Here is a 55652-nt window from a genome sequence, read left to right as displayed (position 1 = left end):
TGACGCTGACGCTGCGCGGGCTTGAGCGCGACGGGCTGGTGTCGCGCACCGTGTTTCCGACAATTCCGCCGCGGGTGGACTACGAATTGACCGCGCTGGGCCGCTCGCTGCTCGAGCCGGTATTGGGGCTCGGCCTGTGGGCGCGCCAGAATCGTTCGGCCATTCAGCAGGCCCGGGAGCGCTTTGACGCGAATGTCACCCCCCGACCGGCCGCGACAATGCCATCCGGGCGTCATCTTACCCCCGCACTAGACCGCTAAGACCTCGATCGGTCAGGCGTCGAAGCCGCCGCGTGCAACCCGCGGCGGAATGGCGCTGGACGGCAAGTAATAAAATACCATAGCCTGTGAGCATCGATCGACCTGCCGTGGGGGCGGCAGTCGACTGACGGTGGGGCGTCTCGATTAGTGGGGGATTGATCGCGTGCCCCGATACTATTTCAATTTCAGCGATGGCCGTCGCTGGTTCACCGACGATGTCGGCCAGGATTTCGGCGGGCTCGCCGCCGCGCGCAGCCATGCCGTGCGCCAGGTGCGCGAACTCAAGGCCGCCATGTGCGACCCCGGTATCCAGGATCTCACCGGCTGGACCATGCAGGTGGTCGATGGCGACGGCCGGACGGTTTTCGACATCGGCTTCGACCTGAAACCCGACCGAGTCGAGAACTGAAGAGCGGGCTCGCGCCCCGTAAGCGACGCCGCTCAGCGTGAGCGGCCGGCGAATCTGACGCCCAGCTCGCCGCCGAGACGCCACACCACCTGACAATCGCGCCGCATCTCGCTGTTATCGACAAGCACCGACAGCACGAACATGTCGGGCATCATAGTGTCGGAATAGAGCCGCGCGCCACTGTCCGAAATGTCGGTGATCACGCAACTGCGCGGCAGGGCGCCGGCGCCAGTATAATATTGCGCAACGCGGTTGATCGCGTGCCGCGGATTTTTCCGTCGATCTTTCAGCAAATTTGGCCGCATTTCGCCGTTCGGGGTGTGATGGTTGTACGGCCGGCCCCTCAAATTGGGCTTAAGCGGAAGAAACCAATTTAAAACAAAGAGGGGCAACCACAGGCGGACGGGTGCGACAAAAATTTATTCAAAATTTTTTCGATCGTTTATGGTGGCGAGGCGCATCCGCGGCCTTTGCCATCGCCGCCTGCGGTTCGCATCGCATTGCGATCGTTAGGATTTTTCGCCCAAGTCGGCGATCTCGGATAAAAATCACAAACTAGGAAAATAAGCGTTGACAGCGTGACGCTCCTCCGCTATGGTTTGGGCATGCTCCACACTTGCGTCCGGTGAGGCGCTCCGCCGCTGGCGGGGCGGCGATGTTGCGCGGAACGCGTGGCCGCCGCTGGCGTTGATCTTGTGAGCCGCCGCGCCGTTGGTGATTTGCGCGGCTCATCCGCTCACGCCAGCAACAGGGAGAACGCGATGGCGAAAGTCGAAAACGGTCGGATCGTCGAGACGGCGACGCAAGCGCGCGGCGGCGAGCGCGGCCCCAGCGTGCGCAACGTGCTGATCATCAGCACCTCGGCCGTCGTCGTATTGTTTGCCGTGATCTATCTCTACTTCTTCGCCGCCTGACGCCGCGCCCGCGCGGCATTTTCACAGTTCGAACGCGCCGGTTTTGCCGCCGGCGCGTTTTTTATTGGGGGAGGGTGATGTGACCGCCAAGAAAATCATTCCACCGAACGTGCTCGCCGAGGCGAAACGCCTTTACGAGCAGACAAACGCGCCTGTCGGTGACATCGCCGCCCTGGTGGGAGTGTCGCGCTCGAACCTCTATGAGCGTGTTCGCGATCTCGGCTGGCGGAGCCGTCAGGCCAAGCCGACCTTCAGTCTGGCGCGCGCCGTCAGCGAGGGGGTGACCGGGCCGCTGTCCGAACCACCGCCGCCATTGCTGCCGCAGCCCGCCGCGCCGCCGGTCGTGCTGGATGCCGCCGCAGTGGCTCAACGGCGTTTGGCGATTGCGCAGCGCATGATGAGTGTCGCCGAACGAGAGATGGATGCGATCGAACGCATCATCGCGGTGTTGCGTCCGGCCGATGCGCTCGAAGCCGATCACAGCGCCCGCACGCTCGCCAGCGTTTCGCGCACGCTGCGCGATATCGCGCAGCTCACCAAACCTGGCGAAGAGCCGACGACGGATGAAGCCAGCCATGATCCCGTGCCCCGAGACATCGATGAGTTCAGACGAACGCTTGCTGTCCGTATTGAGGCTCTTATCGAAGCTCGAACCGGACGACCGGGCGGCGGTGCTGGCGGCTCTGCCGCCGGATGTGATTGATATCTTCCATTCCGACTTCGACCTCTTCGCGCACGCGCATCAACGGCCGCCGGATTTCGCGGCGGATGGAAGGCCGTGGCGCACCTGGCTCATCCTCGGCGGCCGTGGTGCCGGCAAGACGCGCGCCGGCGCCGAATGGGTGCGTCATGTCGCCTGCAGCGATGCAAAGGCGCGCATCGCGCTGGTCGGCGAGACCGAGCACGACGTCCGTTCCGTCATGATCGAGGGGGCCTCCGGCCTGATGGCCGTGCATCCGCGATCGGAGAAGCTGCAGTGGTACCCGACACGCCGCCGGATCGAGTGGCCGAACGGTGCGATCGCCGAAGTCTTCTCGTCCGAAAATCATGAAGGCCTGCGCGGCCCGCAATTCACGGCCGCGTGGTGCGACGAACTCGCCAAGTGGCGTCAAGCCGAAGCAACCTTCGACATGCTGCAGTTCGGACTGCGCCTTGGCGAGCGGCCGCGGCAGGTGATCACCACCACGCCGCGGCCGATCGTACTTCTCAAGAAGCTGATGGCCGATCCAACAACGGCGCTGACCCGCGCCGGCACGGTGGCCAATGCGCTCAACCTGTCGGCGTCCTTCGTCGAGCAGGTGTTCGCGCGCTACAAGGGCACGCGGCTCGGCCGCCAGGAGCTCGACGGCGAGATCGTCGAGGAGCGCGCCGATGCGTTATGGACGCGAGCCGGGCTGGAGAGCTGCCGCGTGGCGGCTCCGCCGGAGCTGACGCGCATTGTGGTGGCGATCGATCCCCCGGCGTCGTCGAAGCGCGGCGCGGATGCCTGCGGCATCGTCGCCGCCGGTCGCGCGGGCGATGGCACCCTTTATGTGCTCGAGGACGGCAGCATCGCCGGCGCGAGTCCGCAAGGCTGGGCGAGCCGCGCGATTACGCTGTGGCGCAAGTATGAGGCCGACGCGCTGATCGCCGAGATCAACCAGGGCGGCGAGATGGTGAGCGCCGTGCTGCGCTCGATCGACAGCGGCGTGCCGGTGACGACGACGCGGGCGACGCGCGGCAAATATCACCGTGCCGAGCCGGTGTCGCAGTTGTACGAGCAGGGCAGGGTGAAACACGCCGGCAACTTCCCGGCGCTCGAAGACGAGATGTGCGACTTCGGCCTCGATGGCCTGTCGTCGGGCCATTCGCCGGACCGGCTCGATGCACTGGTCTGGGCGGTGGCGGCCTTGACCTTCGCGGCAAGGCCCGAGCCGCGGATCAGACAGCTGTAAAAGAGAGAGTCGCAAATCACCTGCGCCGATCTGGGACAAATCGAGCGGTTACAACGAGGCCGATGCGCTACTAAAACGCGATGTGATGAACGGCGCGGCGCATAATATTTGCGCCTGCATTTTGCCCGATATGATGGATGAGACGCCGGAAAACGCGCAAAACACGGCGAAACCGGCTTGTTTTATTGCGATTGTTTATTCGGGCTGTCTCATTTGCTGACACAATTATTAATGCGCATAGCTGGGGGCCGAGTCATGCCCGCGGGCGTCATGTTTTGGTCACATTGAGACGGCGGAAGGGGCCCTCATCACGACGCGGCTGTCCTGCCGCTTCCTTCTCTCGGCGGCGCCAATGCCGCTCTTCAAGACAGGTGACCGGGATATTGAAACGAGCTGCACTCGCGATCATGACGATCGCTTCGATCACGGCGGCGGCGACGAGCGCTGACGCCCGACCGAAACATCGCCAGGCGGCGCAAGCGCAAGGTCAGGCGCAAAGCCAAGGGCAAGTTACGTGCGACCAACGCGGCTGTTCCGACAGTCCAACCGCGGTGGCCGCGCGCCATGCGACGCAAGGCAACAGGGCTGCCAGAGTTGGCACCAGCCGTGCGCGCAACGCCCACACGCCGGGTACAAATGAAGCTTACACCGCCCGCGCCGAACAGGGCGCGGCGCAAGTGGACGCCAATGGCAACTCCGTTGTCGTCGGCGGGCGGCCTTCGGGCTGTCCGACCCGCTTCTGCGGCTGCGAAGCTTCGCTCTACGTGTTCGGCGAGATCCGCAAGGATCTCAATCTGGCGTCCAACTGGATCCGCAAATTTCCGCGCACGCAGCCGGCTGCCGGCATGGTGGCGGCGCGGTCCGGCCATGTCTTCGTGCTGATGAGTCACGTCGAAGGCAATCAGTGGCTGGTGCATGACGGCAATTCCGGCGGCGGCAAAACCCGCCGGCATGTCCGCTCCATCGCCGGCTATGTCGTCGTCGATCCGCATGCGACGCGGGTGGCGTCGAGGTAACGGCACAATCAGCGTTCGCTGGGTTTCCAGCGACACCAACAAGAGGAGCCCGCCGTCACTGGCGGGCTTTTTTTATGCTCGACACCTTGAAGAGACTGCTCCGCCCCGCGGAGCAAAAGGCCTCGCGCGCGGGACGGCTGATTGCGCTGGAATCCGGCGGCCGCGCCCGCTGGACGCCGCGCGACTATGCGGCGCTGACGCGCGAAGGTTATACGCGCAACGCCATCGTGCATCGCGCGGTGCGGCTGACCGCGGAGGCGGTCGGTTCGGTGTCCTTCGTGCTGTACGAGGGCGCCAGCGAACTGACCGAGCATCCCTTGCTCGATCTGACGGCGCAGCCAAACCCGCGCCAGGACGGCGCCAGCTTTCTCGAAGCGATCGCCACGCACCTGATGCTGTCCGGCAATGCCTATGTCGAGGCGGTGAGCGTCGGCGGCGCGGGCGCGCCGCGCGAACTTTACGCGCTGCGGCCCGACCGGGTGAAGGTGGTGCCCGGGCCGGACGGCTGGCCGGCAGCGTTCGACTACACGGTCTCCGGCAACACCGTGCGCTTTGCGCAAGAGGGCGCGGTACCGCCGATCCTGCATCTCACCTTGTTCAATCCGCTCGACGACTATTACGGCCTGAGCCCGCTCGAGGCGGCGGCCACCGCGGTCGACACGCACAACGCCGCGACGCTCTGGAACAAGGCGCTGCTCGACAATGCGGCGCGGCCGTCCGGTGCGCTGCTCTATGCGGGGGCGGACGGCTCCATCCTCAACGAGACCCAGTTCGAGCGGCTGAAAAAGGAACTGGATGGCCAGTACCAGGGCGCCGCCAATGCCGGGCGGCCGTTGCTGCTCGAAGGCGGACTCGACTGGAAGCCGATGTCGCTGACGCCCAAGGACATGGACTTCCTCGAGGCCAAGCATGCCGCGGCGCGCGAGATCGCGCTGGCCTTCGGCGTGCCGCCGATGCTGCTCGCCATTCCCGGCGACAACACCTATTCGAATTATCAGGAAGCCAATCGCGTGTTCTGGCGCCAGAGCGTGCTGCCGCTGGCGAACCGCATTGCCGCCGCGCTGTCGCTGTGGCTGGCGCCCGGTTTCGGCCAGGCCGCGCTGACGCTGGCGGTGGATGCCGACCGTATCGAGGCGCTCAGCGCCGACCGCGCCGCGCTGTGGGAGCGCGTGAGCAAGGCGCCGTTCCTCACCGTCAATGAAAAGCGCGCAGCCGCCGGCTATGGCGCGGTCGCGGGCGGGGATGTGGTTTGACCCTTGTCCCGGGCGCGGCGCAGCGCGCTAGCGGTGCGCCGCAGACCCGGGACCGCCACTAATCTCGACATTTGCGATGGCCCCGGTTCCGCGCAGCGGCATTTCATGCCGCAGCGCGCCCGGGGCAAGTGAGCCCATGCCCGACATCGTCGAGACTTTTTCCACGCGCGGCGACCTCGCGCATGTGGCGCTCCTCCTGTGGGCGCTCAGCGCTTCGGCGCTGGCCTGGTTCGCGTTGCGCGAGCTGACCGCCGCCAGCCGGCGCTTCGACGACTTCGTGCGCGAACTCGCACGCTTCAATGAAACCTTCGGAGACAGATGATGGACACGCTGCATACCGTGCTGCGCTCAATCAAGCGCGAGACCAAGGCCCAGACGTCACACCGCCGCGACCACCTCGATGTGTTTCGCGAATTTCTCGATCACCTCGACCGCGCCAGCAAGCGCAGAGCGGCGTCGGCGATGCGCGTGAAGGCGCCGAAGGCGAGGCGGGGCCGGAAGTAATTTCACGCCGTCAACTTCATCCGGGGCCGGTCGAGCGAAGGGATCATGTCATGCTCGCATTGTCTCACGAACCCACCATCGCCTCCGTGTTCGCGCCGAAGACGCGCATTCATGAGGATGGCACGGTCGAAGGCTATGCCTCGCTGTTCGGCGCCATCGACCAGGCGCGCGACATGGTGATGCGCGGCGCCTTCGCCCAGACGCTGCGGCAAAAAAGCGTGCGGCGCGTGCCGATGCTGTTCCAGCACGATCCGGCCGAACCGGTCGGCGTCTGGCTCGACTTGCGCGAAGACGAGCGTGGGCTTTACGCGCGCGGCAGGCTCATCCCTGAAGTGGCGCGCGGCCGCGAATTGCTGGCGCTGATCCGCGGCGGCGCGATCGATGGATTGTCGATCGGCTTCCGCACCGTGAAGGGCCGCATCGATCCGCGCACCCGCGTGCGTTCCCTGCTGGCGGTCGATCTCTGGGAGATTTCCATCGTCACGTTCCCGCTGCTGGCGGGCGCGCGCGTGCATGCGGTGAAGGACGCATCCTCCCGGCGTCCGTCATTCGCGCGCACGCGCGCGGAAGCCGAGTGGCGCGCGGTGATGGGCGGCGAGGGCGCGTCGCCCGTGGCCTCGCCGCGACCGCTGGCGCCGCCGCGCATCGAACGCCTGCGGCGGCGGCGCGCGGGGTGATGCGATGCGTGCGAACCTTGTCGATCTCGTATGGCAACGCCGGCTGGCGCTGGGCGCGCTCGCCTGCGCGTTGAGCGAACTGAAGTGCCTGGCCGCGGAGACGCGGCTGGAGCGCGCCATGCGGCGACATGGCCAAGTGCTGCAGATCGCTTCGAAGGCTGGTTTCAAACCCGATCAGCCGCGGGTGCCGAAAGGCAATCCGGGCGGCGGACAGTGGACGGCGGAAGGAGGGAGTGCCAGCGGCAAGGTCGGTGATGCGGACACACCGAAGAAGCCGAAACTTCCGACGACAGGGACAACAAGCAGCGTTCCCGAGGTTCCGAAGCAACGGCCGCCATTGTCGGCGGATCGAACCGCAATTCTCAAAAGAATAGCCCGAAGGCTTGGGCCCTCGGCGACAGTCGCCGAGGCCCTGTATGGCGCGGCATCCTGGATTCATGAGTACCACGCCAAGATAGACTCCTATCGCGATCCGCCGAAATCCATGCAAGAATTGCAGGATGCCGTGTCGGATACGTCAAAGGCCGGTTATCAGGATCACCATATCGTCGAACGGACATCGGCTGAGCGAGACGGTAAATTTCCGAAATCGATGATCGAAGGCCGGGACAATGTGGTGCGTATCCCGACGATGCGGCACGAAGACATAAACGGCTGGTATCAGAAGCCTTCAACTAAGTTTGGCGACATGTCCCCCCGCGAGTATTTACGCGACAAGAGCTGGGAAGAGCGCCGGAGAGTTGGCATCCAAGCATTGATCGAAAACGGGGTTCTCAAGCCATGAAGCCGGTCGATCTCAAATCCATGTCGGTGGCGATGTTGGTTCAGCGCTTCACCGATCTGTGCCTGGGGCAGTATGAAGCCGAGCTGCGCGGCGAACTCGCCCAGGAGAATCGGCTGATCAGGGAGATGTTCGCCGTCAGAGAGGAACTGAAAGCTCGTCCGGGAGATCAACGCACGGCTTTGCTTTCGCTTTATGACCATCCCAATGCTCAGGTCCGATTGATGGCGGCGACGGAGACATTGGCAGTCGCCCCTGAGGAAGCCCGCCGGATGCTTGAGATTATTCGCGCCACAGAACCGCCACCGCAGGGGCCCGATGCGGGCATGTGCCTCTGGACGCTGGATCAGGGAATCTTCAAGCCAAGTTAGGTGCTACGCCTTCACCGCCGCGAACCGGACGTCACCGTTAGGAGCATTACCGATCCGAATGGAAAGTCGCGCACTATGTACAATGGCAAGTGGGAGTGAGTGTGATGCTCAAGGAGGGTTTCTTCGATGAGCATTGGGGCGCTGGTTGGCCCAATCTGCGCGAAATCGAGGCGTGCATGCTCGATCCCGTGAGGCGGGAGGCATATTTCAAGGCCGGTCGCGACGGTGGAAGCTTTTTTGCCAAAGGCCTGCACGGAACAGAGGGGTTAACGCCGGAGAGCGGACGAATCTCATCCGCGCTCTATCTCAGCCTGAGCCCTGGCCTCGGGGCGAGCTTGCAGTACAATCGCTGGGACGTTCGTCAGCAGAAGCTTTTGGTGTTTGTGTCGAGAGGCGATCTCTCGCGTCTGGGCGAATTCGTGCGATCGTTTCATGGCACGCCCTTGTCGGTTGGCTTGTTCATTTCGTTCGAGGACGGTTTCCGTGCCGTCAAGGAATTCATCGAGACCGAGGGCGAGCAGCCGACGTCCATCGAATGGATCGACGCCGAAACGTTGCCGCCGGAGACGTTTCCCGATCCGTAGAGAGGACGCTACGCCTTCACCGCCGCGAACCTTGCGCCGCCGAGCGCGCCTTCGCTGACCAGTTCGACGAAGCGGACATAGCTTTCATAAAAGGCGTCGTGGCCTGAGACGGTGCCGGCGGCCTGCGTCTCGCCGCGCAGCTTCTGGTACATCGCCAGCCGCACTTTCAGGATATTCGCCCATTCGGCGGTGAGATCGTCGACCGACGTCACCGTAAAGCCGGCGGCTTCGATCAGCGTCCGATAAGCGGCAATGTCGTAAAGATTGGTGGCGGCCATGCCGGCCCACATCAATTCCGCGTCGTCCTTCGACAGCGGCCGGTGCGCGACCCAGTCGGTGAAGGCGAGGCGGCCGCCGCGTTTGAGAATGCGATGGGCCTGCGACAGCGCCTTCGATTTGTCGGGCACATGCAGGAAGGCCTCCTGGCTGACGACGACATCGACGCATTCGTCGTCGAGCGGCACCGCCATGACATTGCCTTCGATCACGCGAACGCGGTTTGCGAGACCCGCGAGCATGGTGAGTTCGGCCGCGCCTTTGACGCGTGCCGGTGTCAGCTCGATGCCGGTGACGTCGGCGCCGTAGCGGTGCGCGAGATAACGCGCCGGGCCGCCCAGGCCGGCGCAGAAATCGGCGACGCGCATGCCGGGTTTGATCTGCGCACGTTCGGCCAGTGCGTCGTTCGCGTCGAGGCCGCCATAGTGATCCTGGTCGTGCGGGAACAGCTCGTCCGGTGCGATGCCGGTGAGGTTGCCGCGCGCGGCGAGAAGCCTGGCCTTGATGATTTCAGCCGAGATGGGATGGCGTTCGTAAAAGTCGATCGCCGAACGGATTTCACTGCCCACGCGCGGTTCCTCTTTTCACGCGCCGCTCCCGTCACGCTCGGCGCTGGCCGACTGAGGATAGCGAAGTTTTGCCGTTTCACCAGAGACATCCATTCAACAGGAGAACCACAATGGATACCGAGACGACCACGCTGGAGACCAAATCGGGCATTCCGCTCGACGCGGTGGTGACGCATGCCGAGATGATGCGCGCCTTCGAAGCCTTCAAGGAGAGCAATGACGAGCGCCTCGCGCTCGAGCAGAAGCGCGCCGGCGACGCGCTGATGGAAGACAAGCTGGCCCGCATCAACGCCGCCATCGACGCCCAGCAGCGCAAGCTTGACGACATCGTGCTGAAAGCGGCGCGGCCGGCCCTCGGGGGCGAACAGAAGGCGGCGCGCGGCGCCCGCGCCGGCGAACACCGGCTGGCCTTCGATGCCTATATGCGCGGCGGCGATGCCGCGGGCCTCGCCGCGCTGGAGATGAAGGCGATGTCGATCGGCTCCAATGCCGATGGCGGCTACACCGTGCCGATGGAAATCGAGACCGAGATCGGCAAGCGCCTCGCTGCGATCTCGCCGATCCGCTCGATCGCGGGCGTGCGCACCATCTCGGGCACTGTCTACAAGAAGCCGTTCATGACGGCCGGGCCCGCGGTCGGCTGGGTCGGCGAGAGCGACCCGCGCGCGCAGACGGCGTCGCCGACGCTCGATCAACTCTCGTTCCCGGCGATGGAGCTCTACGCTCAGCCGGCGGCGACCGCTTCGCTGCTCGAGGACTCGGCGGTGAATATCGACGAGTGGCTGGCGCAGGAAGTGGAAGCGGTGTTCGCTGCGCAGGAGGGCACCGCCTTCGTCACCGGCGACGGCTCCAACAAGCCGAAGGGCTTCCTGAGCTACGACACCGTGGCGAATGCCTCGTGGACCTGGGGCAATCTCGGCTATGTCGCCTCCGGCGCAGCCGGCGCCTTTGCCGGTTCGCACCCGTCCGACACCCTGGTCGATCTGATCTATGCCCTGAAGGCGGGCTACCGGCAGAATGCGAACTTCGTCATGAACCGCAAAACGCAGTCGACGATCAGGAAGTTCAAGGACTCGACCGGGCAGTATCTGTGGCAGCCGCCGGCTGTGGCAGGCGGGCGCGCCTCGCTGATGACCTTCCCGGTGGTGGAAGCCGAGGACATGCCGGACATCGCGGCCAATTCGCTGTCGATCGCCTTCGGCGATTTTTCCCGCGGCTATCTGATCGTCGATCGCGCCGGGGTGAGCGTGCTGCGCGATCCCTATTCGGCCAAGCCCTACGTGCTGTTTTACACGACCAAGCGTGTTGGCGGCGGCGTGCAGGACTTCGACGCCATCAAGCTGATGAAGTTCGCGGCGAGCTGAGGGCGGCTCTGTCGGCCTCATGGTGAGGAGCGTTCCGCAGGAACGCGTCTCGAACCATGGGGCCGCCTCGTTCTTCGAGTCGCGGCCTGCGGCCCGCTCCTCAGGATGAGGCGGTGAGAGGCCCGATCATCGACGCTGCGGTCTTACGAGATCATCACAATGACTTCGCCCTATCTAACGCGCCAGCTCGAACGCTGGACGCGGCCCAATGCGTATTTGTTCGTGCGGCCGGATTGGCGGCGCTTTGTGCCTCGCGATGTCGAGGACCATCCGTTCGCGCTTTACGAACGAAAGTATCGCCCCGACCAGCCGCGCGTGCCGGCGGGCAATCCCGACGGCGGGCAGTGGATCGCCGACGGCACGGCTGGTGGAAGTCGGTCACCTGGCAGCCAGCCGACGAGCAAGCCGCCGCCGATCAACGATCCGCGCGTGATTTCCGATGCAACGCCGGACAATGACTGGAAACCGGGGGCGCAATATGCGCAGGGGCCGCGAGTCCGTGGCCCTGTTATCATCAATGGTTCGCGGGTCGAACCGACACCGGGACAGGCAGCTCGGCTAGCCATTGCCGAGGCGCAGTCCCGCGATGCAATTCGTCGCGTGCAGGAACTGGATCCTCGATGGAGACCTCGCCCTGAGGCTTACGAAACGATAGAAGGATTGATAGCCAGCCATCGGGCTTTGGAGCGGCAGGCGCAAGAGAGAATTGCTGAGCTGGGACGCGTCGGTATCGGGCGGGGGCCTTTTGCCGGAGAATCGATAGCGGCGCGCGGGCCAACGCGCAGCTTCCTGGTTGCCGAACGTGATGCAATAAACAAAATTGGATCGATGACCGGCTGTCATACTTGCGGGACGCGAAATCCCGGCACTCTACGCGGTGATTTTATTTTGGATCACCAAATTCCCAGTGGTTTGAACCGCTCCAATAAAGAACAGCGCCTTTATCCGCAATGCCTGACATGCAGTCTTCGCCAAGGTGGATGGGTCAATCAGTTGAAGCCGAGGTAGTGACATGATCCGCAGGATCAGAGTATCACCGGTCAATTCGCTTTTGTTTTTGATGGATGCGAAAGGTGGAAGAGCGCCTGACCCAATCTGGGGTCAAATGATCCATTCATCGCCATCTTGCATTTCGTTCGCCTGTTTTCCGGAAGTGGATGGCCCCACGGAAATTGCCATTGGCCCGGCAGGCGAAGTTCAGCCAGAGCCTTTACTCGTCTTCAAAGGTGAATTGGAAACCCCCAGCCGAATGATTGTTCTGGAAACGGCGGAGCACGAGCGGATCTTGGACGTGCCTGTAACCAGAGAGCGAACGATCGTTCATCTTTGGTACAGCCACCCGAAATGGCCTGAGAAGATTGTCGTGGGTCTGGACTGACCGTCGAACTCAGTCTGGCAGGCAGCGATTTAGTTTTGCCGAGTTGGAGTGCTTCACTACGCCATGATATCGAGCAGTTCGCCGACGCCCTGGACCTGCGCCTTCAGCGTCTGCGCGTTGGCGGCGAAGGAGGCCTGCGAGGTGACCTGTTCGGCGAGCAGGGCGGCCATGTCGCCGCCGTCGCTGGCATTGGCCATCTTGATCATGGCGGCCTGCATCTTCTGCGATGCCGCCATCAGGCCCGAAATCGAACTGGAAATGCCGCCAATGGAGCTCATGGCGCGAAACTAGGTGCGCCGCGTTAAGCGCCGGTTGGCAGGCGTGGTTAACGCAAGGTTGATTTGCTATTCGCGGCCGGTGCGCTGTCCTCGACCACCTTCTCGAGCTTCTTGCTCAAGATCCACGACAGGCCAAGGAAGACGACCAGTGTCACGATGCCGAGGCCGGAGGAGGCGTCGTTCATCAGCTTCTCCGACACCTGGCCGAAGGCGTAGCCGGCGCCGACCACCGCGCCGCTCCACAGCCCGGCGGCCACGAAGTTGAGCGCGAGGAAGGTCGGCCAGGTCAGCTTCGACAGGCCGTAGGCAAAGGCGGCGACGCCGCGGATGCCGTGCGGATAGCGATGGAACAGAACCATCAGCACCGCGTGCTTGTCGGTGAGCTTGGCTGCGATATTGACGAGGCGCTCGATGCGCGGCCACTGCTTGAACAAGCGCGGGCCGTAGCGGCGGCCGACGTAAAAGCGCACGGCATCGCCAAGGAAGCTGCCGACCCAGAACACAATGACCAGCGTGCCGACCTTCAGCGCGCCGGCATGCGCGGCATAGCCGGCGAACAGGCCGAACAGCAGGCTGTGCGAGGCCGCATAAGCGAACAGGAAGGTGTAGGCCGCATCGCCGTGCTGGCGGATGAGGTCGAGAAACGAGGTGAGGTCGGTCGGGATCAACATGCGCGGTTCCGATTGAGGCGCGCACCCTAGCGGCGCGAACGGCGGCGCGATACTGCGGCGTAATGTCTTGGTTCATCCGTCATTCCGGGTTCGCGGGGTGCGCCCGCGCCCCGGAATGACGCCGAAGACTCAGGGTGCGAGCGGCGAGCCCAGTTTCGCGGCGGTGTCGACGATCCAGGCGCGGTAGTTCAAGAGCGGCGTCAGCCCGGTGAGGCCGCCGCAGCCGGCTTCGTTCTTCGGCGCGGTGGACCAGCTGACGACGGCCATGACTTCACCATCGTCGGCGTCCTTGCGGCCGAAAGCAGGCCCGCCGGAATCGCCGGTGCAACTGCCGAGGCCGGCGCTCGCATTGCGCGTCGCCGGGTCCTGAAGACGAATTTGCAGACTGCCAGGCTGGCCGGTGACGACGAGCGGCGCCATGCGCGGCTGGCCGATGCCGGTTTCATTATTATCCCGCACGGCGCCGAAGCCGGCGACGATCATCGTCTCGCCAACGGTGACACGGCGCGTGCCGCCGAGCGCGGCGGGCACGACGGACAAGGGCAGGGGCGTCTTGAGTTTCACCAGCGCGACATCGGCGGTGGCGCGGTTGGCGACGTAGTTCGCCATGTTGAAGCCGGGATGGCTGCGCGTGGCTTCGACGTCGGTGATGCCGCCGTCCTTGCTCAGGCGCACGCGATAGGTGGCCGGCCGCGCCACGCAATGCGCCGCGGTCAGCACCAGATCGCGTGCGATCGCCGTGCCGGTGCAAAGACCGCCGCGGCTGTCGACGAGCATCACGAGCGAACGCACGGCAAAGCCACTCGCCGGTGGCGCATTGCCGCTGATGGCGAAAGCCGGCGTCGCCAGCAAGGCGGAGATAAGTGTGACGGCAGGGCGCATGCGGAAGGCATGAGCCTTGAGTGCGGACGATTGTCAATCACCTTTCAGGAAACCCCATGCCCTCCATTCTTCTCACCGCGCCGGCGGTCGAGCCGCTGTCGCTCGCCGAAGCCAAGGCTTTCCTCCGCGTCGAGTACAATGACGATGACGATGTGATCGGCGCGCTGCTTGCCGCGGCGCGCATTCACGTCGAAGCACAGACGCGGCGTGCCCTGGTCGCGCAACAGTGGCGGCTGACGCTGGATGTCTGGCCGGCCGACGGGCGGCTCAAGGTGCTGCCGGCGCCGCTCGCCGCGCTCAACGCCGTGCGGGTTTATGACGATGCCGGTCATGCGAGCGCGCTCGATCTGCAGAGCTTCGTGGTCGATACGGCGGGCTCGCAGCTCGTCTTCGCACCGTGGGCGCTGGCGCAGCCGGGACGGGCGGCAGCCGGCATCGAAGTCGATGTCACCGCCGGCTATGGCGCCGCGGCGAGCGATGTGCCGGAACCGCTGCGCCAGGCGGTGCGGCTGCTGACCGCGCACTGGTACGAGAATCGCGGCATTGCCGGCGCTTCCGGTACGCTGCCCGTGACGGTGGCGGCGCTGATCGCGCCTTACCGGATGCTGTCGCTATGAGCGCGGCTTTCGATATCGGCACGTTCGATCGCCGGCTTGTTCTACAGGCGCCGTCAGAGACGGACGACGGCGCGGGCGGCGTCACCCGCGACTACGCCGCGGTGGCGACCGTGTGGGGCAGCGTGACGCCCGTCGCAGCGCATGCGCATGGCGAGGCCGAGCGGCAGGGCGCCTCGGTGCGCTGTCGTGTCATCATTCGCTTTCGCAACGACGTGACGACGCGGCATCGCCTCATCGAGGGCACGCACATCTATCGCATCGTCGCCCTGCGCGAAGCCGGCCGCCGTCGCTTTCTCGAAATCGATGCCGAAGAGCGGCTGGATTAAAGCGAGGACAATCAACATGACGACGCCTGCTTCCGTGGCGCTGCGCGCGGCCGTGCGCGACGCGCTTGTTGCCGATGGCGCGCTGCTCGCCGCACTTGGCGGACCGAAGGTGTACGACGAGCCGCCGCGCGCCGCGGCGTTTCCTTACGTGACGCTCGGCGAGGCGCGCCTCGCCGACTTCTCGACCGGCGAGGGCGACGGCGCCGAGCATACGCTGACGCTGCATGCCTGGTCGCGGCAGGGCGGGCACAAGGAAGCGCATGTGATCGCCGGCGCGCTGTTGCAGGCGCTCGACGATGCGCCGCTGCCGCTCAGCGACCACCGCCTGGTCAATCTGCGTTTCGCCGTCGCCGATGTGCGGCGCGAGGCCGACGGGCGCACCTATCACGCGCTGGTGCGCTTCCGCGCCGTGACCGAGCCGGCCTGAATTCAGAAAGGAACGACCCAATGACTGCTCAAAAAGGCAAGGACCTGTTGATCAAGATCGCCGACGGGGCCGGCTACGCCACGGTGGCCGGCCTGCGCACGCGTCGGCTCGCCTTCAACGCCGAGACCGTCGACATCACCCACGCCGAAAGCGCCAATCGCTGGCGCGAACTGCTCGACGGTGCCGGCGTCAAACGCGCCTCGCTGTCGGGCCGCGGCCTGTTCAAGGACGCCGCGAGCGACGCGCTGATGCGCCAGACTTTCTTCGACGGCGCGGTGAAGACCTATCAGGTCGTTATCCCCGACTTCGGCACGGTGCAGGGATCGTTCCAGATCACCAGCCTCGAATTTGCCGGTGAGCATAACGGCGAAGTCACTTACGACGTCGCCATGGAGTCGGCCGGCGAAGTGACCTTCGCGGCGGCGTGACACGATGGCGAACAAACACCGCGGGGAGATTGAGGCCGAGCTCGGCGGCGTCCGGCGCACTTTGGTGCTGACGCTGGGCGCGCTGGCCGAACTGGAGAGTGCGTTCGGCGCCGACGATCTTGTCGCGCTGACCGAGCGCATCGGCGCCGGGCGGCTGAAGGCGATGGATCTGACGCGCATCATCGGCGCCGGTTTGCGCGGCGCCGGCGAAGCGATCAGCGACGACGAGGTCGCGCGTCTGGTCGTCGAGGGCGGCGCGCAAGGCTATGTGCGCATTGCCGCAGCGCTTCTCGCCGCGACCTTCGGCGACGAACCATGACGCCGTTCCCCTGGGCGCAGGCCATCGGCTTCGGCCTCGGCGTGCTGAGGCTGGCGCCGCGTGAGTTCTGGCGCATGACGCCGCGCGAACTCGCTTACGCGATCGAGGCGGTCACCGGACGACGCGCGCCGCTCGACCGCGACGGTTTTGCCGCATTGATGAAGAGATATCCCGATGAGCGATGAACTGCTCGACACGCAACAGGCAGGCCTGGCTGCTGAAGACTATTCGACGACGCTGGAACGTGTTCAGACGCGCACGAATGCGCTCGGCATCAGCACACGCTCATTCTCGAGCGCAATGACCAAGGCTTTCGCCGACGTGATCGTTGGCGGCAAGCAGTTCGACGACGTTCTCAAGTCCACGAGTCTGCAATTGTCGAAGATTGCGGTAACGCAGGCCTTCAAGCCGCTGACCGGCGTCATCGACAAGGGATTGAAAGGCTTGTTGCGTGAGTTGTTTCCGGAGCTGAACGATCCGGAAACGCGGCGCGGCCCGCGCGACGAGGGCGGCGGCGGATGTGGTTGTCGTTGCGGCTGCACGGGCTCGGCGCAAGGCGGTTGCCTGAAAACGGGCTCAGGATCGATTTTCGATCTGTTGCTCCCCCCCATTCGCCTTCCGCCGATCTTGCCCTTCGCCAGCGGCGGTGTGATCGGCGCGCCGGGCTATTTCCCGATGGCCGGCGGCCTTGGCCTGGCCGGCGAGGCGGGACCGGAAGCGATCTTGCCGCTGGCGCGCGGGCCGGACGGACGCCTCGGCATTGCCGGCGGCGGTATGAATGCGCCGGCCAACATCACCGTGCAGATCACGACGCCGGACGCCGACAGCTTCCGACGCTCGGAGGCTTACGTCACCTCGCAGATCGCGCGCGCGGTGGCGCGCGGACAACGGAGCCTCTAGATGAGCGCATTTCACGATGTGCTGTTTCCGCTCGATATCGCGCTCAAGAGCGGCGGCGGGCCCGAGCGCCGCACCGACGTGGTGACGCTCGGCTCGGGCCGCGAGGAGCGCAATGCGCGCTGGGCGCATTCGCGGCGCCGCTACGATGCCGGCTATGGCGTCAAGACGCATCAGGCGCTGTCGCAGGTGATCGAGTTTTTCGAGGAGCGCCGGGGCCGGCTGCATGGTTTCCGCTGGCGCGACCGGCTCGATCACTCGTCCGCGCCGCCGGGCGTGGGTGTGAGCGCGCTCAACCAGGTGATCGGCACCGGCGATGGCGTGGCGACGACTTTCGCGCTGGCCAAGACCTATGGCGGCGCGCACGCGCCGTACCGTCGGCGGATCGAGAAGCCGGTTGCCGGCAGCGTCAGGATTGCGGTGGCGGGTGTCGAGAAGAACGGGTCGGCGTTCTCCGTCGATCCGGCGAAAGGCATCGTGACCTTTGCCGCCGGGCATATTCCGGCGAGCGGGCAGGTGGTGACGGCGGGCTTTGTGTTCGATGTGCCGGTACGCTTCGACACGGACTATCTCGAAGTCGATCTCTCGGCCTTTGCGGCGGGCGCGATCCCGAAGATTCCGCTGGTGGAGATCAAGCCGTGAAAGCGATCCCGTCCGCCTTGCAAACCAAACTCGACTCCGGCGTCACCACTCTGTGCCGCTGCTGGATCGTGACCCGGCGCGACGGCATTGTGCAGGGCTTCACCGATCACGACGAGGATGTCGTGATCGGCGGGATAACCTGCCGCGCCGGCAACGGGCTCTCCGGCAGTGAAGTGGCGCAGAAGCAGGGCCTCGCAGTCGACTCCTCCGAGCTGTCGGGCGCGCTGAATGCTGACACGCTGAACGAAGACGATCTCGCCGCGGGCTCATACGATGCGGCCGATGTCGAACTTTGGCTGACCGACTGGAGCGAACCCACCTTGCGGGTCATGCTCGCCAAGGGGACGCTCGGCGAAGTGCGGCGCGATGGTGCGGCGTTCGTCGCCGAGGTGCGTGGCCTCAGCCAGGCGCTCGGCGAAGAGCGCGGCCGGCTTTACACGTCGGGCTGCGCTGCCGATCTCGGCGACGGCCGCTGCAAGATCGATCTCGATACGCCGGCATACAAAGGAGCCGGGGCCGTGCTGGTGGTGATTGCGGCGTCGAGCTTCGGCGCCAGCGGCCTCGATGCCTATGCCGATGGCTGGTTCACCGCCGGCAAAGTGACCTTCACGAGCGGCGCCAATGCCGGATTGTCGATCGAGGTGAAGGCGCATCGCGCGAGCGGCGGCGTGCGCCTCGATCTGTGGCAGGCGATGCCGCATCCAATCGAAGAAGGCGACACATTCACGGTGACGGCCGGCTGCGACAAGCGCTTCGCCACCTGTCACGACCGCTTCAACAACATCGTCAACTTCCGCGGTTTCCCCCACATCCCCGGCAACGATTTCGTGCTGCGCTATCCGGTGGCCGGCGAGCCGGGGAACGATGGAAGCAGTTTGCAAACGTGAATGTCATTCCAGGGCGCGCGACAGTGCGAATCCGGAATCCAGCACCGCTTGAGGGTTATCTGGATTCCGGGTCCGGCCTGACGGCCGTCCCGGAATGACGAGAGACAAATTATGCACATCAAGCGAAACCTCATCATCGCCGAAGCGCGGAGCTGGATCGGCACGCCGTACCGGCACCAGGCTTCGCTCAAGGGCGTCGGCTGCGACTGCCTCGGCCTCGTGCGCGGGGTGTGGCGCCAGGTTGTCGGCACCGAGCCCGAACGCGCGCCGCCTTATGCGCCGGACTGGGCCGAAGCCGCGCGCGGCGAGCCGCTTGCCGAAGCGGCGGCGCGGCATCTCACGCCGATTGCCTGCAACGAAGCCGGTGCGGGCGATGTGCTGCTGTTCCGCTGGCGCGACAATCTCGCCGCCAAGCACCTGGCGATCGTCACTGCGCCCGACCTGATGGTGCATGCGCATGACGGTGCCTGCGTCACCGAAGTTGCGCTGGCGCCGTGGTGGCGCCGGCGTATCGCCTATGCATTCCGGTTTCCGGGTGTCGAATAGATCACGCCAACCTCGCTCGGTTTCATGCTGAGGAGCGCTCCGCAGGGGCGCGTCTCGAAACATGGGCCGCCCATCCTTCGAGACGCATCGCTGGCGCGGTGCTCCTCAGGATGAGGCGGATATGAGCTTTTGTTTTCTTGCCGTGGATTGAATCAATGGCCGCACTTCTTCTCTCAGCCGCCGGCGCGACCGTTGGCCGTGTGTTCGGGCCGGCCGGCGCGATTGCCGGGCGGCTTGTCGGCGCACTTGCCGGCAATGCCATCGACCAGGCGCTGTTCGGCGGCCGCGAGCGCAGTGTGACCGGGCCGCGTCTGTCCGATCTCGAAGTCATGGCCTCGACCGACGGTGCGCCGATCCCGCGAATCTTCGGCCGCGCGCGGCTCGCGGGGCAAATGATCTGGGCGACCAATCTCGAAGAAGTGGTGACGACGACGAGCCAGACCACGGGCAGCGGCGGTGGTGGTGGCGGCAAGGGGATGGGCGGCTCGCGCGTCACGACCACGACGACGACTTATTCCTATTACGTCAACCTCGCCGTCGGTCTGTGCGAGGGCGAGATCAGCGCGGTGCGTCGCGTCTGGGCCGATGGCAAGCTGCTCGACCTGTCCGGGCTGACAATGCGCGTCTATCGCGGCGACGAAACGCAGACGCCCGATCCGCTGATCGTCGCCAAGGAAGGGCAGGCGCCGGCCTATCGCGGGCTGGCTTATGTGGTGTTCGAGCGATTGCCGCTGGCCGATTTCGGCAACCGCATTCCACAATTGTCGTTCGAGGTGGTGCGCGCGGTCGGCAAGCTCGAAACCATGACGCGCGCGGTGACGCTGATCCCGGGCTCGACCGAGTTCGGCTACACGCCTTCGACCGTGGTGCGCGTGATGGGGCCGGGCCAGGTTGTGGCGGAGAACCGGCATGTCAGCTTCGCGCCGTCCGATGTGGTGGCGTCGCTCGACGAATTGCAGGCGGTGGCACCGAACCTCGAAAGCGTCGCGATCGTTGTCGCCTGGTTCGGCGACGACCTGCGCTGCGGCACCTGCCGGGTGCGGCCCGGCATCGACAATGCGGTGAAGGAGACGAGCGGCGCCACCTGGTCGGTGGCGGGCCTCGGTCGCGGCTCGGCTTATGTGGTGTCGCAAGTCGAAGGCCGCGCGGCCTTCGGCGGCACACCGTCCGACCAGAGCGTGCGCGACCTGATCGCGCATCTGAAAGCGCGCGGGCTGAAGGTGACGCTCTATCCCTTCGTGATGATGGACATCGCGGCTGGCAATACGCGCACCGATCCTTACACCGGCGCGGGGACGCAGCCGCTGTATCCGTGGCGCGGCCGCATCACCTGTTCGCCGGCGCCGGGTGTTGCAGGGTCGCCCGACCGCACGGCGACGGCGGGGACACAGGTCAACGCCTTTTTCAGCGGTGGACCGGATGGCTGGAACTATCGCACCATGATTTTGCACTACGCCGCGCTGGCGCAATCGGCCGGCGGCGTCGATGCCTTCCTGATCGGATCGGAACTGAAGGCGCTGACGCGGGTGCGCTCGGCATCCGGCATCTATCCGGCGGTGAATGCGCTTGTAGCGCTTGCTGCCGAGGTGCGGGCGATCGTCGGCAGCGGCACCACGATCACCTACGGGGCCGACTGGACCGAATACGGCGCGCATGTCGTCGATAGCGACGCCAATGAAGTGCGCTTTCCGCTCGACGCGCTGTGGGCGTCGTCCGCGATCGACTGTATCGGCATCGACTATTATGCGCCGCTGTCCGACTGGCGCGATGAGGCCGATGCGCTCGACCGCGATCTCACCGACAATCCCTATCGCACCGATTATCTCGCCAGCCGGCTGAATGGTGGTGAGGCTTACGACTGGTACTACGCCGACGATGCGGCGCGTGTTGCGCAAGACCGCAACGCCATCACCGACGGCCTCGGCAAGCCCTGGGTGTTCCGGCAGAAGGACATCTGGAGTTTCTGGCAGCAGGCTCATTACGAGCGCGTTGGCGGCGCTGAGCTGCCGACGCCGACGGCGTGGCTGCCGCAATCGAAACCGATCTGGTTCACCGAGTTGGGTTGTCCGGCGGTGGACAAGGGCGCCAACGCGCCGAATGTGTTTCCCGATCCGAAATCGTCGGAAGGCGCGCTGCCGCCTTTCTCCAGCGGCCGGCGCGATGACCTCATTCAGCGGCGCTTTCTCGAAGCGGTGCTCGGAACCTTCGATCCGGATTTCGGCAATGCCAGTCTCAACCCGATATCGACTGTCTATGGCGGGCGCATGATCGCGCCGCAATCGATCTATCTGTGGACCTGGGATGCGCGGCCTTATCCGGTGTTTCCGGCGGCGGGCGATGTGTGGGGCGATGCCGGCAACTGGCAGACTGGGCACTGGCTCACCGGGCGGCTCGGCAGCGCGCCGCTCGACGCGCTGGTCGGTGCGCTGCTGGCCGACAGCGGCATTGGCAATGTCGATACGCGCGATCTCGGCGAGGGCCCGGAGGGTTATGCCATCGACCGGCCGATGGCGCCGCGCGCAATGCTCGATCCGCTGGCGCTGGCTTTCGCCTTCGATGCGGTTGAAGAGGGCGGCGTGCTGCGCTTTCGTCAGCGTGGCGGCATGCCGATTGCAGAGCTTGCCGAAGACGATCTCGTCCTGCCCGATGCCGCCGCGCCGGCGCGGCTGACGCGCGCGCAGGACAGCGACCTTGCGCGCCAGGTGTCGCTCGCCTTCACCGAAATCGGCAGCGACTATCAGCGCGCGACCGCGATGTCGCGGCGTCTGGTCGGTGCCTCGACGCGCAACGCCCATGCCGAACTGGCGATGGTGTGGCGCGGCGAACAGGTCGAGCGGCGCGCCAATATCTGGCTGCAGGATTTGTGGGCGACACGCGAGCGCGCGAGCTTTGCGTTGCCACCGAGTCAGCTCAAGCTGACGCCGGGCGATGTCGCGGCCCTGACGGTCAACGGGCGGCGTCGGCTGATCGAGATCGAGGAAATCGCCGACGCCGAGACACGCGCGATCACGGCGCGGTCGATCGATCCCGACGTTTTCAACGTCGCGCTGTCGCCGCCGGTCCGGCAATCGGTGACGGTGCCGGCGCCGGTCGGGCCGCCGGTGGCGATAGCGCTCGATCTGCCAAGCCTCAATGCCGAGACACCCGTGGTGCTGTCGCGGCTCGCGGTGTTCGCCGATCCCTGGCCAGGCGCGGTGGCGGTGTGGGCGTCGCGCGACGGCGCCAGTTTCTCGCGGGCGGCCCTGGCGACGGCGCCCTGTGTCATCGGCGAGACGCTCGACGAACTTGCCGCCGGGCCGACGGCGCGCTGGCACCACGCGGATGTGACGGTGAAGATCTATGGCGGCGCGCTGGCGTCGGCATCCGACCTGTCGGTGCTGGCCGGCGCAAATGCCGCGGCGCTGCGCCACCCCGACGGCCAATGGGAAGTGATCCAGTTCGCCGAAGCCGAGCTGATCGGCGCGCGCACCTACAGATTATCGAAGCTGCTGCGCGGGCAGGCCGGCAGCGAAGGCGCGATGACGCCGCTGCTGCCAACGGGTGCGCCCTTCGTGCTGCTCGATGGCCATGCAGTGACCATCGCCAGCGGCATCGACGCGCGCGACAGGGCGATGCAGCTGCGTGTTGTTGCCGCCGGCCGTGACACCGCCGACGCCGCCGCGATGGCGCTCGACGTGACGCCGCTGGCCACTGCGCTCAAGCCGCTGGCGCCGGTGCATTTGCGGGCCGCGCGCGACGGCGCCGGCGTCACCTTGCGCTGGATCCGGCGCACGCGCGCCGAAGGCGACAGCTGGAGCGGCGAGGTGCCGCTTGGCGAAGACGGCGAGCGCTACGACATCGATATCATGTCGGCCGGCACGGTGTTGCGCACGCTGACAAGCACGGCGCCTTCGGTGATCTATGCCGCGGCCGACGAGATTGCCGATTTCGGCACGGCACAAACGAGCCTCACCGTGCGCGTCGCGCAACTGTCGGCGACGGTCGGGCGCGGCTTCACCGCGCAGGCGACCTTGCAAGTCTGACTTCTCACAAAACGGATAGACAATGACCGATACAGCCAATCTCCGGCTGCCTTGCATCGAAGGCAGCCAGGCGCAGAAGCATGTCACCCATAACGAGGCGCTGCGCATCCTCGACACGCTGGTGCAACTCGCGGTCAAGGACCGCGACCTGACCGCGCCGCCGGAACTGCGGTATGAAGGCGACCGTTATATCGTCAACGCAGAAGCGACCGGCGCGTGGGCCGGCTGCGAAGACGCGATTATGGCGTGGCAAGATGGCGCCTGGCAGATCAGCGCGCCGCGCGTTGGCTGGCTGGCCTATGTGATCGACGAAGGCGCGCTGCTGGCGTGGGACGGCATCGCCTGGGTCGATTTCTTCGCCTCGCTCACGACCTTGCAGAATCTCAGTCTGCTCGGTGTCGGCACCACGGCGGATGCCGGCAATCCGCTCAGCGCCAAGCTCAACCATGCGCTCTTTGCCGCCCGCACGGTGACCGAAGGCGGCAATGGCGACCTGCGCTACACCTTGAACAAGGAGAGCGCGGGCAACACCTTGTCATTTGTATTTCAGGATAACTGGTCGGCGCGCGCCGAGATCGGTCTTGCCGGCGACGACAATTTTCATCTCAAGGTTTCGCCCGATGGCGCGAGCTGGACCGAGGCGCTGGTGATCGACGGCGCGAGCGGGCGGCCGAGCCTGCCGCGTGCGGCCAAGTTCTGCGCCACCACCAATTTCGACAACTACATCGCCGCCAACAGCTGGACCAAGGTGCAGTTCAACATCGCCGATCTGAACGACCAGGGCGCCTTCAGCGCCGGCGGCAATAGTTTCACCGCGCCCTTTGCCGGCGCTTACGTCTTCGGCTTTTCGTTGCGGTTCAAGGCGAACGCGACCGTGCCGACGCAGGTGACCGTCGCCTTCTACAAGAACGGCGCCGAACTCGGCTGTGGTCGTGCGATGTCCGGCGCCCCTGTCGACGGCGTGACCACGTATAATCTCACTGTTCTGGCGCCATGCGCCAAGGACGACATCATCGATGTGCGCGTGCGCTTCGACAGCCATGACGGCTATGTCAGCGCCGATCAGTCGCAGTTCTTCGGCCACTACGTGCCGTAGCGGCACTCAACCATCTTCCACATTTGTACAATTGAGGAGACGGCGATGGCTGCATCCAGTTACGACGGCGCGCTGGCCGGTCTGCTGGCGCATGAAGGCGGCTATTCGAACCATCCGTCCGATCCCGGTGGACCGACCAATTTCGGCATTACCATCGCCGATTACCGGAAGTACGTGAAAGCCGACGCGACGGCGGCCGACGTCAAGGCAATGACGATCGGGCAGGCCAAGGCGATCTATCGCGCTCGCTACTGGGATGCGCAGCGGTGCGACGAACTGCCGGCCGGCGTCGATTACGCGGTGTTCGACTACGGCGTGAATTCGGGCATCGGCCGCAGCGGCAAGGTGCTGCGGCGGCTGCTCAAGCTGCCCGACACGACGCACCAAGTGAGCGACGAGGTGATCGCGGCGGCGCGCGTTGCCGATGCGGCGACGCTGGTCGCCGCGATCTGCGACGAGCGCCTGCGCTTTCTCAAAGCACTGAAGACATGGCCGGTGTTCGGCCGGGGCTGGGGCAGGCGCGTCGCGGAGGTCAAAGCCGCGGCGCTGACGATGGCGAAACACGCCACGGCGCCGCCCGGGCCGCATTCATCCAACCTATCGCCGCATAACCAGCCCGCCGCGCGCGGGCTTTTTCATGCGCTGATCTCGTTCTTCGCACCATTCAGGAGGCTCTAGCATGTGGGACAGGATCAAGAACTGGTTCAGGCATTCGGCGACCATCCTGTGGGCGCGTCTGGTCGCCTGCGCCGGGCTCGTCATGGGGGTGGCGGAAACGGTGTTGCAGGACCCGGCGGTGTCGCAGGCCGTGCAGTCCGCGCTGCAGCCGCGCTACGTGCCGTATTACGTCATCGCGATCGGCCTGATCACCGAGCTGGCGCGGCGGCGCACGCTCGACCGGAACTGACACGATGATCGCGACCATCCTCGGCTGGCTCGGCAATCTGCTCGGCGGACCTTTCGCCAAGGCCGCGGTCGATGCCTATCGCGCCAAGCTCACCGCCGAGAATACGTCGGAGAAGATCGCCGCCGATCTTGCCGCCCGCGCGCTCGAGGTCGAGGCGCGCGAGCGCGATCTGGCGGGCAAGCTGATCGTCGCCGAGCAGGGCCGCTGGTACACGGCGCTGCCGCGGCCGCTCTTTGCCGGCGCTTTCATCATCTATGTTTGGAAAGTCGTGGTTTGGGACAAGGTGCTGGGCCTCGGCGTCACCGATCCGCTGAAGGGCGACGTGGCGGACTGGGCCATGATCGTGCTCACGGCCTATTTCGGCGGACGCAGCCTGGAGAAGGTGGCGAGGATACTGGCGAGACGATAAGGTCGGCGCTGCATTCAAGTGTTTTGCGCGGAGCCTTGCTATCATGGACATCTTCGACACCGTATCCTCGCGCTACTCATGTCGCGCTTTTCTGGACAAGCCGGTATCGGAGACAATCGTTCGCGATATTGTCGAGCGCGCAGGCCGCGCGCCGTCAGCCGGCAATATGCAGCCGTGGCGGGTCTATGCGCTGGCGGGTAAACGCGTCGAAGAGTTGAGGGCGCTGCTGCGGCCGCGCATGGCGAGCGAATTGCCGAAGGGCGAGGGCGTCGAATACGTCATCTATCCGCAGCCGATGGAAGAGCCTTACCGGGGGCGCAGCTTCACGGTTGGCGAGCTGCTCTATCAGGCGATCGGCGTGCCGCGTGAGGACAAGCCGGGGCGGTATCGGCAGTATGCGCGCAACTACGAATTCTTCGGCGCGCCGGTGGCGCTGTTCTTCGTGCGCGAGAAGGCTCACGGCGAAGCGCAGTGGGCCGACATCGGCGGCTATTTGCAGACGGTGGCGCTTTTGGCCCGCGGCCATGGCCTGCACACCTGCCCACAGCAGGCCTGGGTATCGTTTCACAAGACCGTGCGCGCCTTCCTTAAACTCCCCGATCACCTGATGGTCTATTCCGGCATGGCTTTAGGTTATGAAGACCCGGCTGCGCCGATCAACGGATGGCGTGCGCCCCGCGCGCCGCTCGACGACTTCGCCTCCTTCGAAGGCTTCGAGAGCTGACGGCCCGCACAAGAAGGCCGTTCAGCGAGCGTTCACCGGCGCGCTGTAATGTCCGCTTCATGCCGGTCCCCCGCATAACCACCGCATTAATTCTGCTCGGCTGCCTGGTCGCCCCGGGACAGGCCTCGCTCGGCGCCGACCGTTCGCCGCGCGCCTGTCTGACCAGGGCGGAGCAGCGCGACGCCATCGCTGAGCGCAAGGCCATTCCACTCGCCGCCGCGATCAAGCTGCTGCGCGAGCGCGGCCGCCGGGGCGAGGTGGTGCGCGCCGATCTGTGCAAGCGCGACGACAAGCTCGTCTACGAACTGACCCTCCTCGGCCGCAACGGCAAGGTGGCGCGAGTCGAGATCGACGCCGGCAACGGCGAGCCGATCTCCGGGCTGTAAGCCGCTATCATCCCGAAAAAGGCCCAATTCCGCGTCAGACGACGGCGGCACCGCGATTTCGGCTAAGATCGCGAACGGTGATTCTTGTTTTATTGCGTTTCCGGACGGCGAACCGGTTTCCACTTCGCCTGGAAACGCTCCTGCGAAACGAGCGGAGACACTTTCCTTGCGCCTTCTCGTCATCGAGGACGATCCCGACCTCAACCGCCAGCTTACCGGCGCGCTGACCGACGCCGGCTATGTGGTCGACCGCGCTTTCGATGGCGAAGAAGGCCTCTTCCTCGGCGACACCGAGCCCTATGACGCCGTGATCCTCGATATAGGCCTGCCGAAAATGGATGGCATCTCGGTGCTCGAGGCGTGGCGGCGCAACGGCCGCCTCATGCCGGTCTTGATGCTCACCGCGCGCGACCGCTGGAGCGACAAGGTGCAGGGCTTCGATGCCGGCGCCGACGATTACGTCGCCAAGCCTTTTCATCTCGAGGAAGTGCTGGCGCGGCTGCGCGCGTTGCTGCGCCGCTCGGCCGGTCATGCCCGCAGCGAATTCGAATGTGGCCCGGTGCGGCTCGACACGCGCAATGGCCGCGTCACGGTCGACGGCAATCCGGTGAAGCTGACGAGTCACGAATACCGGCTGCTCGCATATCTCATGCATCACAATGGCCGTGTGGTGTCACGCACCGAACTGGTCGAGCATCTCTACGATCAGGATTTCGATCGCGATTCAAACACCATCGAGGTGTTCGTCGGCCGCATCCGCAAGAAGCTCGGCGTCGATATCATCCAGACCGTGCGCGGGCTCGGCTATATGCTTGCGCCGCCGGGGTCGTGATGCGCATCATCCCGAAACACGGTAGCCGGTTTTCGGATCAGATCATGCGCCAAGGCGAATAGCCATGCGCTTCAACTCGCTCGCGCTGCGCCTGTTTTTGTCGGCGACCGTCTGGGCGGTGACGATCCTGCTGGTGACCGGCATCGTGCTGTCGTCGCTGTACCGGCAGACGGTCGAGCGCTCATTCGACCGGCGGCTGGGCGTTTACTTGCGCACGCTGGTGGCGGATGTCGCCTCGCCAGCCGACGACCGCTTTCCACAGGCCTTGGGTGAGCCGCTTTTTGAACTGCCCCTGTCCGGTTGGTACTGGCAGGTCACCAGGCTGGATTCCGGCAAACCGGATTTACGTGCGTCGCGATCGCTCTGGGATGGCGGGCTGCCGCATCTCGAAGCCAAAGGCGTCGCCGCCGCCCCCGACGGTTCGCGGCAGGGTTATGTCACCGGCCCCGAAGACCAGAGGCTGCGGCTGGTCGAGCGCAATATCGATCTCGGCGAAGAGGGCCAGTATCTCGTCGCGGTGGCGGGCGATGCCGCCGAGATTACCGATGATGTCCGCGCTTTCGATCGGGCGTTGCTGGCGACCTTCAGCATTCTTGCCGCGGTGCTGCTGCTGACCACGATGTTTCAAGTGCGTTTCGGTCTGGCGCCGCTCAAGCGCATTACCGACAGTCTTGCCGCGATCCGCTCCGGCAATGCCGAGCGTCTTGCCGGCGATTTTCCCGTCGAGATCGCGCCGCTGGCGCGCGAAACCAATGCGTTGATCGAGGCCAACAAAGGCATCGTCGAACGCGCGCGCACCCATGTCGGCAATCTGGCGCATGCATTGAAGACGCCGCTGTCGGTGATGGTCAACGAAGCAGCGGCGCGGCCGGGCGATCCGCTCGCAGATAAAGTGCAGGAGCAGGCCGCTATCATGCGCGATCAGGTCGCGCGTCATCTCGAGCGCGCGCGCATTGCCGCTCGTGTAACGGTGGTTGGTTCGGTGACGGAGGTGTTGCCTGTGGTCGAGGCGCTCGCGCGCACCATGGAGAAAATCCATCGCGGCCGCGGCATCGCCATTGAGGTCAGGACCGAGAATTCCGGCGCGCCGGACGCCATACGGTTTCGCGGTGAGCGCGCCGATCTTGAGGAGATGCTCGGCAACCTCATCGACAATGCCTGCAAATGGGCGGCGTCGCGTGTCGCCATCGAGGTTATGCGCGAAGGGGCGGGCGAGGCGCAGCGGGTGCGTGTCGTCGTCGATGACGACGGCCCGGGCCTGACGCCCGCTGAGCGCGAGCAGGTCGCGCGCCGGGGCCGCAGGCTCGACGAGAGCAAGCCGGGTTCGGGGCTCGGCCTGTCGATCGTTGTCGAACTGGCCGGGCTTTACGGCGGCGAACTCAAGCTCGGTTCGGCACCGATCGGGGGCCTCCGGGCGGAATTAACGCTGCCGGCGGGGTGATCGCGGCTGTGGGCGCCGGACTTTTGCCCCATTTGTTGCCTTTCGATACCGGTATAAGTTCCAGTCAGGCGGGATCGCCTGCCTTTCCTCTCCACTGCATTCCGGGGGTCCTGATGTCCGCAACCAAGCTTCTTGCCATCGCCGCTGTCGGCCTGTCGCTCGCCGCCTGCGCCGGCAACCCGGACGGTTCCGGACCCGGGCCGCGGGAGAACACCGGCACGCTACTCGGCGCCGGCACCGGTGCACTGCTCGGTGCCGCGGTAGCGGGCGGCGGCACGGGTGACCGTCTGGCCGGTGCGGCCATCGGCGGTCTTCTGGGCGGTCTGGTCGGCAACCGTATCGGCGCCTCGCTCGACGAGCAGGATCGCCAGCGGGCCTATGCGGCGCAGATGGATGCGCTGGAGCGCGGCCAGTCGGGCGCGCCGGTTGCCTGGCGCAACCCGGACTCGGGCCGCCACGGCACCGTGGTGCCGGGGCCGGGCTATAAGGATCGCGGCCGCGACTGCCGTTCCTACACCCACACGATCTATGTCACCGGGCAACCGGAAGTGGCCCGCGGCACCGCCTGCCGCAACCCGGACGGCACCTGGACGCCGCAGACCTGAGCCATTTCGCTGTATTCCCGCCTTTCGCGGCCTGTCGGGGCACAAAACCCCGGCCCGTCGCGACATGCTTAATCGGTTCTTAACGGCCCCCGCGCTATCAAAACTGCTTATCGACCATGGTGGGCAAAGCCGGCGATGGCGGGCGCCGACACGATTGAACGACTGCAGAACTATCTGCGAGCGCTGACGCCGCAGGCTCGCGCCTTGCTGCTCGGTGAGTTCGAGCGCAGTCTGCTGCGCGGCGAGGATCTCGGCGCCGCGGAAATCGTTCTACAGGAACTGCGCCGCATCGCCCGCGAGCAGCAGGCCGGGCCGCCGCGCATCGGCCACACCGCGCGGATGTTCTTCAAGCCGCTTGAACCCTTCCTCGTCGACGACCTCGGCCAGCACCGCCATCCCGGCCGCATCGCGCGCGCATCGCTCGAACCGTTGTGGACCTGGATCGGCCGCGATCTGTTGCCGCGCGACACCGCCGAGATGGACGATCTGGTCAACACCGCGCTGCAGGCCGGCGACGATGAGAAGGCGCAGTATCTCATCCGCACGCTGCAGGACCGCGTCGCCATGGCGTTGAGCGACAACATGCGTTCGGCCGCCATCGACGAGCAGGCGCGGCGGCGCATGCTCGGGCAGATCGGCACCCAGCGCGCTGAGGAAGACGCGCACACGCTGAAATGCGTGCTTAAGGCGCGCGACGGCCTCAACGCCATGCAGGCGCGGCTGCCGGTGCAGGTCGGCAATCTCTCCAGCAAGGCGTTGGATGAATACAAAGCCCTGATCGAAAAGACCGGCGCGCCGGGCACCGACATTTTCCTTTATTCGCTGCTCACCGTGCGCAGCCGATTGTCGGCGCCTTGGCAGCTCATCCGCTTCGGCGTCAAGGCCGCCGGCAGCGACACCGCCGCGCGCGTCGCCGAAACGCCATATGGCGTGTCGGTCAGCATCGTACTCTCCGAACTTGAGCGCCAGGTGCTGGAATTGCGCGACGATCTGCGCAGCGGTCGCGGCGTCGCCACGGGCGCGCTGCTCAAGACTATCCACGATTCCGCGCGCGGTCTGCGCACCGAACTCGATCTGCCGGTCGACTCGACCTGGGGCCGCACTTTGTCCGGGCTTCGCGGCCAGATCGGCGAGACCTTGCGTGCCGAGATCGAATCCATGCCGGGCCGCGTGCGCCGGCTGCTGCGCATCCGCTCCGCCGCCAACATCACGCCCAAATCCACGGTCGATGAGCAGGACGCGGCGGAAACCGAAGCTCTGGTATCGTTCGTCGGTACCTGCCGTCATTTCGCCGGCGAACTTGCCATCAACGAGATGACGCAGCGGGCTTACTCCGACCTGCAGCAGTTCCTCGACAACAACATGAACGGCCTGATCGACGCGTTGCGCCAGTCGGGGCCGTCGGAACGCCCGTTCCGCAAGTCACAAGTCGATGTCGCGGTACGGCTGTGCAGCCTGGTGTTCGGCAAGGACTATGCGGCGCAATTTGCCCGGGCGGCCGACGTGGCGGCGGTTACTGCCGAGGGTGGGGCCAAGGTTTCCGGCGCAAAGGCCGCCAGCGTTTGAGGGCCGGACTGCCTCACAGGCGCCGATTCAAGCCCCGAATCCAAGTTTTTTCGCCGCAGCCCCGTTTGATTTTGCTCATTGCAGCCATGATCGCGGCTGATGTATTGCCCTAGACTAATTCAAGTTGGGCCGACGGCGATGCCGTTTCCGCCCCTATGGACTCCATCGCCCCGATGAGCCTCTGGTTTGTGTTTGCGCTGATGACGGCCGCGGCGATCTTCGCCGTGCTGTGGCCGCTCGGGCGGCGAACGGCAACGCCGGGTGGCAGCGACCAGGCGGTCTATCGCGATCAGCTGGACGAGATCGCCCGCGACCGGGCTGAAGGCCGTATTGGCGAGGCGGAGGCGGACGCCGCCAGAACCGAAGTGTCGCGCCGGTTGATTGCCGCTGCGGACGCCGCCGAGAAGGAAAAGCCGGTGTCCGGTACCGCTGCGCCAGTGTGGCGGCGGCGTGCGGCGGCGCTCATTGGTCTGCTGCTGCTGCCGATCGGTGCCAGCGCGCTGTATCTCGTGCTCGGTTCGCCGCAACTTCCGGGGCAACCGCTTGCCGAGAGGCAGGCGGCCGCGCAGCAGGACAATTCGATTGAGACGCTGATTGCTCGCGTCGAGGCGCATCTCGAGAAAAATCCGAACGACGCCCGCGGTTACGAAGTCGTGGCGCCGGTCTATTTGCGCATGGGCCGTTTTGCCGATGCGGTGAACGCGCGGCGCAAGGCGATTGCGCTTTCCGGCGAGAGCGCGCAGCGTCAGGCCGATCTCGGCGAGGCTTTGGCCGCGCTCGGCAACGGCGTCGTCACCGCGGACGCCAAGGCGGCGTTCGAACGCGCGCTCGAACTCGACCGGAACGATCTCAAGGCACTGTATTTCATTGGGCTTGCCGCCGAGCAGGATGGCGACCGCAAGAAAGCGGCCGCGATCTGGATGTCGATGCTGAAGGACGCGCCGGCTGATGCGCCATGGGTTCCGATGGTGAGCGAGGCGTTGACCCGCGTTGGCGGCGTGCCGCCGAAGCCGACTGAGGCTACGCCCGCGCAGCCGGGTCCGAGCGCCGACGATGTTGCGGCGGCGAGCCAGATGAGCGAACAGGATCGCGGCAACATGATCCGCGGTATGGTGGCGCGGCTCGCCGACCGCCTCAAGCAAGACAGCAGCGACGTCGCCGGTTGGCAGCGCTTGATGCGGGCCTATATGGTGCTGGGCGATCGCGACAAGGCCAGGAGTGCGGCGGGCGATGCCCGCAAGGCGCTTGCCGCCGATCCCGACAAGCTGCGCCAGATCGACGAGACGATCAAAAGCATGGGACTTGAAGGATGACGCGCAAGCAGCGGCGCCTGACAATGATCGGTGGCGGCCTCGCGGTGCTCGGCGTTGCCGCAGCGCTGGTACTGTTCGCGCTCAAGGACTCGATCGTCTTCTTTAATTCGCCGTCCGATGTGGTCGAGAAGCAATTGCCCGTCGGCTCGCGCATCCGCGTTGGCGGGCTGGTCGAACCCGGCAGCCTCGAGAAGGGCGACAATCTGCAGGTCAAGTTCAAGGTGACCGACGGCGCACATCAGGTTGCCGTGCGCTACCAGGGCATTCTTCCCGATCTGTTTCGCGAAGGGCAGGGCGTCGTTACCGAGGGTCGGCTTGAGCCGGGTGGCTCGCTGGCGGCCGACTCCGTGCTGGCCAAGCATGATGAGAAGTACATGCCGCGTGAAGTGGTCGATGCGTTGAAGAAGACCGGCCGCTGGCAGGAAGGCGAGATGAGGACCGACGCGCATGTCGTCGGCAAGGATAGCGCCGGCAAAGACGCCGGGGAGAAGAAGCCATGACTCCGGAAGTCGGTCATTACGCGCTGGTGCTGGCGCTGGGGTTGGCCTTCATTCAGGCCATCGTGCCGCTCTACGGTGCTCACACGCGCGACGTCGCGCTGATGCGGCTTGGCTCGTCCACGGCGATCATGCAGTTCGTCTTCGTTGCGCTTTCATTCGCGGCGCTGACGAGGGCCTACGTCACGTCGGATTTCTCAGTCGTCAATGTGTTCGAGAACTCGCATTCGACGATGCCGCTGATCTACAAGTTCACCAGCGTGTGGGGCAACCACGAAGGCTCGATGCTGCTGTGGGTGCTGATCCTGGCGCTGTTCGGCGCTTCGGTCGCCGCTTTCGGCGCCAATCTGCCGGCGACGCTGAAAGCCAATGTGCTGGCGGTCCAGGCCTGGATCGCCTGTTCGTTCTATTTGTTCATTCTGCTGACCTCGAACCCGTTCCTGCGCCTGCCGCGCGCGCCGCTTGAAGGCCGCGATCTCAACCCGATCCTGCAGGACATCGGCCTCGCGGTGCATCCGCCGCTTCTGTATCTCGGCTATGTCGGTTTCTCGATCGCGTTCTCGTTCGCGATCGCGGCGCTGATCGAGGGCCGCATTGACGCCGCCTGGGCGCGCTGGGTGCGGCCGTGGACATTGGCGGCCTGGATGTTCCTCACCGTCGGCATTTCGATGGGCTCGTACTGGGCCTATTACGAACTCGGCTGGGGCGGCTTCTGGTTCTGGGACCCGGTGGAGAATGCGTCGCTGATGCCGTGGCTCGCCGGCACCGCGCTGCTGCATTCCGCCGTGGTGATGGAAAAGCGCAATGCGCTGAAAATCTGGACCATTCTGCTTGCCATTCTTGCCTTCTCGCTGTCGCTGATCGGCACCTTCCTGGTGCGTTCGGGCGTGCTGACTTCGGTGCATACTTTCGCCACCGATCCGACGCGCGGCGTGTTCATCCTCGGCATCCTCATTCTGTTCATCGGCGGGGCGCTCACCTTGTTCGCCTGGCGCGCGCCTCTGCTGCGGCAGGGCGGACTGTTCGCGCCGATTTCGCGCGAGGGCGCGCTGGTCTTCAATAATCTCTTCCTGACGATCGCCTGTCTCACCGTTTTCGTCGGCACGCTGTATCCGCTGGCGCTTGAATCGTTGACCGGCGAGAAGATTTCGGTTGGTGCGCCGTTCTTCAATCTCACCTTTGCGCCTTTGTTCATTCCGCTGATGATTGCCATGCCGTTCGGCACGTTGCTGGCGTGGAAGCGCGGCGATCTCTACGGCGTCGCGCAACGGCTGATGGCAGCGCTTGGCGTCGGTATCGTTGCCACCGCAGCGACCCTGGCGGCAACGGGCGGTCAACACGTGCTGGCGCCGTTCGGCATCGGTCTCGGATTCTTTGTGATCTTCGGCGCGCTGATCGATCTCGCCGAGCGCGTGGCGTTGTTCCGCCGGCCCCTCGCCACATCGCTATCACGCGCCACCGGCCTGCCACGATCGGTGTGGGGCACCGCGTTCGCTCATGCCGGTATTGGCGTGACGCTGATCGGCATTGTCTGTGCCTCGACCTGGGGCACGGAGCGCATCGTCGCTGTCAAGGAAGGTCAGACCGTAACGCTGTCGGGCTATGATCTCACATTCAATGGCATGGTGCAGCGACAGGGGCCGAACTTCCGCGAACTGGCGGGCCGCTTCACCGTGAGTGAGGGCGGCAGCGCTGTGGGGACTATGTCGCCGTCGAAGCGCACCTTTGCGTCGCGCAGCATGTCGACCACCGAAGCGGCCTTGCTGAGCCGGGGCTTTAGCCAGCTTTATCTTTCGCTCGGCGATGCCAATGCCGACGGCTCGCTGGCGATCCGCTTCTATTACAAGCCGCTGGTGCTGCTGATCTGGATCGGGACGCTGATCATGGCCTTTGGCGGGATCCTGTCGCTCTCTGACCGGCGGCTGCGCGTAGGCGCACCCAAGCCGGCGAAAGCCAAGCCCGCCTTGCAAGCGGCGGAGTAGGGCGATGCGGCGCTTCGTCATCGTTGCCATGCTCGCCGCGCTCCTGATGCCGCAGTTGGCCATTGCCGTGCAGCCCGACGAAATTCTGAAAGATCCGGCGCTGGAAGCGCGGGCGCGGGCGCTGTCGCAGGAACTGCGCTGCATGGTCTGCCAGAACCAATCGATCGACGATTCCGATGCGCCGCTGGCGCGTGACCTGCGCCTTCTGGTGCGTGAACGGCTCGAGAAAGGCGACAGCGACAAGCAGGTGCTTGATTTCCTGGTCGATCGCTATGGCAACTTCGTGCTGCTGAAGCCGCCGGTGGAGGCGCGGACGCTGCTGCTCTGGGCCGTGTCGCCATTGATGGTGATTGTGGGCCTTGTCGCGCTCATTGTCATGGCGCGCCGGCGCCGGACTGTAACGCTGGAAACAGGACGCCTGAGCGTCGAGGAGCAGCGCCGACTCGATGCCATTGTTAAGTCGGGCAACCCCGACTAACGGCACCATTTCCCCAAGCTATTGATTTTAAAGCGAAAAGATTTTTTCCACCTTACCGATTTTTAATCCCCCCGTCAGGACGCTGTAAGGCGGCGACCTCCATCTTCGCATCAACAACGGCGCGGTAGCGCCTCATGCGATCCGATGGAGATTTCAGATGTCCGTGAGCGTCAATCCCGCTCCCCAATCCCCCCATAATCCGCCCAAGAAACCGCGCGCGCTGACACTGCGGCGTACCGCCTTGCTGGCGACCACCATTGCCGGCCTGGGCGCCGCCGCTTTCGTTGCCGCGCCCGATTTCAATCTGTCGCTGCACTATCCGGCGGCGATGGCGCAGAACCTTACTGAGCAGGCGCGCAAGCTGCCGGCGCCGAACGGTTTTGCCGATATCGTCGAGCAGGTGAAGCCGGCGGTGATCTCGGTCCGCGTCAAGGTGGATGGCGGTCCGGCGACGACCGGCCTCGGCAATACCGACATGGAGAACGTGCCTCCCGGCCTGCGTGAGTTCTTCCGCCGCTTCGGCATGCCCGATGGCATGCCCGGCCAGGGCCCGCGCGGGGGCCGCGGTCACCAGACCATTACCGGCCAAGGCTCCGGCTTCTTCATCTCGGCCGATGGCTATGCCGTGACCAACAATCACGTCGTCGACAAGGCCGAAAGCGTCGAGGTCAAGACCGACGACGGCAAGACCTACAAGGCAAAGGTGATCGGGACTGATCCCCGGACCGATCTGGCGCTGATCAAAGTCGATGGCGCCTCGTTCCCGTTCGTGAAGCTCGCCGATAAGCCGCCGCGTATCGGCGACTGGGTGCTCGCGGTCGGCAACCCCTTTGGCCTCTCCAGTACCGTGACCGCCGGTATCGTCTCGGCGCGCGGCCGTGATATCGGCGCCAGCGCCTATGACGACTTCATCCAGATCGATGCGCCCGTGAACAAGGGCAATTCGGGCGGTCCGGCCTTCGACGTTGAAGGCAATGTGATCGGCGTCAATACGGCGATCTTCTCGCCGTCGGGCGGCTCGGTCGGCATCGCCTTCGCGATCCCGTCCGATACCGTCAAGACTGTGGTCGCGCAGCTCAAGGAGCATGGCTCGGTGACGCGCGGCTGGATCGGCGTGCAGATTCAGCCGGTGACGAAGGACATCGCCGACTCGCTCGGTCTGAAGAAGACGCAGGGCGCGCTGGTGGCCGAACCGCAGGCCAATGGCCCGGCGGCGAAGGCTGGCATCAAGGCTGGTGACATCATCACCGCTGTCAACGGCGAAGAGATCAAGGATGCGCGCGATCTTGCCAAGAAGATCGGATCGATGCAGCCGAAGCAGAACGTCAAGCTGACCATTGTCAGCGGCGGCTCGGAGAAGACGGTGTCGCTGTCGCTTGGCACGTTGCCGACCGACCAGCAGGCCAAGGCCGATGACAACGGTTCCGACGGCGCCGATGTCGGCAAGCTTGGGCTGACTCTCGCGCCGGCCGCCAAGGTCGCCGGCGCCGGCTCCGAAGGCGTCGTCGTCACCGACGTTGACGGTTCGGGCGCCGCTGCCGAGCGTGGCTTCGCCATCGGCGACGTGATCGTCGAGGTTGCTGGCAAGAAGGTCGAAACGCCGAACGACGTCCGTCAGGCAATCGCCGCGGTCAGGTCGGAAGGCAAGCGCACCGTGTTGATGCGCGTGAAGAAGGGCGACAACAGCCGCTTCGTCGCGCTGCCGGTCAGCAACGGTTGAACTGACAAGCTTGGGGATGTGCCGGCGGTTATCGTCGCCCCCACTGCCGGCACACCCTCAACGGGACGGGCTTCAAAGCCCGTCCCGCCTCCCTTCGCCGAAAAGACCGTACGCGGAATTTCGGCAAACGTGCTTCATCCCGGCAACCGTCGCCCCCGCTGGGATGGGGTCGTTGAGGGGGTGGCGGGCCAGCCCCGTCACCCCCTCGCGTACGACCCGATATTCGGGGCATGGCCCGGCCAAGGGGCCGACATGGAGGCTGACAGCGGCGCAATCAGGCATAGAAGACCGCCGAATCGCCTGGAAGTGATGGTATCCGATGGCTAATTATGACTTCAGCTATAGTCAGCGCCCGCTCGGCCAAAAAGCCGAGGCGCAGCCGGACCGGGTGACCATGCGCCTTCTGATTATCGAGGACGATCGCGACGCCGCCGACTATCTGGTCAAGGCGTTCCGCGAGGTCGGCCACGTTGCCGACGCCGCTCATGACGGCGAGGACGGCTTCGCCATGGCGCTTGACGGCCAGTATGATGTGCTCATCGTCGATCGGATGCTGCCCAAGCGCGACGGCCTTTCGGTCATCGGTGAACTTCGCAAGAAGCGTATTGAGACCCCGGCCTTGATCCTCTCCGCGCTCGGTCAGGTCGATGATCGCGTCAAGGGTCTGCGCGCCGGCGGCGACGACTACCTGCCGAAGCCTTATTCCTTTTCCGAACTGCTGGCCCGCGTCGAGGTGCTGTCGCGCCGTCGCGGCTCGCGCGCCGAGGAAACCGAACTGCGCGTCGGCGATCTGTATCTCGACCGGCTGTCGCACTCGGTGCGGCGCGGACCTGAGGAGATCGTGCTGCAGCCCCGTGAATTCCGCCTGCTCGAATATCTCATGCGCCATGCCGGGCAGGTGGTGACCCGCACCATGCTGCTGGAGAATGTGTGGGATTATCATTTCGATCCGCAGACCAACGTCATCGATGTGCATATTTCGCGCCTGCGCGCCAAGATCGACAAGGGCTTCGCCCAGCCGTTGCTGCACACCGTGCGCGGCGCCGGCTATATGATCCGCGACGGCGCGCGGTAGACGTTTTACCTCGCCTGGAAACCCGCTAGGGCCCGGCCACCGGCTCGTTTAAAGTTCCCCCATGGCCCAGGATTCTCAGGCGCAGGAGAAGAAGACGCGGACCTTGTCCGCGCTCGGCAAACTTCTTCGCACCACCACATTCAAGCTGACGCTGGTGTATCTCACCGTGTTCGCGCTGTTCGCGGTGGCGCTGCTCGGCTATTTCGCCTTCAACACTCGGCGCCTGATCACCGAGCAGATCACCGACACAGTGAATGCAGAGATCACCGGCCTGTCCGAGCAATACCGGCTCGGCGGCATCAGGCGGCTGGTCCTCACGGTCGATGCGCGGGCGCGCCGGCCGGGCTCCAGCCTTTATCTGGTGACGACTTTCAATGGCGACACCTTGGCCGGCAATGTCACCGATCTGCCGTCGGGCGTGCTCGATCAGGACGGCTGGATCGAGACGCCGTATCGCCGCCTGGACGAAACCGAGGGCGCCAATCATCCGGAGCACCACTCGCTGGTGCGGGTGTTTCAACTACCCGGCGGTTTCCGCTTGCTGGTGGGGCGTGATCTCGAGGAACGCGAGCGGCTCTACGGCATCGTCGCGTCGGCTGGACGCTGGTCGATTGCACTGGTGATTGTGCTCGGCCTCGGCGGTGGGCTGTTCGTCACACGTCGCGTGCTGCGCCGTGTCGACGCCATGACCGCGACCAGCCGCTCGATCATGGCCGGCGATCTTGGCGAGCGGCTGCCGATCGAGGGCACCGGCGACGAACTCGATCGTTTGGCCGAAAACCTCAACCTGATGCTGGAGCGCATCGAGGCGCTGATGGGCGGCCTCAAGGAAGTCTCCGACAACATTGCCCACGACCTCAAAACGCCGCTGACGCGGCTGCGCAATCGCTGCGAGGAAGCGCTCCGCACGGCAGGCAGCGAGGCTGAATACCGCGCCGCGCTCGAAGGCACGATCGAGGAGTCTGACGGGCTGATTCGCACCTTCAACGCGCTGCTGCTGATCGCACGCGCGGAATCCGGGCAGTCGCGCGAAGACATGACCGAATTCGATGCCGCCGAAGTGGCGCGCGACATCGGCGAACTGTACGAGCCGCTGGCCGAGGAGAAGGGGATTGCGCTCAAGGTCGATGCCGAGGCGCCTGCGACGCTCAAGGGCAATCGCGACCTGGTGAGCCAGGCCTTGGCCAATCTGGTGGACAACGCCATCAAGTACAGCGTCGCGGCCGGTCGGTCGGCGGATGCGCCGCCGGCGGAAATTAAGGTCGGCGCGGTGATCGATGGCGACCGCGTTCTCCTGACCGTGGCCGACAACGGCCCAGGTATTCCGGAGGCCGACCGTTCGCGGGCGTTGGAACGCTTCGTTCGGTTGGAGCAAAGCCGTTCGCTGCCGGGATCGGGTCTGGGCCTGAGCCTTGTCGCGGCGGTTGCGCGGTTGCATGACGGTGAGCTCACCCTTGCCGACAACGCGCCGGGGCTCAAGAGCATCATTGCCTTGCCGCGTACCGGCCCGGTACAGATGGCGGGATGAATGCGCCGAATCAGCATGCCGGGCTGACGCTGGCTGAATGTATCGTTTCCGCTCCCGTCCTCGTCGAGGCAGCGGCGGCGCGCGCCCGTGTGGATGAATGGCTGTCGTCGCTTGCCGCCGTGGACGCGCAAGCCATACGCGCCGTATTTGCCGCGCATCGGCTGGTCGGGACCCTGATCGAAAGCCTGGCCGAAAGCTCGCCTTTCCTTTGGGACCTCATCACTAGTGATGCAGCGCGCTTGCTCGCGCTGTTGCAGGCCGAGCCGGAAGGTCATCTTGCCGCGCTGCTCGAACGTTGCGGCCAGGAAGCGGCGCAAACCGACGACCTTGCCACCGCGATGCGTTCGCTACGCAAGATGAAGGCCGAAGCGGCACTGCTGATTGCGCTTGCCGATATTGGCGGTGTCTGGCCGATCATGCAGGCAACCCGCGCGTTGACGCAACTCGCCGATACCGCGGTCGACGCCGCAGTGCGCTTTGCGCTGGCGGAAGCGGCGCGCGCCGGCAAGCTGGAGCCCAAAGACGCAAACCGCCCGCACGTGGGCAGCGGCTACATCGTGCTCGCCATGGGCAAGATGGGCGCTTTCGAACTCAATTATTCGAGTGATATCGACCTGATCGTCTTCTTCGATCCCGATATCGCCCCGCTTGCCGACGGCATCGAGGCGGCTCCGACCTTCGTGCGCATTACCCAGCGTGTCGTGAAGCTGCTGCAGGAGCACACCGGCGACGGCTATGTGTTCCGTACCGATTTGCGGCTTCGACCTGACCCCGGCTCGACCGGCATCGCCATCTCGACGCCGGCGGCGCTCGCCTATTACGAGGGCATGGGCCAGAACTGGGAGAGGGCGATGCTCATCAAGGGCCGCCCCTGCGCCGGCGACATCGCCGCGGGCGAGGCGATCCTCAACGAGCTGTCGCCCTTCGTCTGGCGCAAATATCTGGATTTCGTCGCAGTCGGCGACGTCCACGCGATGAAGCGGCAGATCAACGCCTATCGCGGCCATGGCGAGATTGCGGTCGAAGGTCACAATATCAAGCTCGGCCGCGGCGGTATCCGTGAGATCGAGTTCTTCGCGCAGACGCAGCAGTTGATTGCCGGCGGTCGCAATTTGCATCTGCGCGACCGCGATACGCTGACCACGCTCGACAAATTGTGCGACGACGGCTGGATCGGTAGCGATGCGCGCGGCGAGATGAAGGCGGCGTACCTTTTTCTCCGCTCGGTCGAGCATCGTCTGCAGATGATCAACGACGAGCAGACCCAGGAATTGCCCGAGAGCCGGGAGGCGATGGAACGCTTCGCCCGTTTCCTCGGCTTCGAAAGCCGGGATGCTTTTGCCGCAGTTCTGGTCGGCTATCTGCGGATGGTGCAGCGCCACTATGCGCGGCTGTTCCAGAAGGAGCCGGAAAGCGATGCGCCGGCTCTCAACTTTCCGGATGCGGCCGACGATCCGAAGACGCTGGCGCGCCTTGGCGAGATGGGCTTTCGTGCTCCGCTGGAGGCCTCGCACATCGTGCGTCAGTGGCTCAGGGGCGAGCACCGTTCGCTGAACGGCGAGGCGGCGCGCAACCATCTGGTCGCACTGCTGCCGGTGCTTCTGGAACAGCTTGGCCGCACTGATAATCCGAACGCCACCTTGTTGCTGTTCGACCATTTCCTCGGCAACCTGCATGGCGCTTCGCGCCTGTTGTCGCTGTTGCAGCAGAAGCCGGATCTGATCGCGCTCACCGCGTTGGTGCTCGGAGCGGCGCCGCGGCTCGGCGAAACGCTGGCGCGGCATCCGCAGGTGATGGACGCGCTGGTCGATCCCAGCTTTTTCGGCGTCCTGCCGGACGACGAGGAATTGCAGCGCCGGCTCGACGCCGCGCTGGCGCAGGCCCGCTACGATGAGGACCTGCTCGAGCGTATCCGCATGTTCGGGCTTGAATACCTGTTCCTGATCGGTGTGCGAATTCTCACCGGCACGTTGACAGCGCGCGCGGCGGGAGAGGCCTATGCCCGGCTCGCCGACGCCATCCTGCGCGCCGTCCACCGCGCGGTGGCTGAGAATTTCGCGTCGGTTTACGGCCATGTGAGGGATGAGCAGACAGCAGTGGTGGCCATGGGCAAGCTCGGCGGCCGCGAAATGACCGCAGCGTCCGATCTCGATCTGATCATGATCTACGATTTCGACGGCGAGACGCCGGAATCCGACGGCCGTCGTTCGCTTTATGGCGGGCAATATTTTGCGCGCCTCACGCAACGCTTGATCAATACGCTGACAGCGCAGACCAATTACGGCGCGCTGTATCAGGTCGATATGCGGCTGCGGCCTTCGGGGCAGGCCGGCCCGCTGGCGACCCAGATCGGCAGCTTCATCCATTATCAAGAGAACGAGGCCTGGACCTGGGAGCATATGGCGCTGACGCGGGCGCGGGTGATCTCGGGCTCGTCGGAATTCGCCGAACGGGTCGGCGCCGTCTTCAAGGACATTTTGTGCCGGCCGCGCGATGCGGCGCTGACCGCCGGCGACGTCGCCGAAATGCGGGGTGCGATCGCCACCGAAAAGGGCGATGGCAATTCATGGGACCTTAAATATGCCAAAGGCGGCCTGGTCGATCTTGAATTCATCGCGCAGTATCTGCAGCTCGTACATGCTCATGACGAGCCCTCGATCCTCGATACGTCAACAGCGCGGGTGCTCGATCTTGCGCGCCAGTTGCGCCTGATTTCCGTGGAAGACGCCGAGGTGCTGCGGCCGGCAGCCCAGCTCTATCACGACCTGACGCAGATCCTGCGCCTGTGCCTGTCCGGGCCGTTCGATCCGAAGACCGCGGGGCCGGGATTGTTGCGTCTGTTGACGCGCGCGGCCGACGTGCCGGACTTCGCGACGCTCAACGCAACCTTGCTCGAGACGCAGGCCAAAGTGCGTGCCAGTTTCGTACGGATTTTGGGGCGGGAGCCTTAGGGGCAGCCTCAGGCCGCTTCTTCCTTCGGCAGCGGGCATTGCGGCGACAAGGGCAGGCGTACGGTGACGATCGTTCCTGTGCCGAGCGCCGAGCGGATGCGCATCGAGCCGCCGTGCAACTCCACCAGTGACTTGGCAATGGCGAGACCAAGGCCGGAGCCCTGATGCGTCTTGGTGATGTGGCTTTCGACCTGCTCGAACGGGCGGCCGAGGCGGGTCAGCGCGTCGGCAGCGATGCCGATGCCGCTGTCGGCGATGCTCAGCACAACGCATTGGTCGGTCGCGCGGCCGCGCACGGTGATCTCGCCGCCGGCCGGTGTGAACTTGACCGCGTTCGATAGAAGATTGAGCGCGATCTGCTTGAGGGCACGGCGGTCGGCGCGCAGATACAGATCGGGCGCGATGCGAGCGCCGAGCGTGACGTTCTTTTCCTCGGCGCGCGCCGATACGACACGCATGGATTCGGCGAGCAGGGCGTCGAGCGACAGGTCCTCGAAGTCGAGCCGCATGCGGCCGGCTTCGATCTTGGACATATCGAGGATGTCGTTGATGACATCGAGCAGGTATTTGCCGCTGGAGTGAATGTCCGTGCAGTACTCCTGGTACTTCTCGGCGCCGAGCGGGCCGAACATGCCGGACTGCATGATCTCGGAAAAGCCGATAATGGCATTGAGCGGTGTGCGCAGCTCGTGGCTCATATTGGCAAGGAATTTCGACTTGGCCTGATTGGCTTCCTCGGCCCGGGTCTTTTCGACGGCGTATTTGCCGGCCATGTCTTCGGCGCGCTGCTGCGACGCCCGCTGGTCGGCGATGGTCGCCATCAGGCGTTTTTCGCTGTCGACCAGCTTCTCTTCATGCGCCTTGATGGTGGTGATGTCGGTGCCGACCGAAACGTAGCCACCATCCTTGGTGCGGCGTTCGCTGATATGCAGCCAGCGGCCGTCCTCGAGCTGGGCTTCGAAATTGCGGGCGCCGGGCTTGGTCGGGCCGTTCGACGTGACGGTGTGCCGGACGATCGGCTCGCGCCCCTGCGCGACGACGGATTCATATGACGCGCCGGAGACGATGGCTTCGTCGGGAAGGCCGTGCAGTTCCTGGAAATTCGAATTGCACAGCACCAGCCGGTTGTCGGCGTCCCACAGCACGAAGGCCTCGGGGATCGTTTCGATGGCGTCGCGCAGGCGCAGGTCGGCGGCGACGGTCTTTTCGACCAGGTTCTTCTGCTCGGTGACGTCGACGGCGATGCCGATCAGATGCAGGGCGGAATCGCCGGGCTGGCGGGCGAGCTCGCAGCGTGCGCGCAGCCAAATCCAGTGGCCGTCGGCATGACGCATGCGAAAAGCCTGGTCGATGGTCGCCGTCTTGGCTTCGGCGAGGTCGCGGGCGAGGTCGTAGAGTTGCACATCGTCGGGATGGACCAGCGCGCTGACATCGCCGAAGGAGAGGAGGTCGTCCTTGGCTTCAAGACCGAGAATGTCGAACATCGACTGCGACCAGAAGATGCGGCCGCGGGCGAGGTCCCAGTCCCACAGGCCGCAGCGGCCGCGGTTCAGCGCGGTGTCGATGCGGGTGCGGACCGTCTCATAGATTGTGTCGGCTTCGCGGGCGCGCGTCGCTTGCCAGTGGAAGGCAAAACCGAGGATTAGGACGACGAAGCCGGTGGTCGCCGACAACGTGACAGTGAGCGTGGTGATGGAGCGCGCCGGGGCGGCGGCGGCATCGCGGGCCTGGACTACGGCGAGCTGGCCGAACGGCTCCTTCAGCGTGCGCACGGTTGCCAGCAGATTCTGGCCGGCGGGCGTTACGACGCCGAGCACGCCAGCATCGGCGCCGAAGGTGGTTAGGGGCTGTGTGGGCCCGAGGAGGTCGATGAGACGGCGACCGACGGTGGCCGTGGTGGAGGGGATCGCGGCGGTGACGACGCCATTCCGGTCGGTAATGAGGAAGGTCCGGCCATTGCCGCTGGCCCAGTCGGGCAGGGACTCGCCGAGGATTTGCTGCGGGCGCTCGACGGAGTCGCGCGCGTTCTTCAAGGGACGCTGCAGACGTTCGGCGACGACATCGGCGGCGGCATCGAGCGAGAGCGCCATGATGTCGAGGGTCTGCCGGCGCTGGTCAAGAACCTGCACCACCCCACCGACGCAAATCGTCACGAGAAACGCGATGATGAGCACCGGCACTGCGCGACGCAGCAAGGGCTCCGCAGTGAGAAGGCGACGATACGCCGGCTTGGCGATCGATTGCGCGAGGCCCTTGATGGAATCGCTCTGTGCGGACGCACCCGCCACTTGGGCGCGCGCCATGGAGGCCTCCATTTTAAATTTTCCCCTGCCACCCCGGATTCGGACGCCGCACACCGCACCGAATCGACAAGGGCATTGGAATCGATGCGCACCGATTTGTCGAGAGTCCGAAGAGTCAATTCTTTAAAATTCGTTACCCACGGAAAAAGGAGTCCGATCAAGCCACTAACAGTGAGTGTACCGGTGCGCCCGAAGACTGCCGCTTCGGCAAACGGACTCAGGCCAGCGCGCGTTCGACAATGTCGGCGAGGTCACGCGACAGGCCGCCGTGCGAACGGATGCGACGCAGGTGGGCTTCGGCGAGCGTGCGCCGTCCGGTCTCGAAGGTCCGCCAGGTGCGGAACGCAGTGGCGAGGCGCGCCGCAAGCTGCGGGTTCTTGGGGTCGATCTCAAGGATCGCGTCGGCGACGAAGGCATAGCCGGCGCCGTCGGCGCGGTTGAACTGCGTCAGGTTGCCATGGGCGAAAGCGCCGATCAGCGCCCGTACGCGGTTCGGATTACCCATCGAGAAGGCCGGATGCGAGGTGAGGGCGCGCACCTTGTCCAGAGTCGATTTGTGAGGGCTGGACGCCTGCAGCGAAAACCACTTGTCGATGACCAGCGCGTTTTCGGCATAGCGGCTGTAGAAGTCGTCGAGCGCCTCGGCGCGGCCCGGTGCGTCGTGCTGCACCAGGGTCGACAGCGCCGCCATGCGATCGGTCATGTTGTCGGCCGCGGCATATTGCTCGCTGGCGCGTGTGAAGGCTGGCGAGGCTCCGGTCGCGGCCATCAGATCGAGCGCGACATTGCGCAGCGCGCGGCGTCCGGCGGAGGCGGCGTCCGGCGAATAGGGCTCGGACGAAGTGAGCCGTTCATAGGCATGAGACAGTTCGGCGCCGAGGCGGATGCCGATATCCTCGCGCAGCGCCTGACGGGCGCGCTGGATTTTGTCGGGGTCGATGTCGCGGCCGATCTCGCGCGCGATATCGCCTTCGCCGGGCGGCATCAGGCAAAGCGCGATGAAGGCTGGTTCAAGGCCGGCATCGTCGAGAATCGCGGCCAGTGCCGCGATCAGATGATCGTCGGCGCGCGGCACGCCCCCGACGCGCAGGCGGCTCACATTGTCGATCAGGAGCCGCAGTGCGGTGGTCTGCAGCGCTTGCCAGCGGTTGAACGGATCGCTGTCATGGCGTGCCAGCAGTGCGAAATCCGCGCCGGTGAGGTCGGTCACGAGCTTGATGGGCGCTGAGAAGCCGCGGTTGATCGACAGCACCGGCCGTTCGGCCATGCCGTCGAAGGCGACGGTCAGTTCCGGTTTGTCCAGGATCAGCACGTCGCGGACGATCGAGCCGTCCTGCGCGTTGATGATCGGCAGATCCTTGCCGTTCTTGTCGAGGAGGCCCATCCGCAGCGGGATCAGCATGGCCTCCTTGTCGGGCTGGCCCGGTGTCGGCGCCAGGGTTTGTTTGAGGCTGATGGTGTAGGTGCGCTTTTCCTCGTCGTAACGCGTTTTCACCGTCACTTCCGGTGTGCCGGCCTGCGCGTACCAACGCATGAACTGCGTCATGTCGCGGCCGCTTACCTCAGCGAAACACTGCACGAACTGTTCGACGGTGGCGGCTTCCCCGTCATGTCGCTCAAAATAGAGATCCATGCCGGCGCGGAACTGGTCGTGGCCGATCAGGGTTCCGATCATGCGCACGACCTCCGAGCCCTTCTCGTAGACCGTGGCGGTGTAGAAGTTGTTGATCTCTTTGTAGGCCGCCGGCCGCACCGGATGGGCGAGCGGTCCCGAATCCTCGACGAACTGCGCGGCGCGCAAATTGCGCACATCGGCGATACGCTTCACCGGGCGCGAACGCATGTCGCTGGTGAATTCCTGATCGCGGTAGACGGTCAGGCCCTCTTTGAGACAAAGCTGGAACCAGTCGCGGCAGGTGATGCGGTTGCCGGTCCAGTTGTGGAAGTACTCGTGAGCGATCACGCTCTCGATGCCGGCGAAGTCGGCATCGGTGGCGGTGTCGCCCGAGGCCAGCACGTATTTATCGTTGAAGACGTTGAGGCCCTTGTTCTCCATCGCGCCCATGTTGAAGTCGGACACGGCGACGATCATGAATATGTCGAGGTCGTATTCGCGGCCGAAGGCTTCTTCGTCCCAGCGCATCGAACGCTTGAGCGCATCCATAGCGTAGCCGGCGCGGCCTTCCTTGCCGTGCTCGACATAGATGCGGAGCGTGACCTCGCGGCTGGACATTGTGGTGAAAGTGTCCTCGACGCACGCAAGGTCGCCTCCAACCAACGCGAACAGGTAGGACGGCTTCTTGTGCGGATCGTGCCAGACCGCGAAATGCCGGTCGCCATCGAGGTCGCCGCTCTCGACAAGATTGCCATTGGCGAGCAGCACCGGCGCTTCGCTCTTATCGGCTTCGATGCGGGTGGTGTAGATCGCCATCACGTCGGGCCGGTCGGGGAAATAAGTGATGCGGCGAAAGCCTTCGGCTTCGCATTGCGTACACCAGGTGCCGCTGGAGCGATAAAGCCCCGATAGCTGGGTATTGGCGGTCGGATCGACCAGGGTCTCGATCTCGAGCGTAAAGGGCCCGTGCGGTGGCTGCGCGATGGTGAGTTTATCCGGCGTGGCGACGTAGCTGTCGGGCGCGAGCGGCACGCCGTCGCGCTTGAGCGAGATCAGCGCCAGGCCGTCACCCTCGAGCACCAGCGCGGCGGGTGAGGCCGTCGGGTTCGGCCTCAGGGCCAGTACGGCCCGGACCCGGGTTGCCGTCGGGTGCAGGTTGACGTCGAGATGGACGGTATCAACCAGCCAGTCCGGGGCCTGGTAGTCGGAAAGGCGGATAACGGGAGCGGTGTCGGTGCGCATCCTTGTGATCTAGGATGTTCCGGCGCGAATGGGAAGAAGCCGGAGCGTCACACAATGACGATGTTGCGGGCCATGGTTCTTGAGCAGCCGGGAAAGCCGCTGGCGATGCACGAGAGCCCACTGCCGGTTCCGGGCGAGGGCGAATTGCTGATCGAGATCAGGGCCTGCGGCGTCTGCCGCACCGATCTGCATGTCGTTGACGGAGAACTGCCGCACACCAAGCTGCCGATCGTGCCGGGCCACGAGATTGTCGGTCGGGTCGCCGTCTTTGGGCAGGGTGTGAGCGGCTTTTCCATCGGCGAACGGGTCGGGGTGCCGTGGCTGGGCGCAACCTGCGGCCATTGTTCTTATTGCCGCGGCGGGCGGGAGAACCTGTGCGACACGCCGCTGTTCACCGGCTACACGCGCGACGGCGGGTTTGCCAGCCACATCATCGCCGATGCGCGCTATTGCTTCGCGCTGGGTGAAGCCGGCGACGACGCCGAGATCGCGCCATGGCTATGCGCGGGGCTGATCGGTTGGCGCAGCTATCGCATGGCGACCGACGGTGCGCTACGTGGCGATTTTGCGCTGGGTCTGTATGGCTTCGGCGCTGCCGCGCACATCCTGGCACAAGTGGCGATTTGGCAGGGCCGGCGCGTCTACGCCTTTACGCGGGCTGGCGACGGTGCGGCGCAAGATTTTGCCCGCTCGCTCGGCGCCGTCTGGACCGGCGCCTCGGAAGAGATGCCGCCGGAACCGCTCGATGCCGCCATCATTTTCGCGCCGGTGGGGGCGCTCGTGCCGCTGGCGCTCAAAGCCGTCAAGAAAGGTGGCCGCGTGGTTTGTGGCGGCATCCACATGTCCGATATCCCGGGCTTTCCCTATGCGCTGCTGTGGGAAGAGCGCAAGGTGATGTCGGTCGCCAACCTGACGCGCGACGACGCCCGCGAATTCATCGACATTGCGCCGAAGGCCGGCGTGCATTGCACGGTGACGCGCTATCCACTCGAGAGAGCCAACGAGGCGCTGGCCGATTTGCGCGACGGACGCCTGCAGGGGGCGGCCGTGCTCATTCCCTGACGTCTAGCGCATCGGCTCGGCGTGGCCGATGACGCGCTTGATCAGGGACGAGTGCACTTTCAAGGCGCGTTCCAGGGCATCCACCTTGTCGTGAACAGCCAGGACGGTCATGTCGGGATCGACATGGCAATGGAAGTTGACGATCTCGCCATCGTTGGTCTCGCGCACGCGAACCGCGTGAATATTGCGCAGCGCTTTGTCGGCGGCCGCCAGTTCCTTGAGCGCGGCTTCAACGACAGTCACCCGCTCGGGCGGGGCTTCGCGGCCCGAAGCATCGCCCGGCTGCAACGGCTCGATATGGGTATCGACTTCCACATTCGTGCCCAAGTCGCCGGCGATGGCGTCTTCCAATCCATCGGCGATGTCATGGGCCTCCGCCAGCGTGAGTTTGCCGTCGACTTCGAGGTCGAGCGCCACGGCAAGCTTGTCCTGCAGCGAATGCACGGTGACATGATGCACCGCGAGCGCACGGTTGCGAGCGATCACCATGACGCGATCGACGATGGTTTCGTCATCGATGGCGACCGGGTCGGTGGTGACGCTGGCTTCGGTGCGCGGCATGTTGGCCGCCAGTGCAGCGGCGATCGCGGCCTTGATCTCGGCTACGCGCTCGAGGGGCAGCGCGCGGTTCACTGCCACGGTGACGTCAACGAAGGTCTTGTCGCCGGCGTCGCGCGCACGGACCTGTTCGACGGCAACCACACCGGGCACCGTGCTGACGATGTGTGTGATGGTCTCTGCCGCGCCCTTGGGCGCGGTGTCGGTTAACGTTTCGATGGTCCGGCGGCCGAGCCGCCAGCCGGCGATGCAAACCAGCGCCGCAACGACCAGCGCGGATACCGAATCGGCCCAGCCGAAGCCGTACCAGACGCCAACGAGACCGATCAGGACCGCACCGGACGACCACATATCGGATGAGAAGTGCAGGGCGTCGGCTTCCAGTGCCTGGCTCTGCGTTTTCTTTGCCGTGCGCGTTAGCGCACGGGCGCGGTAATAATCGACGACGATGGAGGCGATGATAACGCCGAAGGCCCAATAGTTGGCGACGACGTTGTGAGGCTCGCGGTTGAGGAGGCGCATCACGGCCTCCCAGATCACGACGCCAGACAGCAAAAAGAGCAGGGCGGTTTCGCCGAGCGCCGAAACGCTTTCGACCTTGCCGTGACCGTAGTGGTGTTCCTCGTCGGCCGGTTTGCCGGAAACGCGCACCGCCACATAAGTCATGATCGCGGCGCCGCAGTCGATCAGCGAATGCCCGGCTTCCGACAGAATCGCCAGCGAGCCGGTCGAGAAGCCGACAATAGCCTTGGCGATCGTCAGGCCGGCCGACGCCGCGATCGAAGTCAGGGCGACATATTCTTTTTCGCGTTGCATAGGTTCTCGCGCGTCACGGCACGGCGGAACCGGTCTGCCCGCCGGGAGCGCTCGTCTAGCTCAACAAGCCTGCGATTTCGACTGCGATGTTTGCACCTGCCAATGAGTTGCAGGAAAAGAAGCGTGCCGACGGCGGAGTGGTCGCGAGCCGCCTCGCGCTCCAGTCGCGTCTGCGGCAGAAAAATCCGTTGTGACGGCGATAACGATTTCAGCAAGAAGAATGCGACCGATATGTCGGCAATGCTGATCTATTGACCGAAGGTGCGTGACGGCGATCACGGAAGCTAGTTTGCCGTCTGGCCCGGCGTCACAAGTTCCGGGTGGGCTTTGGCAAAATCCTCGAGCTCGCTCATGACTTCATCGAGATGATTGCTCATCGCTTTTGCAGATTCCTCCGGCTGCCGGGCGCTCAAGGCCGCAAAAATTTGTTCGTGTTCGGCAAAGGTTTCGTGCTGTCGCACGGGCGTGCATAGGAAAAGCCGCATGCGGTCCAGGTTCGCCCGCGCGGCGTCGACGGCCGCTGTCACCCGGTCATAGCCGAGCGTTTCGAGCAGCAGTGCGTGAAAGGCGAGGTCGAGCGCGTGAAATGTGTTGCGGTCGTTGCCGGCCATGGCGCGCTGCTGTCCGGCGAGGAGCTTGCGAAATTTCTGAATCAGATCGTCCGAAATTCCGGGGGCGACGTAGCGGACGGCTTCGCATTCCAGCGCGCGGCGAATGAACATGGCCTGGCGGCAAGCGGCGAGGTCGATACGTGAGACCATTGTACCGCGCTGCGGCAAGACGACGACGAAACCCTCTTCGGCGAGGCGGCCGAGAGCTTCGGAGACCGGGAAGCGCGAGACATTCAATCTTTCGCACAAGGCATTCTTGTCGATGGCCTCGCCCGGCCGCATTTCCAGCCGGACGATGGCGTCGCGGATCACATCCTGGATGCGCTGCACGGTGCCGCCGCGCTCGTGCCGATCGAGAACGGGAAGAAATGCGTAATCCTGCTTGCGGATGTCGTCTGACATAGTAACATGTTAGTGGGCGGATTGGGCAAACTCAACCGTGCCCGGGTGAAAACGCCTGACAAGCGGTGCTCATCCGCAAGTTTAAAACAAACGGGCCTACATAAGACCCGTACAAAATAGTCCTAAAGGGAGGAAGTATCATGTCAAGAATTTGCGCGCGCCTCATCATGGGCGCGACGATCGCGCTTGCCGTTGCCGGCTTCGCCGGGCCGTCATCGGCTCAGACCAAGCTGAAATGGGCTCACGTCTACGAGACCTCCGAGCCGTATCACACCCAGGCGCTCTGGGCGGCCGAAGAGATTAAGAAGCGGACCGCGGGCCGCTACGAGATCGGTGTCTTCCCGGCCTCGCAGCTCGGCAACGAGAACCAGATCAACGAAGGCCTGGGGCTCGGCACTGTCGACATCATATACACGGGCACTTCGTTCGCCGGTTCGATCCACAAGCCGCTCGCCATCTCCGGCGCGCCGTTCATGATGCGCGACTTCAATCACTGGAAGGCCTATCGCGACAGCAAGCTGTTTCGCGACATCGCCAAAGGTTACGAAGACAGGACCAAACACAAGATCGTGGCCCTGACTTACTATGGCGAACGCATGGTCACGGCGAACAAGGCCATCACCAAGCCGGAGGATATGAAGGGCATGAAGCTGCGCGTGCCGCCGGCGCCGCTTTATCTGATGTTTGCCAAGTCGGTCGGCGCCAACGCTACGCCGATCGCCTTCGCCGAAGTCTATCTCGCCCTTCAGCAGAAGACCGTGGACGGCCAGGAAAATCCGTTACCCACCATCATGGCCAAGAAGTTCTACGAAGTGCAGACGCACGTCATGCTGACTGGCCACATCATCGAGTCGCTGCTCTCGATCGTCGGTGCGACCACCTGGGCCAAACTCTCGGACGCCGATAAGAAGGTGTTCGAGGAAGTGCTGGCGCAGGCCGCAGCCAAGGCGTCGGATGAGATTCGGGCTTCTGAGCAGAAGACCGCCGATCAACTGCGCCAGCTCGGCAAGACGGTGGTCCAGGTCGACCGCGAGGCCTTCCGCAAGGCGGCCATGGCGCTCCATAACGACGCCAGTGCCGGCGCCGGCTGGAGCAAGGCCGAATACGACGCCCTGCAGGCGCTGAAGTAGTCGAGGCAAATGCCGTCATCGCCAGCGCACCGCTGGCGATGACGGCATCCTATTCTTTTTTGCACGAGGCCGCCGGCAGTGACGACCGCCTGTGCGTGAACAATTGGACTTAATCCATGCAAGCGGACCACAAGATGCCGAGCGATGACGTCCACCTCATCGTTGCCGAAGAAGCCGAGGTGGTGATCGAAAAGCATCCTGAAGACTGGCTGGCCCTCGTATTGTTCTGGAGCCTTGCTTTCATCGTCTTCCTCCAGTTCTTCACGCGCTACGTTCTTAACGACAGCCTGTCTTGGACAGAGGAAATCGCCCGTTACGGTCTGATGTGGGTGGTGTTCGTCGGCGGCGCGATGGTGACTCGGCGCAACACCCATATTGCCGTCGAGCTTCTATCGAATGTGATGAAGCCTGGTGTCATCCGTCAGACGCTGCTGGCGTCGGTCGATATCGTCAAGCTCGTGTTCCTCGCCTTCCTCGCGTACATCTCCGTGACCATCGTCGATCGCATGGGCATCCAGCGCATGACGGTATTCGATCTGTCGATGGGCTGGGTCTATGCCGGCGTTTCCCTGGGGTGCTTCCTGATGCTGTTCCGTCAGGGGATGAATGTGTGGCGCAACGCCCGGATGGGCTGGAAGAAGCCGCACGATGTCGCCGATCAGATTGCAGCTGATTAAGCACAGGGCACAGCACTATGGTCGTTGTTGCATTTATCTTCATCGCCGTGCTGCTCGCGGGCGTGCCGGTGTTCATCGCGCTGGCGGCATCATCCTTTATCTATACCCATTTCATCGCGGGACTGCCGGACTTCGTGATCCTGCACCGCATGGCGGGTGGTATTGACAGCTTTCCACTGCTGGCGGTGCCGTTCTTTATCCTTGCCGGCAACCTGATGAACTCGGCCGGCATCACCAACCGCATCTACGACTTCGCCGTTGCGACCGCGGGCTGGATGCGGGGAGGGTTGGCGCAGGTCAACATTATCGGTTCGGTGATCTTCGCCGGCATGTCGGGCACGGCGATTGCCGACGCCGCCGGCCTCGGCACCATCGAGATCAAGGCGATGAAGGATCACGGTTACTCGACCGAGTTCTCGGTCGGCGTCACCGCCGCGTCGTCGACGCTCGGGCCGATCATCCCGCCGTCGCTGCCCTTCGTCATCTACGGCATGATGGGCAATGTCTCGATCGGTGCGCTGTTTCTCGGCGGCGTGATCCCCGGACTGGTGATGACGGCCTTCATGATGGGCTATGTCTATTACTGCGCGCGCAAGTACAACATGGGCCGCGACCAGGCGTTTCGCTGGCGCACCCTCGGCCTCACGTTCGTTGCCGCCGCGCCGGCGCTGCTGACGCCGGCCATCATCATCGGTGGCATGACGTTCGGCTGGTTCACGCCGACCGAAGCGGCCATCGCGGCCTGTGCGTGGGCCATGCTGCTGGGCCTGTTTCTCTACAGGTCGCTGACGTGGAAGCAGTTCTACAAGATCACGATGGACACCATTGAGACCACCGCCGGCGTGCTGCTGATCGTCGGCGCTGCGTCGCTGTTCGGCTGGGTGCTGACGACGACGCGTGTCACCGAGTATACGACCGAGTGGTTGCTCTCGATGACCGACAGCCGCTACATCATCCTCATCCTGTCGAACATCCTGCTGCTGATCGTCGGCTGCTTCCTCGAGCCGATCGCCTCGATCAGCATTTTGGTGCCGGTGCTGATGCCGGTCATCCTCAAGGTCGGCATCGACCCGGTGCATTTCGGCGTGATGATGACGCTGAACCTGATGATCGGCCTGCTGCATCCGCCGCTGGGCATGGTGTTGTTCGTGCTGTCGAGGATCGCGAAAATGTCCATCGAGCGCACGACCATGGCGATTTTGCCGTGGTTGATCCCGCTGCTAGGCTCGCTGATCGCAATTACGTTTATTCCGGAACTGACTCTGTGGCTGCCTCGCATGTTCGGCTTCGTGAGATAGGGAGGTTCCATGACTGCACCGCGCACCATCCGTCTTGCCGCCGATGACAACGTCATCGTCGCGGTCGATCAGATCGGGCAGGGGACGGCGTTGGCCGGCGCGACGGCGCAGGCCCGTATCCCGCGCGGCCACAAGATGGCGATTGCGCCAATTGCGGCGAACGAGCCGGTGCGCAAATACGGCCAGATTATCGGCTTTGCGTCGAAGGCCATTGTGCCCGGTGATTGGGTGCATGAGCATAATGTCGTCATGGGTGATTTCGCCCGCGACTATCGTCATGCCGAAAATGCGAAGAATGACGAAGTCCTGCCGCCGGAAATGCGGGCGACTTTCGAAGGCTATTTGCGGCCGAACGGCCGTACCGGCACGCGCAATTATGTTGGCATTCTCACCTCGGTGAACTGCTCGGCGAGCGTCGCCAAGTTCATCGCCGAATCGGTCAACCGTTCGGGTGTGCTCGACGATTTTCCGGAGATCGACGGTGTCGTGCCCTTCGTGCACGGCACCGGTTGCGGCATGGCCTCGCGCGGTGAGGGCTATGATGTCTTGCAGCGGACGCAGTGGGGTTATGCCACGCACCCCAATATCGGCGCGGCGTTGATGGTCGGGCTCGGCTGCGAGATGTTCCAGATCGAGCGCATGAAGAGCGAGGGCCATCTGGTGGAAGGCGATCACTTCCAGTCCATGACCATTCAGGCCGTTGGCGGTACCAGGAAAACGGTGGCCGAGGGCGTCGAGCGCGTCAAAGCCATGCTGCCCGTCGCGGCGAAAGCCCGGCGCGAGACGCGGCCGGCTTCCGAAGTGGTGCTGGCGCTGCAATGCGGCGGGTCGGACGGCTATTCCGGCATCACCGCCAATCCGGCGCTCGGCAAGGCAGTCGATTTGCTGGCCAAGCATGGCGGCACCGGCGTGCTGGCCGAAACGCCGGAGATTTACGGTGCCGAGCACCTGCTCACACGCCGCGCCGTCAATACCAAGGTCGGCGAGAAGCTGGTCGAGCGCATTCGCTGGTGGGAAGACTACACCGCGCGCAATCGCGGCGAGATGAACAACAACCCGTCACCGGGCAACAAGGCCGGCGGGCTTACCACCATTCTGGAGAAGTCATTGGGCGCTGCCGCCAAAGGCGGTTCGAGCACATTGCGGGCGGTTTACGAATATGCCGAGCCGATCACGGAACGCGGCTTCGTCTTCAT

At 64.7% G+C, this 55652-nt stretch carries 60 protein-coding genes (2 of these 60 running past the window's edge); 50 read left to right on the top strand and 10 right to left on the bottom strand.

Features of this window, described 5'->3' with window-relative positions; genetic code table 11:
• Both DXH78_RS16350 and DXH78_RS16345 read left to right on the top strand, forming a co-directional pair.
• Window positions 1–260, top strand: the 3' portion of a protein-coding gene (locus DXH78_RS16350; protein WP_115518285.1) for a winged helix-turn-helix transcriptional regulator. Its footprint begins 199 nt before the window's first position; 260 of the gene's 459 nt are visible here — the last part of the coding sequence; its start codon lies beyond the left edge, outside the window; the stop codon is at window positions 258–260.
• A gap of 163 nt (window positions 261–423) precedes the next feature.
• Window positions 424–669, top strand: coding sequence for a DUF6894 family protein (locus tag DXH78_RS16345; RefSeq protein WP_115518284.1), 246 nt, complete (start codon window positions 424–426; stop codon window positions 667–669).
• A gap of 32 nt (window positions 670–701) precedes the next feature.
• On the opposite strand, the gene DXH78_RS16340 is transcribed toward DXH78_RS16345, so the two are convergent.
• The gene (locus DXH78_RS16340) at window positions 702–1061 is read right to left on the bottom strand and encodes a PilZ domain-containing protein (protein ID WP_168192870.1); all 360 of its coding nucleotides are present in this window, start codon (window positions 1059–1061) and stop codon (window positions 702–704) included.
• 369 nt (window positions 1062–1430) lie between these two features.
• Between DXH78_RS16340 and DXH78_RS19955 the strand changes: the two genes are divergently transcribed.
• The 3 genes from DXH78_RS19955 to DXH78_RS16325 all read left to right on the top strand — a co-directional run bounded on the left by DXH78_RS19955 (window position 1431) and on the right by DXH78_RS16325 (window position 3517).
• A complete protein-coding gene (locus tag DXH78_RS19955) occupies window positions 1431–1583 on the top strand; it encodes a hypothetical protein (protein WP_168192869.1) in 153 nt (50 codons plus the stop codon).
• A gap of 79 nt (window positions 1584–1662) precedes the next feature.
• Window positions 1663–2286: a hypothetical protein gene (locus tag DXH78_RS16330; RefSeq protein ID WP_115518281.1), complete on the top strand. Its 624-nt coding sequence runs from the start codon at window positions 1663–1665 to the stop codon at window positions 2284–2286.
• The gene (locus DXH78_RS16325; protein ID WP_210209600.1) at window positions 2183–3517 is read left to right on the top strand and encodes a DNA-packaging protein; all 1335 of its coding nucleotides are present in this window, start codon (window positions 2183–2185) and stop codon (window positions 3515–3517) included. Before DXH78_RS16330 ends, DXH78_RS16325 begins: the two co-directional genes overlap by 104 nt.
• Before the next feature lie 268 nt (window positions 3518–3785).
• On the opposite strand, the gene DXH78_RS20010 is transcribed toward DXH78_RS16325, so the two are convergent.
• Entirely contained in the window at window positions 3786–3944 is a 159-nt protein-coding gene (locus DXH78_RS20010) for a hypothetical protein (RefSeq protein ID WP_210209599.1), read from the bottom strand.
• A 124-nt stretch (window positions 3945–4068) separates the two neighbouring features.
• On the opposite strand from DXH78_RS20010, the gene DXH78_RS16320 reads away from it, so the two are divergent.
• The 8 genes from DXH78_RS16320 to DXH78_RS16285 all read left to right on the top strand — a co-directional run bounded on the left by DXH78_RS16320 (window position 4069) and on the right by DXH78_RS16285 (window position 8703).
• On the top strand, window positions 4069–4533 hold the full coding sequence (locus DXH78_RS16320; RefSeq protein WP_245416906.1) for a hypothetical protein: 465 nt from the start codon (window positions 4069–4071) through the stop codon (window positions 4531–4533).
• Between the two features lie 74 nt (window positions 4534–4607).
• Entirely contained in the window at window positions 4608–5786 is a 1179-nt protein-coding gene (locus tag DXH78_RS16315; RefSeq protein ID WP_115518280.1) for a phage portal protein, read from the top strand.
• Window positions 5787–5922: 136 nt separating this feature from the next.
• Window positions 5923–6108 carry a hypothetical protein gene (locus DXH78_RS16310; RefSeq protein WP_115518279.1) on the top strand — a complete coding sequence of 62 codons (186 nt, stop codon included), beginning with the start codon at window positions 5923–5925 and terminating at the stop codon, window positions 6106–6108.
• Window positions 6108–6290 carry a hypothetical protein gene (locus DXH78_RS16305; protein WP_115518278.1) on the top strand — a complete coding sequence of 61 codons (183 nt, stop codon included), beginning with the start codon at window positions 6108–6110 and terminating at the stop codon, window positions 6288–6290. The genes DXH78_RS16310 and DXH78_RS16305 overlap by 1 nt, the downstream gene beginning before the upstream one ends.
• Before the next feature lie 50 nt (window positions 6291–6340).
• On the top strand, window positions 6341–6967 hold the full coding sequence (locus DXH78_RS16300; RefSeq protein WP_115518277.1) for an HK97 family phage prohead protease: 627 nt from the start codon (window positions 6341–6343) through the stop codon (window positions 6965–6967).
• A gap of 4 nt (window positions 6968–6971) precedes the next feature.
• Window positions 6972–7751: a hypothetical protein gene (locus DXH78_RS16295; protein ID WP_115518276.1), complete on the top strand. Its 780-nt coding sequence runs from the start codon at window positions 6972–6974 to the stop codon at window positions 7749–7751.
• On the top strand, window positions 7748–8119 hold the full coding sequence (locus DXH78_RS16290) for a DUF2019 domain-containing protein (RefSeq protein WP_115518275.1): 372 nt from the start codon (window positions 7748–7750) through the stop codon (window positions 8117–8119). Before DXH78_RS16295 ends, DXH78_RS16290 begins: the two co-directional genes overlap by 4 nt.
• A gap of 104 nt (window positions 8120–8223) precedes the next feature.
• Window positions 8224–8703 (top strand): hypothetical protein, encoded by a 480-nt coding sequence (locus DXH78_RS16285; RefSeq protein ID WP_115518274.1) that lies wholly within the window; start codon window positions 8224–8226, stop codon window positions 8701–8703.
• Window positions 8704–8711: 8 nt separating this feature from the next.
• On the opposite strand, the gene DXH78_RS16280 is transcribed toward DXH78_RS16285, so the two are convergent.
• The gene (locus tag DXH78_RS16280) at window positions 8712–9548 is read right to left on the bottom strand and encodes a class I SAM-dependent methyltransferase (protein WP_115518273.1); all 837 of its coding nucleotides are present in this window, start codon (window positions 9546–9548) and stop codon (window positions 8712–8714) included.
• Window positions 9549–9658: 110 nt separating this feature from the next.
• On the opposite strand from DXH78_RS16280, the gene DXH78_RS16275 reads away from it, so the two are divergent.
• The 3 genes from DXH78_RS16275 to DXH78_RS19675 all read left to right on the top strand — a co-directional run bounded on the left by DXH78_RS16275 (window position 9659) and on the right by DXH78_RS19675 (window position 12290).
• Window positions 9659–10912: a phage major capsid protein gene (locus DXH78_RS16275; RefSeq protein ID WP_115518272.1), complete on the top strand. Its 1254-nt coding sequence runs from the start codon at window positions 9659–9661 to the stop codon at window positions 10910–10912.
• Between the two features lie 159 nt (window positions 10913–11071).
• Window positions 11072–11920 carry a hypothetical protein gene (locus tag DXH78_RS19680; protein WP_147292663.1) on the top strand — a complete coding sequence of 283 codons (849 nt, stop codon included), beginning with the start codon at window positions 11072–11074 and terminating at the stop codon, window positions 11918–11920.
• A 4-nt stretch (window positions 11921–11924) separates the two neighbouring features.
• Window positions 11925–12290: a hypothetical protein gene (locus DXH78_RS19675; RefSeq protein ID WP_147292662.1), complete on the top strand. Its 366-nt coding sequence runs from the start codon at window positions 11925–11927 to the stop codon at window positions 12288–12290.
• Window positions 12291–12346: 56 nt separating this feature from the next.
• On the opposite strand, the gene DXH78_RS16270 is transcribed toward DXH78_RS19675, so the two are convergent.
• The 3 genes from DXH78_RS16270 to DXH78_RS16260 form a co-directional block, all read right to left on the bottom strand.
• A complete protein-coding gene (locus DXH78_RS16270) occupies window positions 12347–12568 on the bottom strand; it encodes a hypothetical protein (protein WP_115518271.1) in 222 nt (73 codons plus the stop codon).
• A 47-nt stretch (window positions 12569–12615) separates the two neighbouring features.
• Window positions 12616–13239, bottom strand: a complete 624-nt coding sequence (locus DXH78_RS16265; protein ID WP_115518270.1) for a DedA family protein — start codon at window positions 13237–13239, stop codon at window positions 12616–12618.
• Between the two features lie 129 nt (window positions 13240–13368).
• Entirely contained in the window at window positions 13369–14121 is a 753-nt protein-coding gene (locus DXH78_RS16260; protein WP_115518269.1) for a S1 family peptidase, read from the bottom strand.
• Window positions 14122–14177: 56 nt separating this feature from the next.
• On the opposite strand from DXH78_RS16260, the gene DXH78_RS16255 reads away from it, so the two are divergent.
• The 29 genes from DXH78_RS16255 to DXH78_RS16115 all read left to right on the top strand — a co-directional run bounded on the left by DXH78_RS16255 (window position 14178) and on the right by DXH78_RS16115 (window position 42742).
• Window positions 14178–14738 (top strand): head-tail connector protein, encoded by a 561-nt coding sequence (locus tag DXH78_RS16255; RefSeq protein ID WP_115518268.1) that lies wholly within the window; start codon window positions 14178–14180, stop codon window positions 14736–14738.
• Window positions 14735–15064, top strand: a complete 330-nt coding sequence (locus tag DXH78_RS16250) for a phage head closure protein (RefSeq protein ID WP_115518267.1) — start codon at window positions 14735–14737, stop codon at window positions 15062–15064. The genes DXH78_RS16255 and DXH78_RS16250 overlap by 4 nt, the downstream gene beginning before the upstream one ends.
• 16 nt (window positions 15065–15080) lie before the next feature.
• Window positions 15081–15491 carry a DUF3168 domain-containing protein gene (locus DXH78_RS16245; RefSeq protein ID WP_115518266.1) on the top strand — a complete coding sequence of 137 codons (411 nt, stop codon included), beginning with the start codon at window positions 15081–15083 and terminating at the stop codon, window positions 15489–15491.
• 20 nt (window positions 15492–15511) lie between these two features.
• The gene (locus tag DXH78_RS16240) at window positions 15512–15919 is read left to right on the top strand and encodes a phage major tail protein, TP901-1 family (protein ID WP_115518265.1); all 408 of its coding nucleotides are present in this window, start codon (window positions 15512–15514) and stop codon (window positions 15917–15919) included.
• A gap of 4 nt (window positions 15920–15923) precedes the next feature.
• The gene (locus tag DXH78_RS16235; protein ID WP_115518264.1) at window positions 15924–16238 is read left to right on the top strand and encodes a gene transfer agent family protein; all 315 of its coding nucleotides are present in this window, start codon (window positions 15924–15926) and stop codon (window positions 16236–16238) included.
• Entirely contained in the window at window positions 16235–16423 is a 189-nt protein-coding gene (locus tag DXH78_RS16230; RefSeq protein ID WP_115518263.1) for a rcc01693 family protein, read from the top strand. Before DXH78_RS16235 ends, DXH78_RS16230 begins: the two co-directional genes overlap by 4 nt.
• Window positions 16413–17138 (top strand): phage tail tape measure protein, encoded by a 726-nt coding sequence (locus DXH78_RS16225; RefSeq protein ID WP_115518262.1) that lies wholly within the window; start codon window positions 16413–16415, stop codon window positions 17136–17138. Before DXH78_RS16230 ends, DXH78_RS16225 begins: the two co-directional genes overlap by 11 nt.
• Window positions 17139–17777 carry a DUF2460 domain-containing protein gene (locus DXH78_RS16220; protein ID WP_115518261.1) on the top strand — a complete coding sequence of 213 codons (639 nt, stop codon included), beginning with the start codon at window positions 17139–17141 and terminating at the stop codon, window positions 17775–17777.
• Window positions 17774–18664: a DUF2163 domain-containing protein gene (locus DXH78_RS16215; RefSeq protein ID WP_115518260.1), complete on the top strand. Its 891-nt coding sequence runs from the start codon at window positions 17774–17776 to the stop codon at window positions 18662–18664. The genes DXH78_RS16220 and DXH78_RS16215 overlap by 4 nt, the downstream gene beginning before the upstream one ends.
• A 111-nt stretch (window positions 18665–18775) precedes the next feature.
• Window positions 18776–19210, top strand: coding sequence for an NlpC/P60 family protein (locus DXH78_RS16210; protein ID WP_115518259.1), 435 nt, complete (start codon window positions 18776–18778; stop codon window positions 19208–19210).
• A 155-nt stretch (window positions 19211–19365) separates the two neighbouring features.
• Window positions 19366–23232 (top strand): baseplate multidomain protein megatron, encoded by a 3867-nt coding sequence (locus DXH78_RS16205; RefSeq protein ID WP_115518258.1) that lies wholly within the window; start codon window positions 19366–19368, stop codon window positions 23230–23232.
• 22 nt (window positions 23233–23254) lie between these two features.
• Window positions 23255–24328 carry a DUF2793 domain-containing protein gene (locus DXH78_RS16200; protein WP_115518257.1) on the top strand — a complete coding sequence of 358 codons (1074 nt, stop codon included), beginning with the start codon at window positions 23255–23257 and terminating at the stop codon, window positions 24326–24328.
• A gap of 45 nt (window positions 24329–24373) precedes the next feature.
• On the top strand, window positions 24374–25006 hold the full coding sequence (locus DXH78_RS16195) for a glycoside hydrolase family 108 protein (protein WP_115518256.1): 633 nt from the start codon (window positions 24374–24376) through the stop codon (window positions 25004–25006).
• Between the two features lies 1 nt (window position 25007).
• The gene (locus DXH78_RS16190) at window positions 25008–25235 is read left to right on the top strand and encodes a hypothetical protein (RefSeq protein ID WP_115518255.1); all 228 of its coding nucleotides are present in this window, start codon (window positions 25008–25010) and stop codon (window positions 25233–25235) included.
• 4 nt (window positions 25236–25239) lie between these two features.
• Window positions 25240–25644, top strand: coding sequence for a hypothetical protein (locus DXH78_RS16185; protein WP_115518254.1), 405 nt, complete (start codon window positions 25240–25242; stop codon window positions 25642–25644).
• Between the two features lie 43 nt (window positions 25645–25687).
• On the top strand, window positions 25688–26368 hold the full coding sequence (locus DXH78_RS16180) for a nitroreductase (protein WP_115518253.1): 681 nt from the start codon (window positions 25688–25690) through the stop codon (window positions 26366–26368).
• 59 nt (window positions 26369–26427) lie between these two features.
• Window positions 26428–26754, top strand: a complete 327-nt coding sequence (locus DXH78_RS16175) for a PepSY domain-containing protein (protein ID WP_115518252.1) — start codon at window positions 26428–26430, stop codon at window positions 26752–26754.
• A gap of 166 nt (window positions 26755–26920) precedes the next feature.
• On the top strand, window positions 26921–27586 hold the full coding sequence (locus DXH78_RS16170) for a response regulator transcription factor (protein ID WP_115518251.1): 666 nt from the start codon (window positions 26921–26923) through the stop codon (window positions 27584–27586).
• 64 nt (window positions 27587–27650) lie between these two features.
• Entirely contained in the window at window positions 27651–29027 is a 1377-nt protein-coding gene (locus DXH78_RS16165) for a sensor histidine kinase (RefSeq protein WP_115518250.1), read from the top strand.
• Between the two features lie 113 nt (window positions 29028–29140).
• A complete protein-coding gene (locus DXH78_RS16160; protein WP_115518249.1) occupies window positions 29141–29632 on the top strand; it encodes an RT0821/Lpp0805 family surface protein in 492 nt (163 codons plus the stop codon).
• Window positions 29633–29767: 135 nt separating this feature from the next.
• Window positions 29768–31198, top strand: a complete 1431-nt coding sequence (locus DXH78_RS16155) for a hypothetical protein (RefSeq protein WP_115518248.1) — start codon at window positions 29768–29770, stop codon at window positions 31196–31198.
• 173 nt (window positions 31199–31371) lie between these two features.
• The gene (gene ccmI, locus DXH78_RS16150) at window positions 31372–32511 is read left to right on the top strand and encodes a c-type cytochrome biogenesis protein CcmI (RefSeq protein WP_115518530.1); all 1140 of its coding nucleotides are present in this window, start codon (window positions 31372–31374) and stop codon (window positions 32509–32511) included.
• The gene (ccmE, locus tag DXH78_RS16145; RefSeq protein ID WP_115518247.1) at window positions 32508–33011 is read left to right on the top strand and encodes a cytochrome c maturation protein CcmE; all 504 of its coding nucleotides are present in this window, start codon (window positions 32508–32510) and stop codon (window positions 33009–33011) included. The genes ccmI and ccmE overlap by 4 nt, the downstream gene beginning before the upstream one ends.
• Window positions 33008–34990 (top strand): heme lyase CcmF/NrfE family subunit, encoded by a 1983-nt coding sequence (locus DXH78_RS16140; RefSeq protein ID WP_115518246.1) that lies wholly within the window; start codon window positions 33008–33010, stop codon window positions 34988–34990. Before ccmE ends, DXH78_RS16140 begins: the two co-directional genes overlap by 4 nt.
• A gap of 4 nt (window positions 34991–34994) precedes the next feature.
• Window positions 34995–35468: a cytochrome c-type biogenesis protein gene (locus DXH78_RS16135; RefSeq protein WP_115518245.1), complete on the top strand. Its 474-nt coding sequence runs from the start codon at window positions 34995–34997 to the stop codon at window positions 35466–35468.
• Window positions 35469–35625: 157 nt separating this feature from the next.
• A complete protein-coding gene (locus DXH78_RS16130; RefSeq protein WP_115518244.1) occupies window positions 35626–37188 on the top strand; it encodes a Do family serine endopeptidase in 1563 nt (520 codons plus the stop codon).
• 394 nt (window positions 37189–37582) lie between these two features.
• A complete protein-coding gene (locus DXH78_RS16125; RefSeq protein ID WP_168192868.1) occupies window positions 37583–38263 on the top strand; it encodes a response regulator transcription factor in 681 nt (226 codons plus the stop codon).
• Window positions 38264–38366: 103 nt separating this feature from the next.
• A complete protein-coding gene (locus DXH78_RS16120; RefSeq protein WP_115518529.1) occupies window positions 38367–39791 on the top strand; it encodes a sensor histidine kinase in 1425 nt (474 codons plus the stop codon).
• Window positions 39788–42742, top strand: coding sequence for a bifunctional [glutamine synthetase] adenylyltransferase/[glutamine synthetase]-adenylyl-L-tyrosine phosphorylase (locus tag DXH78_RS16115; RefSeq protein WP_115518242.1), 2955 nt, complete (start codon window positions 39788–39790; stop codon window positions 42740–42742). Before DXH78_RS16120 ends, DXH78_RS16115 begins: the two co-directional genes overlap by 4 nt.
• Window positions 42743–42750: 8 nt before the next feature.
• On the opposite strand, the gene DXH78_RS16110 is transcribed toward DXH78_RS16115, so the two are convergent.
• Both DXH78_RS16110 and pepN read right to left on the bottom strand, forming a co-directional pair.
• Window positions 42751–45045, bottom strand: a complete 2295-nt coding sequence (locus DXH78_RS16110; RefSeq protein WP_115518528.1) for a sensor histidine kinase — start codon at window positions 45043–45045, stop codon at window positions 42751–42753.
• A gap of 217 nt (window positions 45046–45262) precedes the next feature.
• Window positions 45263–47902: an aminopeptidase N gene (gene pepN, locus DXH78_RS16105; protein ID WP_115518241.1), complete on the bottom strand. Its 2640-nt coding sequence runs from the start codon at window positions 47900–47902 to the stop codon at window positions 45263–45265.
• Between the two features lie 63 nt (window positions 47903–47965).
• On the opposite strand from pepN, the gene DXH78_RS16100 reads away from it, so the two are divergent.
• Complete coding sequence (locus tag DXH78_RS16100; protein WP_430727503.1) at window positions 47966–48964, top strand: zinc-dependent alcohol dehydrogenase family protein; 999 nt, start codon at window positions 47966–47968, stop codon at window positions 48962–48964.
• Window positions 48965–48967: 3 nt separating this feature from the next.
• On the opposite strand, the gene DXH78_RS16095 is transcribed toward DXH78_RS16100, so the two are convergent.
• On the bottom strand, window positions 48968–50338 hold the full coding sequence (locus tag DXH78_RS16095) for a cation diffusion facilitator family transporter (RefSeq protein WP_115518239.1): 1371 nt from the start codon (window positions 50336–50338) through the stop codon (window positions 48968–48970).
• A gap of 284 nt (window positions 50339–50622) precedes the next feature.
• Complete coding sequence (locus DXH78_RS16090; protein WP_115518238.1) at window positions 50623–51351, bottom strand: GntR family transcriptional regulator; 729 nt, start codon at window positions 51349–51351, stop codon at window positions 50623–50625.
• 140 nt (window positions 51352–51491) lie between these two features.
• Here DXH78_RS16090 and DXH78_RS16085 point away from each other — a divergent pair, with 140 nt between their 5' ends.
• The 4 genes from DXH78_RS16085 to DXH78_RS16070 form a co-directional block, all read left to right on the top strand.
• Window positions 51492–52481 (top strand): sialic acid TRAP transporter substrate-binding protein SiaP, encoded by a 990-nt coding sequence (locus DXH78_RS16085; RefSeq protein ID WP_210209598.1) that lies wholly within the window; start codon window positions 51492–51494, stop codon window positions 52479–52481.
• A gap of 116 nt (window positions 52482–52597) precedes the next feature.
• Window positions 52598–53158 (top strand): TRAP transporter small permease, encoded by a 561-nt coding sequence (locus DXH78_RS16080; RefSeq protein ID WP_115518236.1) that lies wholly within the window; start codon window positions 52598–52600, stop codon window positions 53156–53158.
• Between the two features lie 17 nt (window positions 53159–53175).
• Entirely contained in the window at window positions 53176–54456 is a 1281-nt protein-coding gene (locus tag DXH78_RS16075; RefSeq protein ID WP_115518235.1) for a TRAP transporter large permease, read from the top strand.
• Between the two features lie 9 nt (window positions 54457–54465).
• Window positions 54466–55652, top strand: partial view of a UxaA family hydrolase gene (locus DXH78_RS16070; protein ID WP_115518234.1) — the 5' portion only. The gene runs 331 nt beyond the window's last position; only the first 1187 of its 1518 coding nucleotides appear in the window; its start codon is at window positions 54466–54468; its stop codon lies off the right edge, out of view.

It is taken from the genome of Undibacter mobilis (assembly GCF_003367195.1).
GTDB lineage: Bacteria > Pseudomonadota > Alphaproteobacteria > Rhizobiales > Xanthobacteraceae > Pseudolabrys > Pseudolabrys mobilis.
The sequence above is the reverse complement of the archived record's forward strand: the minus strand, read 5'-3'. Positions and strand labels throughout refer to the sequence as shown.

Excerpts from the sequence above, each read along its gene's own strand:
- DXH78_RS16110 (WP_115518528.1), bottom strand. The coding sequence starts at position 45,045 with ATGGCGCGCGCCCAAGTGGCGGGTGCGTCCGCACAGAGCGATTCCATC.
- DXH78_RS16180 (WP_115518253.1), top strand. The coding sequence starts at position 25,688 with ATGGACATCTTCGACACCGTATCCTCGCGCTACTCATGTCGCGCTTTT.
- ccmI (WP_115518530.1), top strand. The coding sequence starts at position 31,372 with ATGAGCCTCTGGTTTGTGTTTGCGCTGATGACGGCCGCGGCGATCTTC.
- DXH78_RS16290 (WP_115518275.1), top strand. The coding sequence starts at position 7,748 with ATGAAGCCGGTCGATCTCAAATCCATGTCGGTGGCGATGTTGGTTCAG.
- DXH78_RS16250 (WP_115518267.1), top strand. The coding sequence starts at position 14,735 with ATGAGCGCGGCTTTCGATATCGGCACGTTCGATCGCCGGCTTGTTCTA.
- DXH78_RS16090 (WP_115518238.1), bottom strand. The coding sequence starts at position 51,351 with ATGTCAGACGACATCCGCAAGCAGGATTACGCATTTCTTCCCGTTCTC.
- DXH78_RS16205 (WP_115518258.1), top strand. The coding sequence starts at position 19,366 with ATGGCCGCACTTCTTCTCTCAGCCGCCGGCGCGACCGTTGGCCGTGTG.
- DXH78_RS16230 (WP_115518263.1), top strand. The coding sequence starts at position 16,235 with ATGACGCCGTTCCCCTGGGCGCAGGCCATCGGCTTCGGCCTCGGCGTG.
- DXH78_RS16160 (WP_115518249.1), top strand. The coding sequence starts at position 29,141 with ATGTCCGCAACCAAGCTTCTTGCCATCGCCGCTGTCGGCCTGTCGCTC.
- DXH78_RS16135 (WP_115518245.1), top strand. The coding sequence starts at position 34,995 with ATGCGGCGCTTCGTCATCGTTGCCATGCTCGCCGCGCTCCTGATGCCG.
- DXH78_RS16255 (WP_115518268.1), top strand. The coding sequence starts at position 14,178 with ATGCCCTCCATTCTTCTCACCGCGCCGGCGGTCGAGCCGCTGTCGCTC.
- DXH78_RS16095 (WP_115518239.1), bottom strand. The coding sequence starts at position 50,338 with ATGCAACGCGAAAAAGAATATGTCGCCCTGACTTCGATCGCGGCGTCG.
- DXH78_RS16265 (WP_115518270.1), bottom strand. The coding sequence starts at position 13,239 with ATGTTGATCCCGACCGACCTCACCTCGTTTCTCGACCTCATCCGCCAG.
- DXH78_RS19955 (WP_168192869.1), top strand. The coding sequence starts at position 1,431 with ATGGCGAAAGTCGAAAACGGTCGGATCGTCGAGACGGCGACGCAAGCG.
- DXH78_RS16260 (WP_115518269.1), bottom strand. The coding sequence starts at position 14,121 with ATGCGCCCTGCCGTCACACTTATCTCCGCCTTGCTGGCGACGCCGGCT.
- DXH78_RS16075 (WP_115518235.1), top strand. The coding sequence starts at position 53,176 with ATGGTCGTTGTTGCATTTATCTTCATCGCCGTGCTGCTCGCGGGCGTG.
- DXH78_RS16285 (WP_115518274.1), top strand. The coding sequence starts at position 8,224 with ATGCTCAAGGAGGGTTTCTTCGATGAGCATTGGGGCGCTGGTTGGCCC.
- DXH78_RS16115 (WP_115518242.1), top strand. The coding sequence starts at position 39,788 with ATGAATGCGCCGAATCAGCATGCCGGGCTGACGCTGGCTGAATGTATC.
- DXH78_RS16190 (WP_115518255.1), top strand. The coding sequence starts at position 25,008 with ATGTGGGACAGGATCAAGAACTGGTTCAGGCATTCGGCGACCATCCTG.
- DXH78_RS16175 (WP_115518252.1), top strand. The coding sequence starts at position 26,428 with ATGCCGGTCCCCCGCATAACCACCGCATTAATTCTGCTCGGCTGCCTG.
- DXH78_RS16185 (WP_115518254.1), top strand. The coding sequence starts at position 25,240 with ATGATCGCGACCATCCTCGGCTGGCTCGGCAATCTGCTCGGCGGACCT.
- DXH78_RS19675 (WP_147292662.1), top strand. The coding sequence starts at position 11,925 with ATGATCCGCAGGATCAGAGTATCACCGGTCAATTCGCTTTTGTTTTTG.
- DXH78_RS16210 (WP_115518259.1), top strand. The coding sequence starts at position 18,776 with ATGCACATCAAGCGAAACCTCATCATCGCCGAAGCGCGGAGCTGGATC.
- DXH78_RS16195 (WP_115518256.1), top strand. The coding sequence starts at position 24,374 with ATGGCTGCATCCAGTTACGACGGCGCGCTGGCCGGTCTGCTGGCGCAT.
- DXH78_RS19680 (WP_147292663.1), top strand. The coding sequence starts at position 11,072 with ATGACTTCGCCCTATCTAACGCGCCAGCTCGAACGCTGGACGCGGCCC.
- DXH78_RS16225 (WP_115518262.1), top strand. The coding sequence starts at position 16,413 with ATGAGCGATGAACTGCTCGACACGCAACAGGCAGGCCTGGCTGCTGAA.
- DXH78_RS16085 (WP_210209598.1), top strand. The coding sequence starts at position 51,492 with ATGTCAAGAATTTGCGCGCGCCTCATCATGGGCGCGACGATCGCGCTT.
- DXH78_RS16275 (WP_115518272.1), top strand. The coding sequence starts at position 9,659 with ATGGATACCGAGACGACCACGCTGGAGACCAAATCGGGCATTCCGCTC.
- DXH78_RS16155 (WP_115518248.1), top strand. The coding sequence starts at position 29,768 with ATGGCGGGCGCCGACACGATTGAACGACTGCAGAACTATCTGCGAGCG.
- DXH78_RS16165 (WP_115518250.1), top strand. The coding sequence starts at position 27,651 with ATGCGCTTCAACTCGCTCGCGCTGCGCCTGTTTTTGTCGGCGACCGTC.
- DXH78_RS16295 (WP_115518276.1), top strand. The coding sequence starts at position 6,972 with ATGCGTGCGAACCTTGTCGATCTCGTATGGCAACGCCGGCTGGCGCTG.
- DXH78_RS16300 (WP_115518277.1), top strand. The coding sequence starts at position 6,341 with ATGCTCGCATTGTCTCACGAACCCACCATCGCCTCCGTGTTCGCGCCG.
- DXH78_RS16310 (WP_115518279.1), top strand. The coding sequence starts at position 5,923 with ATGCCCGACATCGTCGAGACTTTTTCCACGCGCGGCGACCTCGCGCAT.
- DXH78_RS16140 (WP_115518246.1), top strand. The coding sequence starts at position 33,008 with ATGACTCCGGAAGTCGGTCATTACGCGCTGGTGCTGGCGCTGGGGTTG.
- DXH78_RS16325 (WP_210209600.1), top strand. The coding sequence starts at position 2,183 with ATGAGTTCAGACGAACGCTTGCTGTCCGTATTGAGGCTCTTATCGAAG.
- DXH78_RS16080 (WP_115518236.1), top strand. The coding sequence starts at position 52,598 with ATGCAAGCGGACCACAAGATGCCGAGCGATGACGTCCACCTCATCGTT.
- DXH78_RS16315 (WP_115518280.1), top strand. The coding sequence starts at position 4,608 with ATGCTCGACACCTTGAAGAGACTGCTCCGCCCCGCGGAGCAAAAGGCC.
- DXH78_RS16270 (WP_115518271.1), bottom strand. The coding sequence starts at position 12,568 with ATGAGCTCCATTGGCGGCATTTCCAGTTCGATTTCGGGCCTGATGGCG.
- DXH78_RS16125 (WP_168192868.1), top strand. The coding sequence starts at position 37,583 with ATGCGCCTTCTGATTATCGAGGACGATCGCGACGCCGCCGACTATCTG.
- pepN (WP_115518241.1), bottom strand. The coding sequence starts at position 47,902 with ATGCGCACCGACACCGCTCCCGTTATCCGCCTTTCCGACTACCAGGCC.
- DXH78_RS16245 (WP_115518266.1), top strand. The coding sequence starts at position 15,081 with ATGACGACGCCTGCTTCCGTGGCGCTGCGCGCGGCCGTGCGCGACGCG.
- DXH78_RS16200 (WP_115518257.1), top strand. The coding sequence starts at position 23,255 with ATGACCGATACAGCCAATCTCCGGCTGCCTTGCATCGAAGGCAGCCAG.
- DXH78_RS16130 (WP_115518244.1), top strand. The coding sequence starts at position 35,626 with ATGTCCGTGAGCGTCAATCCCGCTCCCCAATCCCCCCATAATCCGCCC.
- DXH78_RS16240 (WP_115518265.1), top strand. The coding sequence starts at position 15,512 with ATGACTGCTCAAAAAGGCAAGGACCTGTTGATCAAGATCGCCGACGGG.
- DXH78_RS16220 (WP_115518261.1), top strand. The coding sequence starts at position 17,139 with ATGAGCGCATTTCACGATGTGCTGTTTCCGCTCGATATCGCGCTCAAG.
- DXH78_RS16305 (WP_115518278.1), top strand. The coding sequence starts at position 6,108 with ATGGACACGCTGCATACCGTGCTGCGCTCAATCAAGCGCGAGACCAAG.
- ccmE (WP_115518247.1), top strand. The coding sequence starts at position 32,508 with ATGACGCGCAAGCAGCGGCGCCTGACAATGATCGGTGGCGGCCTCGCG.
- DXH78_RS16235 (WP_115518264.1), top strand. The coding sequence starts at position 15,924 with ATGGCGAACAAACACCGCGGGGAGATTGAGGCCGAGCTCGGCGGCGTC.